At 70.5% G+C, this 54,566-nt stretch carries 56 protein-coding genes, 5 tRNA genes and 1 other RNA gene (2 of these 62 running past the window's edge); 33 read left to right on the top strand and 29 right to left on the bottom strand.

Annotated elements, in window-relative coordinates:
- The 8 genes from AB0H78_RS04020 to AB0H78_RS03985 all read left to right on the top strand — a co-directional run.
- Window positions 1–201, top strand: partial view of an Lsr2 family protein gene (locus AB0H78_RS04020; RefSeq protein ID WP_363232625.1) — the 3' portion only. The gene continues 117 nt to the left of window position 1, outside the view; the window shows 201 of its 318 coding nt (coding positions 118–318); the start codon falls outside the window, past its left edge; the stop codon is at window positions 199–201.
- A gap of 124 nt (window positions 202–325) precedes the next feature.
- A tRNA-Gly gene (locus AB0H78_RS04015) sits at window positions 326–397 on the top strand.
- Between the two features lie 44 nt (window positions 398–441).
- A tRNA-Gly gene (locus AB0H78_RS04010) sits at window positions 442–517 on the top strand.
- Between the two features lie 104 nt (window positions 518–621).
- Complete coding sequence (locus AB0H78_RS04005; RefSeq protein ID WP_363232624.1) at window positions 622–1,563, top strand: ABC transporter ATP-binding protein; 942 nt, start codon at window positions 622–624, stop codon at window positions 1,561–1,563.
- Window positions 1,560–2,324: an ABC transporter permease gene (locus AB0H78_RS04000; protein WP_363232623.1), complete on the top strand. Its 765-nt coding sequence runs from the start codon at window positions 1,560–1,562 to the stop codon at window positions 2,322–2,324. Before AB0H78_RS04005 ends, AB0H78_RS04000 begins: the two co-directional genes overlap by 4 nt.
- Window positions 2,325–2,339: 15 nt before the next feature.
- Window positions 2,340–3,605: a histidine kinase gene (locus AB0H78_RS03995; RefSeq protein ID WP_363232622.1), complete on the top strand. Its 1,266-nt coding sequence runs from the start codon at window positions 2,340–2,342 to the stop codon at window positions 3,603–3,605.
- Window positions 3,602–4,222 (top strand): response regulator transcription factor, encoded by a 621-nt coding sequence (locus tag AB0H78_RS03990; protein ID WP_363232621.1) that lies wholly within the window; start codon window positions 3,602–3,604, stop codon window positions 4,220–4,222. The genes AB0H78_RS03995 and AB0H78_RS03990 overlap by 4 nt, the downstream gene beginning before the upstream one ends.
- 23 nt (window positions 4,223–4,245) lie before the next feature.
- Window positions 4,246–4,321, top strand: a tRNA-Gly gene (locus AB0H78_RS03985).
- 56 nt (window positions 4,322–4,377) lie between these two features.
- On the opposite strand, the gene AB0H78_RS03980 is transcribed toward AB0H78_RS03985, so the two are convergent.
- The 6 genes from AB0H78_RS03980 to ffs form a co-directional block, all read right to left on the bottom strand.
- Complete coding sequence (locus tag AB0H78_RS03980; protein ID WP_363232620.1) at window positions 4,378–5,277, bottom strand: phosphoribosylaminoimidazolesuccinocarboxamide synthase; 900 nt, start codon at window positions 5,275–5,277, stop codon at window positions 4,378–4,380.
- A gap of 82 nt (window positions 5,278–5,359) precedes the next feature.
- Entirely contained in the window at window positions 5,360–6,823 is a 1,464-nt protein-coding gene (locus tag AB0H78_RS03975) for a N,N-dimethylformamidase beta subunit family domain-containing protein (RefSeq protein ID WP_363232619.1), read from the bottom strand.
- A 146-nt stretch (window positions 6,824–6,969) separates the two neighbouring features.
- Window positions 6,970–8,595 (bottom strand): hypothetical protein, encoded by a 1,626-nt coding sequence (locus AB0H78_RS03970; RefSeq protein WP_363232618.1) that lies wholly within the window; start codon window positions 8,593–8,595, stop codon window positions 6,970–6,972.
- 195 nt (window positions 8,596–8,790) lie between these two features.
- Window positions 8,791–10,047: a phosphoribosylamine--glycine ligase gene (gene purD, locus AB0H78_RS03965; RefSeq protein ID WP_363232617.1), complete on the bottom strand. Its 1,257-nt coding sequence runs from the start codon at window positions 10,045–10,047 to the stop codon at window positions 8,791–8,793.
- Window positions 10,048–10,106: 59 nt separating this feature from the next.
- Entirely contained in the window at window positions 10,107–12,302 is a 2,196-nt protein-coding gene (locus AB0H78_RS03960) for a DNA polymerase III subunit gamma and tau (RefSeq protein ID WP_363232616.1), read from the bottom strand.
- A 46-nt stretch (window positions 12,303–12,348) separates the two neighbouring features.
- An RNA gene (gene ffs / locus AB0H78_RS03955) (signal recognition particle sRNA small type) lies at window positions 12,349–12,443 on the bottom strand.
- A 109-nt stretch (window positions 12,444–12,552) separates the two neighbouring features.
- On the opposite strand from ffs, the gene AB0H78_RS03950 reads away from it, so the two are divergent.
- A tRNA-Ser gene (locus AB0H78_RS03950) sits at window positions 12,553–12,637 on the top strand.
- 70 nt (window positions 12,638–12,707) lie between these two features.
- Here the strand turns inward: AB0H78_RS03950 and AB0H78_RS03945 are convergent.
- Window positions 12,708–13,355, bottom strand: a complete 648-nt coding sequence (locus tag AB0H78_RS03945; RefSeq protein ID WP_363232615.1) for a dihydrofolate reductase family protein — start codon at window positions 13,353–13,355, stop codon at window positions 12,708–12,710.
- A 266-nt stretch (window positions 13,356–13,621) separates the two neighbouring features.
- On the opposite strand from AB0H78_RS03945, the gene AB0H78_RS03940 reads away from it, so the two are divergent.
- The 3 genes from AB0H78_RS03940 to AB0H78_RS03930 are packed head-to-tail and all read left to right on the top strand — an operon-like array spanning window position 13,622 to window position 16,712.
- Entirely contained in the window at window positions 13,622–14,770 is a 1,149-nt protein-coding gene (locus AB0H78_RS03940) for a metallophosphoesterase (RefSeq protein WP_363232712.1), read from the top strand.
- Window positions 14,771–14,823: 53 nt separating this feature from the next.
- A complete protein-coding gene (locus tag AB0H78_RS03935; protein ID WP_363232614.1) occupies window positions 14,824–15,480 on the top strand; it encodes a TetR/AcrR family transcriptional regulator in 657 nt (218 codons plus the stop codon).
- A complete protein-coding gene (locus AB0H78_RS03930) occupies window positions 15,480–16,712 on the top strand; it encodes a lipase family protein (protein WP_363232613.1) in 1,233 nt (410 codons plus the stop codon). Before AB0H78_RS03935 ends, AB0H78_RS03930 begins: the two co-directional genes overlap by 1 nt.
- Window positions 16,713–16,721: 9 nt before the next feature.
- Here the strand turns inward: AB0H78_RS03930 and AB0H78_RS03925 are convergent, their stop codons facing one another.
- From AB0H78_RS03925 to AB0H78_RS03915, 3 genes are all read right to left on the bottom strand, one after another.
- Entirely contained in the window at window positions 16,722–17,696 is a 975-nt protein-coding gene (locus AB0H78_RS03925) for a hypothetical protein (protein WP_363232711.1), read from the bottom strand.
- 122 nt (window positions 17,697–17,818) lie between these two features.
- Window positions 17,819–18,709 (bottom strand): helix-turn-helix transcriptional regulator, encoded by an 891-nt coding sequence (locus tag AB0H78_RS03920; RefSeq protein ID WP_363232612.1) that lies wholly within the window; start codon window positions 18,707–18,709, stop codon window positions 17,819–17,821.
- A gap of 105 nt (window positions 18,710–18,814) precedes the next feature.
- On the bottom strand, window positions 18,815–19,087 hold the full coding sequence (locus AB0H78_RS03915; RefSeq protein WP_363232611.1) for a winged helix-turn-helix domain-containing protein: 273 nt from the start codon (window positions 19,085–19,087) through the stop codon (window positions 18,815–18,817).
- A gap of 152 nt (window positions 19,088–19,239) precedes the next feature.
- Here AB0H78_RS03915 and AB0H78_RS03910 point away from each other — a divergent pair, with 152 nt between their 5' ends.
- A complete protein-coding gene (locus AB0H78_RS03910; RefSeq protein ID WP_363232610.1) occupies window positions 19,240–19,422 on the top strand; it encodes a hypothetical protein in 183 nt (60 codons plus the stop codon).
- A complete protein-coding gene (locus tag AB0H78_RS03905; protein WP_363232609.1) occupies window positions 19,419–19,616 on the top strand; it encodes a hypothetical protein in 198 nt (65 codons plus the stop codon). The genes AB0H78_RS03910 and AB0H78_RS03905 overlap by 4 nt, the downstream gene beginning before the upstream one ends.
- Here the strand turns inward: AB0H78_RS03905 and AB0H78_RS03900 are convergent.
- The 4 genes from AB0H78_RS03900 to AB0H78_RS03885 all read right to left on the bottom strand — a co-directional run bounded on the left by AB0H78_RS03900 (window position 19,565) and on the right by AB0H78_RS03885 (window position 23,983).
- On the bottom strand, window positions 19,565–20,917 hold the full coding sequence (locus AB0H78_RS03900) for a VWA-like domain-containing protein (RefSeq protein ID WP_363232608.1): 1,353 nt from the start codon (window positions 20,915–20,917) through the stop codon (window positions 19,565–19,567). The two genes, AB0H78_RS03905 and AB0H78_RS03900, sit on opposite strands and share 52 nt — an antisense overlap.
- Window positions 20,914–22,170: a MoxR family ATPase gene (locus tag AB0H78_RS03895; RefSeq protein WP_363232607.1), complete on the bottom strand. Its 1,257-nt coding sequence runs from the start codon at window positions 22,168–22,170 to the stop codon at window positions 20,914–20,916. Before AB0H78_RS03895 ends, AB0H78_RS03900 begins: the two co-directional genes overlap by 4 nt.
- 60 nt (window positions 22,171–22,230) lie before the next feature.
- Window positions 22,231–23,601 (bottom strand): hypothetical protein, encoded by a 1,371-nt coding sequence (locus AB0H78_RS03890; protein WP_363232606.1) that lies wholly within the window; start codon window positions 23,599–23,601, stop codon window positions 22,231–22,233.
- A 169-nt stretch (window positions 23,602–23,770) separates the two neighbouring features.
- Entirely contained in the window at window positions 23,771–23,983 is a 213-nt protein-coding gene (locus AB0H78_RS03885) for a DUF4287 domain-containing protein (protein WP_363232605.1), read from the bottom strand.
- A 206-nt stretch (window positions 23,984–24,189) separates the two neighbouring features.
- Between AB0H78_RS03885 and AB0H78_RS03880 the strand changes: the two genes are divergently transcribed.
- Window positions 24,190–24,462 carry a hypothetical protein gene (locus tag AB0H78_RS03880; RefSeq protein ID WP_363232604.1) on the top strand — a complete coding sequence of 91 codons (273 nt, stop codon included), beginning with the start codon at window positions 24,190–24,192 and terminating at the stop codon, window positions 24,460–24,462.
- Here AB0H78_RS03880 and AB0H78_RS03875 read toward each other — a convergent pair.
- On the bottom strand, window positions 24,459–25,337 hold the full coding sequence (locus AB0H78_RS03875) for a LysR family transcriptional regulator (protein WP_363232603.1): 879 nt from the start codon (window positions 25,335–25,337) through the stop codon (window positions 24,459–24,461). The genes AB0H78_RS03880 and AB0H78_RS03875 overlap by 4 nt on opposite strands.
- Before the next feature lie 170 nt (window positions 25,338–25,507).
- Between AB0H78_RS03875 and AB0H78_RS03870 the strand changes: the two genes are divergently transcribed.
- Window positions 25,508–26,257 (top strand): sulfite exporter TauE/SafE family protein, encoded by a 750-nt coding sequence (locus tag AB0H78_RS03870; protein WP_363232602.1) that lies wholly within the window; start codon window positions 25,508–25,510, stop codon window positions 26,255–26,257.
- A 24-nt stretch (window positions 26,258–26,281) separates the two neighbouring features.
- On the opposite strand, the gene AB0H78_RS03865 is transcribed toward AB0H78_RS03870, so the two are convergent.
- The gene (locus AB0H78_RS03865; protein ID WP_363232601.1) at window positions 26,282–27,988 is read right to left on the bottom strand and encodes a helicase HerA-like domain-containing protein; all 1,707 of its coding nucleotides are present in this window, start codon (window positions 27,986–27,988) and stop codon (window positions 26,282–26,284) included.
- Window positions 27,989–28,084: 96 nt separating this feature from the next.
- On the opposite strand from AB0H78_RS03865, the gene AB0H78_RS03860 reads away from it, so the two are divergent.
- Both AB0H78_RS03860 and AB0H78_RS03855 read left to right on the top strand, forming a co-directional pair.
- Complete coding sequence (locus AB0H78_RS03860; RefSeq protein ID WP_329120304.1) at window positions 28,085–28,381, top strand: type II toxin-antitoxin system VapB family antitoxin; 297 nt, start codon at window positions 28,085–28,087, stop codon at window positions 28,379–28,381.
- 103 nt (window positions 28,382–28,484) lie between these two features.
- The gene (locus tag AB0H78_RS03855) at window positions 28,485–29,150 is read left to right on the top strand and encodes a LytR C-terminal domain-containing protein (RefSeq protein WP_363232600.1); all 666 of its coding nucleotides are present in this window, start codon (window positions 28,485–28,487) and stop codon (window positions 29,148–29,150) included.
- A gap of 19 nt (window positions 29,151–29,169) precedes the next feature.
- On the opposite strand, the gene upp is transcribed toward AB0H78_RS03855, so the two are convergent.
- Window positions 29,170–29,805: a uracil phosphoribosyltransferase gene (gene upp / locus AB0H78_RS03850; RefSeq protein WP_363232599.1), complete on the bottom strand. Its 636-nt coding sequence runs from the start codon at window positions 29,803–29,805 to the stop codon at window positions 29,170–29,172.
- Between the two features lie 84 nt (window positions 29,806–29,889).
- On the opposite strand from upp, the gene AB0H78_RS03845 reads away from it, so the two are divergent.
- The 10 genes from AB0H78_RS03845 to AB0H78_RS03800 all read left to right on the top strand — a co-directional run bounded on the left by AB0H78_RS03845 (window position 29,890) and on the right by AB0H78_RS03800 (window position 36,748).
- A complete protein-coding gene (locus tag AB0H78_RS03845; protein WP_363232598.1) occupies window positions 29,890–30,078 on the top strand; it encodes a hypothetical protein in 189 nt (62 codons plus the stop codon).
- Between the two features lie 165 nt (window positions 30,079–30,243).
- Window positions 30,244–30,777, top strand: coding sequence for a hypothetical protein (locus AB0H78_RS03840; protein WP_363232710.1), 534 nt, complete (start codon window positions 30,244–30,246; stop codon window positions 30,775–30,777).
- Between the two features lie 2 nt (window positions 30,778–30,779).
- A complete protein-coding gene (tadA, locus tag AB0H78_RS03835) occupies window positions 30,780–31,244 on the top strand; it encodes a tRNA adenosine(34) deaminase TadA (protein ID WP_363232597.1) in 465 nt (154 codons plus the stop codon).
- A gap of 81 nt (window positions 31,245–31,325) precedes the next feature.
- Window positions 31,326–31,410 (top strand) — tRNA-Ser (locus tag AB0H78_RS03830).
- A 285-nt stretch (window positions 31,411–31,695) separates the two neighbouring features.
- Window positions 31,696–33,033, top strand: coding sequence for an LCP family protein (locus AB0H78_RS03825; protein WP_363232709.1), 1,338 nt, complete (start codon window positions 31,696–31,698; stop codon window positions 33,031–33,033).
- Between the two features lie 323 nt (window positions 33,034–33,356).
- Window positions 33,357–33,512, top strand: a complete 156-nt coding sequence (locus tag AB0H78_RS03820) for a hypothetical protein (protein WP_363232596.1) — start codon at window positions 33,357–33,359, stop codon at window positions 33,510–33,512.
- Between the two features lie 18 nt (window positions 33,513–33,530).
- Window positions 33,531–33,824, top strand: coding sequence for a Dabb family protein (locus tag AB0H78_RS03815; protein WP_363232595.1), 294 nt, complete (start codon window positions 33,531–33,533; stop codon window positions 33,822–33,824).
- A gap of 169 nt (window positions 33,825–33,993) precedes the next feature.
- Entirely contained in the window at window positions 33,994–34,824 is an 831-nt protein-coding gene (locus AB0H78_RS03810; protein WP_363232594.1) for an RNA polymerase sigma factor SigF, read from the top strand.
- Window positions 34,825–35,035: 211 nt separating this feature from the next.
- The gene (locus AB0H78_RS03805; RefSeq protein ID WP_363232593.1) at window positions 35,036–35,908 is read left to right on the top strand and encodes an RNA polymerase sigma factor SigF; all 873 of its coding nucleotides are present in this window, start codon (window positions 35,036–35,038) and stop codon (window positions 35,906–35,908) included.
- 75 nt (window positions 35,909–35,983) lie between these two features.
- On the top strand, window positions 35,984–36,748 hold the full coding sequence (locus tag AB0H78_RS03800; protein ID WP_363232592.1) for a hypothetical protein: 765 nt from the start codon (window positions 35,984–35,986) through the stop codon (window positions 36,746–36,748).
- 4 nt (window positions 36,749–36,752) lie between these two features.
- On the opposite strand, the gene AB0H78_RS03795 is transcribed toward AB0H78_RS03800, so the two are convergent.
- Entirely contained in the window at window positions 36,753–36,977 is a 225-nt protein-coding gene (locus AB0H78_RS03795) for a hypothetical protein (RefSeq protein WP_363232591.1), read from the bottom strand.
- Between the two features lie 190 nt (window positions 36,978–37,167).
- Here AB0H78_RS03795 and AB0H78_RS03790 point away from each other — a divergent pair, with 190 nt between their 5' ends.
- From AB0H78_RS03790 to AB0H78_RS03775, 4 genes are all read left to right on the top strand, one after another.
- Window positions 37,168–37,614: a MarR family transcriptional regulator gene (locus AB0H78_RS03790; RefSeq protein WP_363232590.1), complete on the top strand. Its 447-nt coding sequence runs from the start codon at window positions 37,168–37,170 to the stop codon at window positions 37,612–37,614.
- A gap of 17 nt (window positions 37,615–37,631) precedes the next feature.
- Entirely contained in the window at window positions 37,632–40,115 is a 2,484-nt protein-coding gene (locus AB0H78_RS03785) for an MFS transporter (protein ID WP_363232589.1), read from the top strand.
- Window positions 40,116–40,227: 112 nt separating this feature from the next.
- Window positions 40,228–41,046, top strand: coding sequence for a YceI family protein (locus AB0H78_RS03780; RefSeq protein ID WP_363232588.1), 819 nt, complete (start codon window positions 40,228–40,230; stop codon window positions 41,044–41,046).
- A gap of 24 nt (window positions 41,047–41,070) precedes the next feature.
- Window positions 41,071–41,532: a PPOX class F420-dependent oxidoreductase gene (locus AB0H78_RS03775; RefSeq protein ID WP_363232587.1), complete on the top strand. Its 462-nt coding sequence runs from the start codon at window positions 41,071–41,073 to the stop codon at window positions 41,530–41,532.
- A 13-nt stretch (window positions 41,533–41,545) separates the two neighbouring features.
- On the opposite strand, the gene AB0H78_RS03770 is transcribed toward AB0H78_RS03775, so the two are convergent.
- Complete coding sequence (locus AB0H78_RS03770; protein WP_363232586.1) at window positions 41,546–42,283, bottom strand: GAF and ANTAR domain-containing protein; 738 nt, start codon at window positions 42,281–42,283, stop codon at window positions 41,546–41,548.
- 28 nt (window positions 42,284–42,311) lie between these two features.
- A complete protein-coding gene (locus AB0H78_RS03765; RefSeq protein ID WP_363232585.1) occupies window positions 42,312–43,019 on the bottom strand; it encodes an ANTAR domain-containing protein in 708 nt (235 codons plus the stop codon).
- A gap of 220 nt (window positions 43,020–43,239) precedes the next feature.
- Here AB0H78_RS03765 and AB0H78_RS03760 point away from each other — a divergent pair, with 220 nt between their 5' ends.
- Complete coding sequence (locus AB0H78_RS03760; RefSeq protein ID WP_363232584.1) at window positions 43,240–43,587, top strand: STAS domain-containing protein; 348 nt, start codon at window positions 43,240–43,242, stop codon at window positions 43,585–43,587.
- On the opposite strand, the gene AB0H78_RS03755 is transcribed toward AB0H78_RS03760, so the two are convergent.
- The 9 genes from AB0H78_RS03755 to AB0H78_RS03715 all read right to left on the bottom strand — a co-directional run.
- Window positions 43,574–44,332, bottom strand: a complete 759-nt coding sequence (locus tag AB0H78_RS03755; protein ID WP_363232583.1) for a TetR/AcrR family transcriptional regulator — start codon at window positions 44,330–44,332, stop codon at window positions 43,574–43,576. The two genes, AB0H78_RS03760 and AB0H78_RS03755, sit on opposite strands and share 14 nt — an antisense overlap.
- A gap of 48 nt (window positions 44,333–44,380) precedes the next feature.
- A complete protein-coding gene (locus tag AB0H78_RS03750; protein ID WP_363232582.1) occupies window positions 44,381–45,913 on the bottom strand; it encodes an MFS transporter in 1,533 nt (510 codons plus the stop codon).
- A gap of 1,150 nt (window positions 45,914–47,063) precedes the next feature.
- Window positions 47,064–49,208: a glycosyltransferase family 39 protein gene (locus tag AB0H78_RS03745; protein ID WP_363232581.1), complete on the bottom strand. Its 2,145-nt coding sequence runs from the start codon at window positions 49,206–49,208 to the stop codon at window positions 47,064–47,066.
- The gene (locus AB0H78_RS03740; protein WP_363232580.1) at window positions 49,205–50,491 is read right to left on the bottom strand and encodes a bifunctional glycosyltransferase family 2/GtrA family protein; all 1,287 of its coding nucleotides are present in this window, start codon (window positions 50,489–50,491) and stop codon (window positions 49,205–49,207) included. The genes AB0H78_RS03745 and AB0H78_RS03740 overlap by 4 nt, the downstream gene beginning before the upstream one ends.
- Before the next feature lie 26 nt (window positions 50,492–50,517).
- Window positions 50,518–52,077 (bottom strand): HAMP domain-containing sensor histidine kinase, encoded by a 1,560-nt coding sequence (locus tag AB0H78_RS03735; RefSeq protein ID WP_363232579.1) that lies wholly within the window; start codon window positions 52,075–52,077, stop codon window positions 50,518–50,520.
- Between the two features lie 18 nt (window positions 52,078–52,095).
- Window positions 52,096–52,833 carry a response regulator transcription factor gene (locus AB0H78_RS03730; protein WP_363232578.1) on the bottom strand — a complete coding sequence of 246 codons (738 nt, stop codon included), beginning with the start codon at window positions 52,831–52,833 and terminating at the stop codon, window positions 52,096–52,098.
- Between the two features lie 180 nt (window positions 52,834–53,013).
- Window positions 53,014–53,946: a Bro-N domain-containing protein gene (locus tag AB0H78_RS03725; RefSeq protein WP_363232577.1), complete on the bottom strand. Its 933-nt coding sequence runs from the start codon at window positions 53,944–53,946 to the stop codon at window positions 53,014–53,016.
- Between the two features lie 113 nt (window positions 53,947–54,059).
- Window positions 54,060–54,404: an antibiotic biosynthesis monooxygenase gene (locus AB0H78_RS03720; protein ID WP_363232576.1), complete on the bottom strand. Its 345-nt coding sequence runs from the start codon at window positions 54,402–54,404 to the stop codon at window positions 54,060–54,062.
- A gap of 80 nt (window positions 54,405–54,484) precedes the next feature.
- Window positions 54,485–54,566, bottom strand: partial view of a DUF2797 domain-containing protein gene (locus AB0H78_RS03715; RefSeq protein WP_363232575.1) — the end only. 776 nt of this gene lie beyond the right edge of the window; 82 of the gene's 858 nt are visible here — the last part of the coding sequence; its start codon lies beyond the right edge, outside the window — the gene reads right to left on this strand; its stop codon occupies window positions 54,485–54,487.

Below are 54,566 nucleotides of genomic sequence, written 5' to 3'. Positions count from 1 at the left end.
GCAAAGAAACTGCGCAAGATCCTTACGCCGTACGTCGAAGCGGGCCGGAAGCAGTCCAAGTCGGGGAAGACCTACAAGCACACCCAGGTGACACCCGACCCGGCAGCCGTCCGCGCCTGGGCCCGGTCCAACAAGATGGATGTGCCGGCCCGGGGCCGCATCCCGAAGAAGGTCTACGAGGCCTTCAACGAGGCGAGCTGAGCACCTGCCGGGGACCGGCCGATCTCCCGCTCGGGGGAACCGACTTGCACCGACCCCCTGGGCGTCGGCTAGAGTCTGGAGCACGCCGAAGGGCAAGGCCGCAGGGCCTCGCCTCACGCAGCGTGCGGGTGTAGTTCAGTAGTAGAACATCCCCCTTCCAGGGGGAAGGCGCAGTGTGCAATTCCTGTCACCCGCTCTGCATCAGGTACAGTGGTCTCCGCACCGCAGGTCTGGTGCGATGCGAACGTAGCTCAGCTGGTAGAGCGCAACCTTGCCAAGGTTGAGGTCGCGAGTTCGAACCTCGTCGTTCGCTCCATGAAGAAGAAGCCCCGGTCCCTCGGACCGGGGCTTTTTCGTGTGCGCGCAGGTTGATGACATTTGTCATCGGGTACGGCCTCGGTCCGGCGGGAGTCTGGATCCATGACAGACACAGCTGTGATCGAGGTCGAGGAGCTGCGGCGCGCTTACGCCGGAGGATTCGAGGCCGTCGCGGGGATCTCCTTCTCCGTGGCGCCCGGCGAGCTCTTCGCCCTGCTGGGGACCAATGGGGCGGGCAAGACGTCCACCGTGGAGGTGCTCGAAGGACTGGAGCAGCCGAGCGCGGGGAAGGTGCGGGTGCTCGGGCACGATCCGTACCGCGAGCGGGACGTGGTGCGGCCCCGGATCGGCGTCATGCTCCAAGAGGGCGGATTCAACGCGGAGTTGACCGTCGCGGAGACCGTACGCATGTGGGCCGGATGCACGACCGGGGCACGTCCGGTGGGCGAGGCACTGGAGATGGTGGGGCTCGGGCGGCGCAGCGGCGTACGGGTGAAGCAGCTGTCGGGGGGCGAGAAGCGGCGGCTGGACCTGGCGATGGCGCTCATCGGGCGGCCCGAGGTGCTTTTCCTGGACGAGCCGACGACCGGTCTCGACGCCGAAGGGCGGCGGGAGACCTGGGAGTTGGTGCGGGGGCTGCGGGACGCGGGGACGACCGTACTGCTGACCACGCACTATCTGGAGGAGGCCGAGGAGCTCGCGGACCGGCTGGCCATCCTCCACGAGGGGCGGATCGCGGCCGAGGGGAAGGTCGCCGATGTGGTGTCCGTACAGCCCTCGCACATCTCCTTCGAGCTGCCGGCGGGCTATCTCGTCGGGGATCTGCCGCCGCTCGCGGCGCTCGGGATCAGCAGTCACGAGACGGTCGGGCGCAGCGTGCGGCTGCGGACGCAGGAGCTTCAACGGGCGGCTACGGGGCTGCTGTTGTGGGCGCGGGACAGCGGGGTCGAGCTGCGGGGGCTCGATGTCAGGTCGGCATCGCTGGAAGAGGCATTCATGCAGATCGCGCGGGAACAGAACCGGGAGCAGGTGGCGGCACGATGACGACTGCGACACTTCGGCTGGGGGCCCTCGCACGGGCCGAGTTGACCCTGATGGGGCGGAACAAGGCCACGCTCAGCACGGCGCTGCTGCTGCCCACGGTGATGACTTTCTCCATGTACTCGGTGGTGAAGGACATGGACCTCTCGGACACCGGGCTGACCGTGGGGTCGGTGCTTATTCCGGGGGCTCTGGGGTACGTGCTGCTGTTCGCGGTGTACTCGACGCTGGTCGGGGTCTTCGTCGTACGGCGTGAGCAGTTGGTGCTGAAGCGGCTGCGCACGGGTGAGCTGCGGGACCAGGAGATTCTGGCCGGGGCGTCCTTTCCGACGGTGGCCGTGGGCGTCGTGCAGTGCGCGATCATCGCTGTGGCCGGGTCGGTGGCGATGGGTGTCGAGGCGCCCGGGGCCTGGTGGCTGGCGCTGGTGGGGCTGGTGATCGGGCTGGTGCTGATGTGCGCCCTGGCCGCGGCCACCGCCGCCCTCACCAAGTCCGCGGAAGGGGCCCAGCTCACCATCGCACCGGTGCTGCTGCTGTCCATGGCCGGCTCCGGTCTGGTCGTACCGCTCGATGTGATGCCGGACCGGCTCGCGTCCCTGTGCGAACTGCTGCCGCTGACGCCGGTGGTCGGGATGATCAGGTCCGGCTGGACGGGCGGGGTGGACGGGTACGAGACGCTGGGGCAGGTGGCGACCGCGCTGGCCTGGATCGTGCTCGCCGTGTTTGCTGTGCGGAAGTGGTTCCGGTGGGAGCCGCGGCGCTGAGAGGGGCGGGTTTACGTGAGCGGGTGGATACGGCGGTGGCGCGGGCGCGGTGACTTCGCGAAGGTCGACTTCTACACGCGCGGGACGTTCTACGTCCTGCTCTGGTTGACGGTCGCCTCCCAGGTGGCGCTCTCGGTGACCCGGCCGGTCCGGCACTCCGACGCACCCGCCGCGCTGATCGCCGCCTCGTGTCTGCTCGCGGTGGCGCAGGGCGTTGCCGCCACGGGGCTGATCAGGCGGGGGATCGACGCCTATCTGGGCAAGACGCCGCTCGGGCGGCGGCCTGCCGCCCTGGGGGCCGGCCTGATGGCGGCGGACGTCGTGGTCTCCGTGGCGCTCTGGTCGACGGTGGGACTGCGGGAAGAGCCGATGGGGACGTCGGCGCTGGCCGCGGCCGCGTGCCCGTTCCTGATGGCGCACTGTCTGTCCGTACGCAAGCGGACGTCCGTGGCGGTCCAGACGGGCGCGCTCGCCCTGGTGTGCGGAGCGGTCGCGCTGACAGGTGCGGGCGTGGGGACGGTGCTGGGGTGCGCGATCTCGGTGATCGGCGTCTGCGGATGGTTCGCGGTGACGGTGCGCTGCTCGGCCTGGCACCTGGGGACCATGTGGAAGATCGAGCAGGCCAGGGACGTGACGGCACGGCTCGCGGTCGCCGAGGAGCGGCTGCGGTTCGGACGCGATCTGCACGATGTGATGGGGCGGAACCTGGCGGTGATCGCGCTGAAGAGCGAGCTGGCCGTACAACTGGCGCGGCGGGGGCGGCCGGAGGCCGTGGAGCAGATGGTGGAGGTGCAGCGGCTCGCGCAGGAGTCGCAGCGGGAGGTGCGGGACGTGGTGCGGGGGTACCGGGAGGCCGACCTGGGCGTCGAACTGGCCGGTGCGCAGGGGGTTTTGGAGGCCGCGGGGATCGTGTGCGTCGTCCAGGGGCGGGATGTGGCGGAGCTGCCGGTCGCGGTGCAGTCGGTGCTGGGGTGGGTCGTACGGGAGGCGGCGACCAATGTGCTGCGGCACGGGGACGCCGGGCGCTGCGCGGTCGGGGTGGGCGTGGTGGGGGACGAGGTCACGCTGACCGTCGAGAACGATGGCGTGACCGCGTCCGGGGGCGGTGCGGGCTCCGGGCTTGCGGGGCTGCGGGAGCGGTTGGGCGCGCTGGACGGGACGTTGGTCGCGGGGCCGGCGGAGGGTGGGCGGTTCGTGCTGACCGCTCGGGTGCCGTTGCTACGGGACTCCGCCACGGACCCCGGTCCTCTTGGTGTCCCTGCGGCAAGGAACGCGTCATGAGCGGGGCCGAGCCCGTACGCGTACTCCTCGCCGACGACGAACATCTGATCCGGGGCGCTCTCGCCGCGTTGCTCGGGCTTGAGGACGATCTCGTCGTCGTCGCCGAGGCCGCCTCCGGGCCCGAGGCCCTCGCCATGGCACGTGCCCACCGGCCCGATGTGGCCGTGCTCGATCTGCAGATGCCGGGCGCCGACGGTGTGAGCGTGGCCACATCGCTGCGGGCCGAACTGCCCGCGTGCCGGACCATGATCGTGACCAGTCACGGCCGCCCCGGGCACCTCAAGCGCGCCCTCGCGGCGGGGGTGCGCGGCTTCGTACCGAAGACCGTGAGTGCGCAGCGGCTGGCCGAGATCATCCGGACCGTGCAGGGCGGCGGGCGTTATGTGGACCCGGAGTTGGCGGCCGACGCGATCTCCGCGGGGGACTCCCCGCTGACCGCGCGGGAGGCGGAAGTGCTGGAGCTGGCGGCGGACGGGGCGCCGGTGGCGGAGATCGCGGAGCGGGCCTCGCTGTCGCAGGGGACCGTACGGAACTATCTGTCGTCGGCCGCCTCGAAGCTGGGGGCGGAGAACCGTCACGCTGCGGTGCGTCTCGCACGGTCCCGGGGTTGGGTATAGTTGGCGTCGCGCTTCGGCGCAGTGCGAACGTAGCTCAGCTGGTAGAGCGCAACCTTGCCAAGGTTGAGGTCGCGAGTTCGAACCTCGTCGTTCGCTCCATATGAAGAAGCCCCGGTCCTCCTCGGACCGGGGCTTCTTTCGTCGTACGGGCGGGGCTACGACCAGGCGTTTCCGGTCAGCAGCTCGTACGCCTCCAGGTACTTGGCCCGGGTCTGCTCGACGACCTCGGCGGGCAGCGCGGGCGGCGGCTGCTCGCTCTTGCGGTCCCAGCCGGAGGCGGGGGAGGTCAGCCAGTCGCGGACGTACTGCTTGTCGTACGACGGCTGGGCGCGGCCCGGCTCCCACGTGGCGGCCGGCCAGAAGCGCGAGGAGTCGGGGGTCAACACCTCGTCGGCGATGACCAGTTGGTCGCCGTCGAAACCGAACTCGAACTTGGTGTCGGCGAGGATGATGCCCCGGTCGCGGGCGATGTCGCGGGCCCGGCCGTAGACGGCGAGGGTCGCCTGGCGGAGCTGGGCGGCGGTCTCGGCGCCGACCTGGCGGGCGACTTCCTCGTAACTCACGTTCTCGTCGTGCTCGCCGACCGCGGCCTTCGTCGCGGGCGTGAAGATCGGCGCGGGGAGCTCGGAGCCGTCGGTCAGGCCCTCGGGGAGCGCGAGTCCGCAGACGGTGCGGGACGCGTTGTACTCCAGCAGGCCCGAGCCCGTGAGGTAGCCGCGGGCGACGCACTCGACCGGGGACATCTTGAGGGACTTGCAGATCAGCGTGCGGCCTTCCCAGTCGGCGGGGGCGCCGGCGGGGAGGTCGGTGGAGATGACGTGGTGCGGGACGAGGTCCTCGAGGCGGTCGAACCACCAGAGGGAGAGCTGCGTGAGCACCCGTCCCTTGTCGGGGATCTCGGTGGGCAGCACCCAGTCGTACGCCGACATACGGTCGCTGGCGACCATCACGAGGTCGCCTGCCTCGTTCTGGTACAGCTCGCGCACCTTGCCGGTGTGGAGGTGGACCAGGCCCGGCACCTGAAGCGGCTCGGGCTTTTCTACGAATCCGGACATGGTTCCTCCCGGTGGTTCTGTCCAATCGCTGTCGATTCTCCCGTATCGGGAGCTCACCTTTGGCCACGGGTCCCGGGGCTGCTCAGTCGCGCTTGCAGATTCGGTCGAGGAGATTGGCCGTCGCCCGCTGGATCCGGGGGTCGACATGGCCGGGGCGGTCCAGCGCCGGTGACCAGGCGAAGGAGCCGGATGCGAAGACGAGGGCGCCGGAGGGAGCGCGGTAGAGGGAGGTCTCCTGGTGGCGTCGTGCGCCTTCGCTGTCGCGGTAGGGGGAGTGGGCGAGGAGGATCCGGCCGTCGTTCTGCGGGAGCGCGGTGCGCGGGAAGTAGCGGTCGGCCTCGCCCGCGACCAGATTCTCGATCTCGTCGCCCTCGGCGGCGCCGGTCGCGTCCCACAGCCAGTGGTCGGCGTTGCGGACGACCAGGGGGTGCGGCTCGGGGACCCGGCCCGCGTACTGGATGCCGAGGAGCTGCTGCTCGGGGCGGTCGATGTCACGCCAGAGCGAGGACTTCCCCGGACCGCGGCGCTTGCGGCAGGTCAGGAGGCGGTCGGCGACGCCGGAGGGGGACGGGGCGAGGTCGACCTGCCAGTACATGGTGTTGGCGGAGAGGAAGACCAGCGAGGTGCCGTGTTCGCGGGCGAGTTCGGTGGTGCGCCGCATGGGGGCGGACCAGTACTCGTCGTGGCCGGGGAAGACCAGGCCGCGGTAGCGCGTGGGGTCGACGCGGCCCGCGTGGAGGTCGCGGGCGTCGGCGTACGCGAGGTCGTAGCCGTATCGCTCGGCCCAGCGGATGAAGTCGTAGGCGTGGCCGACGTGCAGGGGCAGGCCCGCGCCGGCGTACGGACGGTCGAAGGAGACCGTCGTCGCCGCGTCCTCCTCGCCGAGGAGCCGGCCCTTCTCGTCCCAGGCGTGATAGAGGCTGGCGCCGGTGCGGCCGTCCTCGGGGTAGAGGTTGTACGCCTGCCAGGTCACGTCGGGGAGCAGCAGGAGCAGGTCCGCGGGGTGGCTGTCACGGACCGTGAAGGGGATGTGGGAGCGGTAGCCGTCGGCGGTGGTGAGCACCGCGACGTACGCGCCGATCGACCAGTACGAGGGGATCTGCAGCCGCCAGGAGAGCCACCAGTGGTGGCAGGAGACCGTGCGGTCGGCGGTGAGCGGGGCCGGCTGGACGATGCCGGAGAGCCGCGGACTGGTGGTGATCTTGGCCGCGCCGTCGCCGCCGTAGTGGCCGATGCGGTAGATGTCGACCGAGAACTGCTGGGGCGGATCGACGGTGACATGGAAGTCGATGGACTCGCCGGGGGCGGCGGCGCCGGTCGATGCGAAGCCCTTGATCTGCTGTTTCACGTCGTCGGCGGTACGGGGGCCGCCGGCCCGGCCCTTGCTGGCGGCGTCCGGGTCCAGATACCAGGGGACGACCTGCCCCGTGTCGTCGAAGTAGTGCTCGCTGCCGCGCAGCCAGGGCAGCGGCCCTTGGCCGAAGGGGTCCGAAACAGCATGCGCGAGGGCCCCCGATTCCCAGCGCCGGATCTGTTCCGCCCCCATGCGGCTCCCCTCCCTCGTGCCCCCGAGACAACAGTGGTGCGACGACTGTCAGCTACTGGTCCCAGCACATCACATAACGCGCGCACTCCGTCACCGTTCGTCGCGAATTGACGTGACCGGAACGAAAGCGTCCGTTCATTCGAGACTCAGACGAGACGGACAGGCTTCTCCGCGCGTACCCCCACCGAGGCGAGCCATCCCCGAAGCGGCTCCGCGTCTCCGTCCTCGACCAGACTCAGGACCCGGCTGCCCAGGTCCCCCCGGCGCTCTCCGTCGACGAGCAGGGAGGGGCCGTCGAGCCAGTCCAGGCCGGGGGCCGCACCCGCGGTGTCGACGGCGGCGCAGCAGACCATCGCCGTGACGTGGTCGGCGAGGAGGTCTCGGCCGGTGCGCGGCGGCTGGAGCGGGAAGAGCGGGACGCTTCCGACGTCCCACAGTTCGTCGCCGCCGTCCGGGGGCTGGGAGTTCTGCGGCGAGGAAGGCGCCGCGGCCTCCTCGCGGGCCACCTCCGCCGTGATGCCCGCGGCCAGCGTCTCGCTGTCGTCCGCGGCCAGGTGATCCATGACGCGGGCCAGCGTCGGGCCTTCGGGCTCGGTGGGGCGCCGTACCCCGAGGGTGTCCAGGACGCGGTGGAGGCGGGCGGCCTCGGTGCGCCACTTACGGTCCACGACCTCTTCGGGATAGCTCTGCCAGTCCACCGGCGACCAGTCGGGGCCTGTCTCGGCCGGGCCGCCGTGGAAAAGCCTGGCAGCGAGCAGGGAGGTGGCCTCGTCGATCGTGCCGGGCTCTTCGAGCAGGTCACAGGCGGGGCGCTCGCCCAGACGGGAAGTGAAGCCCTCCGCGAGGCGGTCGCGGCGGGAGAGCTCGGTGAGGGCGGAGACGACGCCCGCGTCCAGGCGCGAGGGCCAGCGGCCCATCCGCCAGGCGGGCAGTGCGACCCGCGTCAGCAGCCGGTCCCAGCCCGCGTAGGCGAGGCCGACCTGCTCCTGGGCGACGATCCGCAGTCCGTAGTCCACAGCCTGTGCACGGTCCGACGCGGCGGCGGCGACGCCGCGCTCCATCTCGGCCGCATGGATCCGGCAGGTGCGCAGCAGCAGCCTCGCCACCGCTCCCACCAGGCCGTACGCGAACCGGCGCAGCGGTCCGAGATCCGGGCGGGCGGCCACCGCCACGGCCGCGTCGAGGCCCCGTACGAAACGGCGGGCCGCGGCTATGTCCGGGTGCGCGGAGGGCCCCGTCCCCGCGACGACCGGTGCGAGCACCGCGCGCAGCTCGGCCACCCGCATCCACCACAGGAAGGGCGAGCCGATGACCAGCACCGGTGCGGCTTCCGAACGCCGTCCTGCCTTCGATATACCGGGGTGGCTGCGGTCCTCCAGCCAGCTGTCGCAGTCCGGGGTGAGCGCGATCGCGGAGGGCGCGGGCACATCGAGGCGGTCGGCCAGCTCCCTGACCATGCGGTGCAGATCGGGCGCTGCCGACTCGGTCAGTTCGACGGTGGGGCTCAGGGCGGGCCTGGCCCGCACGATCACGGCTCCGACGACGGCCGCGGCGAGCAGCACGACGACCGCGAAGGACGACACCACCCAGCGCGCGACGTCCCAACTCCCGCCGCCCATGTGCCCGGTGACCCCGCCCGCGATCAGCACGACCGCGACAGCTGCCGGCAGCAGTGCCACCGCCAGAGCCCTGCTGCGGACGCGCAGCACGGCCAGGGCCCGGGCGCGCGCTCCTGGCGCACCCCGCTCTTCACTCGTACCGATACCGGACACGGCCGGACCTCACCCCCTCTGCCCTCGCGGCGGCGTTGCTCACTCCCCCACTGTGGCACCCGCCACTGACATCGCAATGCCGGTGGGCCAAGTGCCGGAACGCTTGCGCCGCACACTAGTTGGGCCTGCGGCGAGCGTCATCCGGATGGGTCAGCCGTCACTCGATGGAATGGCTTTGGGCAAAGGTGCTGACGTTCAGGCGGAGTCTTCCGCCGCCTTACCGGCGATGTCCGTACGGTGCTGCGAGCCGTCGAGCCGGACCCTGGCCACAGCCGCGTAGGCCCGCTCGCGTGCCTGGGACAGGTCCGTGCCGGTCGCCGTCACCGAGAGGACCCGGCCCCCGGCGCTGACCACGGCGTCGCCGTCCGTCCTCGTCCCGGCGTGCAGGACGTACGCATGGGGTGCATCCTGTGCCGCGACCTCGTCGAGGCCGGTGATCGGGTCGCCGGTGCGCGGCGTCTCCGGGTAGTTGTGCGAGGCGATGACGACCGTGACGGCCGCGTCGTCGCGCCAGACCAGCGGCGCCTGGACGTCCAGGGTGCCGTTGGCCGCGTTCAGCAGGACGCCGGCGAGCGGGGTCTGCAGGCGCGCCAGGACCACCTGGGTCTCGGGGTCGCCGAAGCGGGCGTTGAACTCGATGACCCGTACCCCGCGCGAGGTGATCGCGAGCCCCGCGTACAGCAGCCCCGCGAAGGGGGTGCCGCGGCGGCGCAGCTCGTCCACGGTCGGCTGCAGCACGCTCTGCATCACCTCGTCGACCAGCTTCGGGTCGGCCCACGGGAGCGGCGAGTAGGCGCCCATGCCGCCGGTGTTGGGGCCCTCGTCGCCGTCGAGCGCGCGCTTGAAGTCCTGCGCGGGCTGCAGCGGGAGGACGGTCACGCCGTCGGTGATCGCGAAGAGGGAGACCTCGGGGCCGTCGAGGAACTCCTCGATGACGACCCGGTCGCAGGCCAGCGCGTGCGCGCGGGCGGCGGCGAGGTCATCGGTGACGACGACGCCCTTGCCGGCCGCGAGTCCGTCGTCCTTGACGACGTACGGAGCACCGAAGGCGTCCAGCGCCTCGTCGATCTCCTCGGCGTTCGTGCAGACGTAGGAGCGCGCGGTGGGGACGCCCGCCCCCGCCATGACGTCCTTGGCAAAGGCCTTGGACCCCTCCAGCTGGGCGGCTTCGCCGGTCGGTCCGAAGCAGGCGATGCCCGCTTCCCGTACCGCGTCGGCCACACCGGCGACCAGGGGCGCCTCGGGGCCGACGATGACGAGCTCCGCCCGCAGTTCGGTGGCGAGCCGCGCGACGGCTGCGCCGTCCATCGCATCCACCGGATGCAGCTCGGCGACCTCCGCGATGCCCGCGTTCCCGGGGGCGCAGTACAGGGAGGTGACGTCGGGGTCGAGCGAGAGAGAGCGGCACAGGGCGTGTTCGCGGGCGCCGCCGCCGATGACAAGGACCTTCACGCCATCAGCCTAGCCCGCGCGGCCCGCGCCTCTTGTACGGGCTGCCGATCCCCGGCCCTCTACTCGTTCGTATATTCCTCCACCACCGTGGCCCCGAGCTCGCGCACGATCAGGTCGTGGCCGGAGAGCGCGGAGTCGACGAGGTCGGGATCGTCCTCCTCCGGGGTGTCGTCCTCGGGGGCGACGGGCGGGGGTGCCATCTCGGCCGGCGGCTCCGGAGCGCGGTAGGGCTCGGGAGCGGGAGCCTGCTGAGCGGGCGCCTGCGGCTGCTGCTGTACGGGTGCGGGCGCGGCCGGGGGCGGAGCCTGCTGGGGCGCCGGGCGCACCGGCGGGGCGGCCGGTCCCGGGTGGTTGCTGCCGCCCGGGGGCTGGGTGCCCCCGGAGGGATCGAGGATCGCCTCGACCTTCCACTGCACCTGGAACTGCTCGGCCAGCACCTGCTTCAGCACGTCCTCGCTGCCGCTGGACGCGAAATTGTCCCGGGCTCCGGCATTGGGGAAGCCGAGCTGCAGGGTGGTGCCGTCGAAGCCGGCCACCTGGGCGTTCTGACTGAGCAGGATCCAGGTGAAGCGCCGCTTGTTCTTCACTGCGTCCAGGATCCCCGGCCACATGTTCCGCACCTGGGCGGCGCCCTGCGCCATACCGGGCGCGGGCGCTGCGGCCTGCGGCTCGGCTGCGGAGGGGACGGGCGCGGGCGGCGCTGCGGGCTGCCCCTGCCCCGGGGCGGTGGCCGACGGCCACCCGCCGGGCTGCCGTACGGGAGCGGAAGCAGGAGCAGGAGCAGCGGCCGAACCGGCAGCCGCAGCCCCCGGCCAGGCACCGGGCGCCCGCTGCCCCTCGGCGGCCGGCGCAGGGGCGGGGGCGGGGGCCGCCTGCACAGGAGCAGGGGCGGGCGCGGGAGCGACCGGAGCGGGAGCCTGTGCGGCCGGCGGAGCCGCAGCCGGCGCGGGCGCACTCTGCTGCTGCGCCGCGGCCTGAGCGGCCTGCGCAGCGGCGGGCCCACCGCCGGGAATCCCCGCCGGGGCAGGCGCGTGCGCCTCGGGCCCCGGTACGTAACCCATCGCGGGCCCGGGCCCGCCACCGGCCATGAACGCGCCGCCGCCCCGCTCGAGCCGGTCGAGCCTGGCCTGCAGAGAACGCTCGTCGTCAAAAGCGGCGGGCAGCAGCACCCGCGCGCAGATCAGCTCCAGCTGAAGCCGCGGCGAGGTGGCCCCGCGCATCTCGGTGAGCCCGGAATTGACCAGATCGGCGGCACGGCTGAGCTCGGCCGCCCCGAAAACAGAGGCCTGCGCCTGCATCCGCTCGACGACATCGGCCGGGGCATCGATCAGCCCCTTCTCCCCGGCGTCCGGCACGGCGGCCAGAATCACCAGGTCCCGCAGCCGCTCCAGCAGGTCGGCGACGAACCGCCGCGGATCGTTCCCGCCCTCGATGACCCGGTCGACCACCTCAAAGGCGGCGGCCCCGTCCCCCGAGGCAAAGGCATCGATCACGGAGTCGAGCAGCGACCCGTCGGTGTACCCGAGGAGCGAGGTGGCCATGGCATACGTCACACCGTCGTCCGCGGCCCCCGCGAGGAGCTGGTCCATGACGGACATGGAGTCACGCACGGACCCGGCTCCCGCCCGTACGACCAGCGGAAGCACCCCGTCCGCCACCGTGGCGCCCTCGCGCCCGCAGACCTCGCCCAGATAGTCACGGAGCGTCCCCGGGGGCACCAGGCGGAACGGGTAGTGGTGCGTACGCGACCGGATCGTCCCGATGACCTTCTCGGGCTCGGTGGTCGCAAAAATAAATTTCAGATGCTCCGGCGGCTCCTCGACCACCTTCAGCAGGGCGTTGAAGCCCGCCGAGGTGACCATGTGCGCCTCATCGATGATGTAGATCTTGTAACGACTGCCGGCCGGCCCGAAGAAGGCCTTCTCCCTCAAGTCACGCGCATCGTCCACGCCACCGTGCGAAGCGGCGTCGATCTCGATCACATCGATGGACCCGCGGCCGTTCCTCGCCAGGTCCTGACAGGACTGGCACTCCCCGCAGGGCGTCGGTGTGGGCCCCTGCTCGCAGTTGAGACAACGGGCCAGGATCCGCGCACTGGTCGTCTTGCCGCAGCCGCGCGGCCCACTGAACAGGTACGCGTGATTGACCCGGTTGTTCCGCAGGGCCTGCATCAACGGGGCAGTGACATGCTCCTGCCCGATGACCTCGGCGAAGGACTCGGGGCGGTAGCGGCGGTACAGCGCAAGGGACGACACATATACGAGGCTATCGGGCCCCACTGACAACCAGGACCGCCGAACGCAAAGGGCCCCCCACGCACCCGCCAGAGCCAACCTACCCTTGCTGCCTTCCGGCCCTGGGGGAGTTCAGTCAGATAGCGCCACGTGAGGGGCTGACCCCCACCCTAGCGGATCCGCCGCCCGGGATACGAGCCGGGAGCGACCAGGGACCGAGCAGCGCGAACGAGTTCGCGAGCACCCCTTCCGGTCTTGTATTGTTCGTCGCGGAGGATTCGCCTAGTGGCCTAGGGCGCACGCTTGGAAAGCGTGTTGGGGGCAACCCCTCACGAGTTCGAATCTCGTATCCTCCGCAGCTGGAAGGCCCGGACCGTTCACTCGGTTCGGGCCTTCTGCTTTGTCCGGCACGCGCACGCCGAAGTGTCACCTGCGCCAGAAGAGGTGATGCACCACACCGCTCGGGCTGGGCACGAGCTCCAGGTGGAAACGGTCCAGCAGTTCGTCCGGCGAGTCCCACAGCCGCAATCCGGATCCGAGCTTCACCGGTGAGACGGCCACATGGAGGGTGTCCACGAGGTCGGCGTCCAGGAACTCGCGGATGGTGGTCACCCCGCCACCCAGCCGGACGTCCTTGCCCCGTGCGGCTTCCCGAGCCTGCGCGAGAACGGTGGCGGGGTCGCCGTCCACGAAATGGAACGTGGTGTCGGAGAGCGTGAACGACGGACGTTCGTGGTGGGTCAGGACGAACACCGGCGTGTGGAAGGGCGGCTCGTCACCCCACCAACCGCGCCACTCGTCGTCGCGCCACGGACCGCGCTGGGGTCCGAACTTGTTGCGGCCCATGATCTCGGCGCCGATGTTGTGGCTGAAATCCCGGGTGAAGTAGTCGTCCAGGCCGCGGCTGCCCCCGGGGTCGGTCCGGTTGGGCCAGCTCGCCGTGGCGCCGGCCCAGGCGAAGAGCCTTCCCGGGTCGACGCCGTGGCCGAAAGGCCGCTCCAGGCTCTGGCCCTCGCCTGCGGCGACACCGTCGCCGGAGACGGAGAAGTTCTGCACGCGCAGCAGCTGATCCATGTGCTCCCTCATCCTCATCGGTTCTGTCGTCCTACATCAGGACGTCGAACGAGGCGTGGCCGAATCGACGGCGGGACACAAGATCTTCCGTGATCGATTCGGGACCGGCCTGCCCGTGCCGAATAATGGGCGCAGCGGACGTGAGGGGCAGCGCAGTGACAGACGCAGTGACAGACGCAGACACGGGCAGCGAATCCATCGGGCCGGACACCGTCGCGGCCACCGACCGGCCCGAGGCCGGGCGGAGCACGGGAAACCGGCGGTCCATGCGCCGACGGCTGGCCGTGGTCTTTCTCGTTCTGCTGGTTCTGTTCCTCCCGCCCTGGTGGACGCTGTTCGCCTCAGGCACCGACTGGCCGCTCCCGGTCTTCCTGACCGGGACGGCACTCTTCGCCGTCTGGATGGTGTCCTTCCCCTTCCTGATGGTCGCGGGGCACGGGCCACGGCACAGCGACCGGGCTGCTCGCATCGCGGACACCACCCTCGGGATGGTGTGGGTGCTGTTCACCTGGTCGGTGCTGGGCGGCCTGGTCCATCTCCTGCTGATCGGGCTCGGCGTCGGCGGCTCCGGCCGGGCCAGGGCCGTCGCCGTGGCGGTCGCCGTCGTCTCGGCCGGGCTGCTGGCCTGGGGGCACTACGAGGCCATGCGCGTGCCCCGGGTGCGGCGGCTGGACGTCCGCCTTCCGCGGCTCGGTGGCGGTCTGGACGGGACCCGTGTCGTCGTCCTGGCCGACACCCACTACGGGCCGATCGACCGCGCGCGCTGGTCCGCCCGCGTCACCGAGGCGGTCAACGCGCTCGACGCGGACGTCGTGGTCCACGCCGGTGACATCGCCGACGGCACCCCCGTACAGCGCCGGACGCAGTCCGCACCCCTCGGAGCGGTCCGGTCGCGGCTGGCCAAGGTCTACGTCACCGGCAACCACGAGTACGGCAGCGAGGCCCAGGGCTGGCTGGACCGCATGGCGGAGCTGGGCTGGGAGCCGCTGCACAACCGCCATGTCGCCGTGGAGCGCGGCGGGGACACCCTCGTACTGGCCGGCGTGGACGATGTGACCGCGGAGTCCTCCGGCCTGGCCGGACACCGGGCGGACCTGGTTGGTGCGCTGGCGGGGGCGGACCCGGATCATCCGGTCCTGCTCGTCGCCCACCAGCCCAAGTACGTACCGAAGGCCGCTGCTGCCGGCATCGACCTGCAGATCTCCGGACACACCCACGGCGGCCAGATCTGGCCGTTCCACTACCTCGTACGGACCGACCAGCCCGTGGTGCGCGGCCTGAGCCGGCACGGGGAGCGGACGCAGCTCTACACCAGCGGGGGCACCGGCTTCTGGGGGCCGCCCTTCCGGGTCTTCGCACCGAGCGAGATCACGCTGCTGACGCTGCGGTCCGGCGAGGCGCCGACCACCGCATAGCGCGGTCTGCGGGGGCGTAGACGGGAAAAGTGAACGCGGCTAGCGTTTCGCGCATGGACCCGGAGCGTGCCGCTCGGCTCGCCAACATCCGTACGCCGCGCGGCCGTTACGCGAAAGGCGTCCGTCGCCGCAAAGAGATTCTCGCGGTGGCGCTGGACGTCTTTGCGATGCTCGGCGAGAAGGGTGCGCTGATCAAGGAGATCGCCGACCGTATGGGCATGTCCCAGGCCGGCGTCCTGCGCTACTTCGGCTCGCGCGAGGGGTTGTTGATCTGGGCTCTGGCCGAGCGCGACCGGCTCGCCAAGGAGCGCATCGCCCAGGAGTCCTACGCGGACCCGATCTCGCCGATGGCCGTGACGCTGCGCCGCAGCGGTGATGTGGCCGGTCTGGTGCGGCTGTACGTGAGCATGGCGGCCGCGTCCGGCTTCCCCGACCACCCGGCGCGCGACTTCTTCGAGGTCCGCAACGGGGACATCCTCATCGCGCTGCGCGAGGGCCTCGCCGAACTGCGGGCGCAGGGCCGTATGCGCCCCGACGTCTCCCCCGACGCGATCGCACGGCTGGCTCTCGCCGCCGCGGACGGCATCCAGCACCAATGGCTTCTCGACCCCACCGTGGACATGGGCGGTGTCATCGACACCATCGTCGCCCTGGTCGTGGACCCGGCGCCGCCGCCCGGCAGCCGCGTACGCAAAGGAGATCGTCCTTGATGCACGGACACAGCCACCTCGCGTTACGCCGGGCCGCCTCCTGCGCGCTCGTCGCGTTGCTGGCGCTCGCCGGCTGCTCCCGGGACGGCGGCGAGCGCGTCCCGGAGGGACGGGCGGCGCCCACTGCGGTGCCCAAGGGCGACGCGTTCTACGACCCGCCCCGTCCGCTGCCCCCGGGCAAGCCCGGCACGGTGATCCGCCAACGCCCTTACGCGCCACCCGAGTTGAAGCTCACCCTGCCGACGCACACCTTCCTGGTGATGTATCTGAGCACCGGGACCGACGGCAAGCCGGTGCCCGCCAGTGGGCTGGTGACCGTTCCGGACGGGCCCGCACCCACCGGGGGACGGCCCGTCGCCGCCGTGGACCACGGCACGATGGGCATCGGCTCGAAGTGCGCCCCGTCCCGTATGCCGGCCTTCGCCGGGCTCGAGGACACCAGCGCGGTCGCGAAACTCCTCGCGCGCGGATACGTCGTCGCGCAGCCCGACTACATCGGCCTGGGGGTGACCGGGATCAGGCACCCGTACCTCAATGGCAGGTCCGCCGCGTACGCCACTCTCGATCTCCTTCGCGCCGCTCGCACGATCGCCAGGGAGACGAGTGCGACCTCGCTCGTCTACGGCGGATCGCAGGGCGGGCACGCGGCGCTCTGGACCGCGCATTACGCCCCCGCGTACGCCCCCGAAGTCGACCTCAAGGGCGTGGTCGCCAACGCGCCGGCGGTCGGATTCGAGTGGATGCCCGCCCTGTTCGCCCAGCAGAGCCCGGTGGCCACCCCGTACGCCGGAATGCTGCTGACCCTCATCGACGGGGCCGCGGCCGCCGACCCGAAGGTCAGACCCGCCGAGCTCCTCACCCCTCACGCGCTGACCGCCGCGAACCGCATGTGGACAGAACCCTGCATGTCCGGCGAGACCAAGATCCCGCCCACCACGGACATCCTGCGGCCCGGCGCCGATCTGGAGCCGCTCGATGCCGCACTCAAGGCCAGCGCGAGCAATGAAGTCACCACCACGGTCCCGGTGTTGCTGCCGCAGGGCGGACACGACGTGCTGAGCAACCTCAACCGGACGCTCGCCGGGGAGCTGTGCGACAAGGGCGTGCACCTGGAGTTCAAGTACTACGCCGACCAGGGACACACCATCGACGACGCCCCGCTCGACGCCTCCATCGCCTGGCTGGACGCCCGGCGCGCCGGTACGCCCGTCACCGGGAGCTGCACCTTCTGAGCGCGCGCCCTAGCGGTGCAGGTGGGCGAGGACGAGGTTCGGGTCCTTGGCGGTGACGTACGCCGCGCTGGGGACGTAGACGGTGTTGCCGCGCAGGGCGACGGAAGTGGGGTTCTGGAGGCCGTCGGCGGCGGTCAGGACGGTGGAGTGGCTGCCGTCGGGCTGGACGAGTGCGACCTCGCCGGGACCGTTGAGGGCGGCCAGGAGCTGGTCGCCTCGGCCGGTGAAGGCGAAGTCGTCGATGCCGGGCAGGCCGGTGGCCCGCGTCTGGACGGTGCCTGCGCGCCCGCTGCGGAGGATGGGGATGCGCAGGACGGTGCCGTGGTCGAGGTTGGTGGCCCAGACCGCACCGTTGTGGATCTTCAGGCCGTTGGCGCCGAGGAATCCGTCTGGGGCCAGCTCGGGGGCAGTTGACCAGGCGGTGGGGGTGCCGCCGGTGGCGGGCACGCTCCAGATGGTGCCGAGCACGGAGTCGGTGATGTAGAGGGTGCGGGTGTACGGGTCCAGCGCCAGGCCGTTGGGCAGGCCGGTGGCGGGCAGCGCGGCGATGCGCCGGGGTTCGCCGCCGGGGCGCAGGCGCCACAGGCCGGTGAGGTCGGGGGTGCCGGTGGCGTAGAGGACGTACAGGGTGCCGTCATCGGCGCGAACGATGCCCGTGGTCAGGGCGCGGCCCATGGCCGGGGTGTGGACGCCGCCGTCGGCCGGTGCGGGCAGGGTGGCCAGGATCCGGGTCGCTCCGGTCCGGGTGAGCTCGGCGACCTGGCGGGCGAAGGCGAAGGTGACGTACGCGCTGCCGTCCGGGGCCAGTGCGATGTTCTCCGGCAACTGGCCCCGGTCCAGGTCGAAATGGGCCGCGATCCGTACGCGGTCCAGCGGGGCGGAGGTGGCGGACGCCGGCGCGGGACTGATCGCCGCGACGGCCGCGACCGCTGCAACTGCCATGACGACGGCGGTCGTTGCGGTCCTGGAGAGCTTCTTGAACATGGTTCCCTCACTGTTTTCGGGCATGCGGCAGCGGTACGCCGGCGCACAGGGGATGGAATGGATGGCTCGCGCCCGGGCCGTCGTCGTCGTACGCCCAGGGCTGGTCGGGGTGGAGCGGCCGGTCAGCCGGTGCTGACCTGGGATCCCGGACGTACCGGGGTGGCCGGGGCAATGGCCTGACCGAGAAGGGTCAGCGCGGTCCGCGAGGGCGAGCCGGCCGCCGCGGTGGCGACCACGGTGGTGGGGCCGGGACCGTGGCTCAGGGTCTGCTGGGTGACGGTCAGCGTGCCGATGAGCGGGTGGCGCATCTCGTACTCGGCGACGGTGCACGCCGTGACGCGGTGGTCGGCCCACATCGAGGCGAACTCCGCGTTCTTCGCGGTCAGTTCACCCACCAACGCATGAAGAGCGGCGTCGTCCGGGTGCTCGCCGGCCGTCAGCCGCAGACTCCCCACCACGGCCCTGGCCTTGCTCGGCCAGTCCGCGTACAGCTCCCGGGTGTGGGCGTCGAGGAAGACCAGCCTGGCCATGTTGGGGCGGTCCGCCGACCGGTCGACGGCCCCGGGATCCAGATGTCCGGCGAACAGGGCATGGCCCAGCCGGTTCCATGCCAGTACGTCGCTGCGGCGGCCGACCACGACCGCGGGGACGTCCGCCAGCGCGTCGAGGAGCTGGCGGGCCGCTTCGGTCACCCGCTCCGGGGCGGGCCGCCGGCTGCCCCGGCTGCGGTGCTCGTCCGACCGGGCCAGGGCGTGCAGGTGGAGACGCTCGGACTCGTCCAGGCGCAGGGCCCTGGCTATCGCGTCCAGGACCTCCGTCGAGGCGTTCAGGGACTGCCCCTGTTCGAGCCGGGTGTAGTACGAAGCGCTCACGCCGGCCAGGAGCGCCAGCTCCTCGCGCCGCAGACCTGGCACGCGGCGGCGCTCCCCGTAGGTCGGCAACCCCACGTCCGCGGGCTGCAGTTGGGAGCGCCGCGTCTGCAGGAAGTCGCGGAGCCGCACGTTTGCGTTCATGGATCCGAGTATGGGCCGGACCGTACGAGGCAGCCTGCCCCTGCCGCGACTGGTCACCGGCCCCTCGCCGCCTGCGGTCGGTGCGCCGCGCGGCTGCGCCGACCGTCAGTTGTCCCCTGCGGGGGACGGGGACGCAGGAAGCTCCCGTACGACGAAGGTGCCGCGCGCGGGGACGGTCACGACGAGGCCGCGGTCGCGGAGGATGGACAGGGCTCGGCGGACCGTCTGGGTCCCCGCCCCGTACTCCTCCGACAGCGCCATGACGGCGGGCAGCCGCAGTCCAGGGGGGAACTCCCCCGCTCGAATCCGACGTTCAAGGATGTCCGCGAGCTGCGTGTAGTGGTACTCGGCGGCCAACGGGTCGATCTCTTCAGACATGACCGTGAACATATCGAGCCGACACCGCCCATGCATCATCAGATTCGGTCAGTATCGGTCGACCGAGGTTCACCGAGGTTGACCGTGGTTAACGTCTTTCATGAAGGGGCTCAGCGCCGACACATCAGCAACTCCCCCACAGGAGCGCCCACATGATCGAGGCCATCCGCCGCGCAGCCGCCTGGCTGCTGCTGCTCATACTCCCCGGGGCCGGTCGGCACCGGTCCGGAAACCCGCTCCGGCCCCACGTCCTGCACCGCAGGCGGCTCGCGCTCGTACTGGCCGCCGACTACGGCATCGATCTCGATCAGCGTCTGCGAGGAGTCGCCGTATGACCACCGCACAGGACAACCCCCGCCGCCCCGTCCGCATGTGCGTCGACTGCCAGATGCTGACCGACGACCCCGTCCTGGTGGCGGAGGTCCACCAGGCCACGGGTCCCGGGTTCGGCGTGTACGCCTGCCGCGCCTGCGCCCCTCAGCCGATCATGACGACGCGGGCCCAGGACGGCGGGGTGTCCGGGACGTAGTCGGGATTGTTCTCGTCCGCCCCATACGCCGGGCGCGGGAAGAGGCCCACCACCGTGCGGCACGGGGGCTGTGCGGATGGCCAGGGGGTCTGCCCGTCCGTCAGGGCCACGATCACGTCCGGGCGCGGCCGCGCCCGGAGCGCCCTCTCGAAGCCGGAGCGCAGATCCGTTCCCCCGCCGCCGACCAGCGCGATGTTCTCGCCGCGGCAGAGCGGGACGGCGATCCGGGCCGCCGTGTCGCAGGAGATCACCGAGACCAGGTCGCGCCGCCCGCCCACCGCCTGGGCGATCGCCGCCACCTCCAGCAGCGCGCTGCCCAGTTCGGCGTCGCTCACCGACCCCGAGGTGTCGATCACCACGGTCACCTTGGGCGGCGTACGGCGCAGACTCGGCAGCAGTACGCCGGGGAGCGCGGCCGACCGGCGCGAGGGGCGCCGGTAGCTGTGGTCGTCGCCGCCTCCTGACGCGGCCGCCGCGGAGCGCACCGCCGCCCCCAGCAACTGCCGCCACGGCTGCGGCGGATGGAACGCCTCGTCCGCCCACCGCCGCCACCCCTCCGGAGCCCTGCCGGGCCGGCCCTTGATCCCCTCGGCGACCCGGAAGCGGACCGCGTCCTGCTGCTGCCTGCTCAGCCCGTCCGCCCCGTCGGGCCCCAGCTCCCACGGCCGGGGCTGCCCGTCGGCCCCGCTGCCGCAGTCCAGCCAGGCGAGGTCAGCGGTGAGTCCGGACATCGAGCCCGTACGCAGGTACTCCTCCATCAGCAGCCCGTTGGCCATCCCCAGCAGCGAGGGAAGCACCACCCCTGACGGCCGGGGCAGACCGTCGCCGTAGATGTCGTCGTTGATCTCGAAGTCGGCGGCGATGTTGCGCCGCAGGCGCTCGCCCGCGCCGTACTCCTCGTGCTCGCGCGCATAGCGTTCGCCCCGCCCATGGTGGTCGCGGAGCAGGTGGGAGACCTCGTGCACCCAGACGCCCGCCAGCTCCTCCACCGGCATGCGCGCCACGAATCCCGGGGAGACGTAGCAGCGCCAGTGCGCGTCCACCGCCATCGTCGGCACGGTCCGGTCCTCCACCACGTGCAGGGCGAAGAGCGCGCCGGCCAGATACGGACGGACCTTCACCGCGTGCAGCCGGGCGGTCAGCAACTTCTCCATGTCCAACGGGAGTTGGGGCTGGTCGTACGCGGTGCCCGGGCCGGCCGGCGCCGTCGGCACGGTGACCCGCACCGGGCGCGGCGGCGCGGGGCGGGCCATCGGGTGCGGACGGGGGCGCGGCCCCGGACGCTTCACGGTGTCCGTCATCGGCGCACCCCTGCCACCGCGCGCCTGGAGTCCGCCGCCGCGACCCGCCCCACCGACGCGTCAGCGCCCCGGGTCAGGCCGATCACCGCGGCCAGCCGCTCCACCGCCCGCGGCACCTCCCAGTCGTCGCGCCGCAGCGCGGCCAGCGCCGTCGCCGGGGCGACCAGCAGGTCGGGGGCGCCGGTCTCCAGCGCCCGTACGAGCACGGCCCAACCAGCCTCCCACCTCTCCCGCTGCGGGCGCGCCCCCACGGCGGCCACCACCGCCTCCAGTGCGGCCTGCCGCAGATCGCCCCGCTCCGGCAGTTCGGCGGTGGGCGGGTCGGCGAGCAGCGCCTCGGGGTCGGGGAGTTCCATCCGGTCCAGATGGGCGAGGAGTTCGAGCCCCGGGCCGTCCCCCACCGCCCCGCGTACCAGCAGCGCGAGAACCTCCCGCGACACGGACGCCGCCGTGCCGAAGGCCAGCAGGGTCAGCGCCGCCTCCCAGCTCCGGGGCGAGGGCCAGGCACCACCGCGCCGGGTCTCGCTGGTCGGCAGCCGGTGGATCAGCGTCGGCCGGGCTTCGAGGAATCCACAGACCGCACGTCGTGCGTACGCCGCCGCCTCCGGCAGCAACTCCGGTACGAGACGGGGCAGTTCGGCCCGGGGCCAGACCCCGCCGAGGCCGCGCACGACCACGTCCCGGTCGTGCACCCAGTACAGATGCACGAAGCGATTCGCCAGCGGCGGGCTCAGCTCCCAGCCGTCCGCCGCCGATGCGCGCGGATTGGCCGCGGCCACGATCCTTACGCCCGGGGGCAGTTGGAGCGCGCCGACCTTCCGCTCCAGTACGACGCGGAGCAGCGCGGCCTGGACGGCCGGGGTGGCGGTGGAGAGTTCGTCGAGGAAGAGCAGGCCGCGTCCGGCCCGGACCAGCTCGACGGCCCACTGCGGGGGCGCCATCGGCACGCCCTGCACCGCCGGGTCGTCGCCGACGATGGGCAGCCCGGAGAAGTCGGTCGGCTCGTGGACGCTGGCGATGACGGTGGTCAGCGGCAGGTCGAGGGAGGCGGCGAGCTGGGTGAGGGCAGCGGTCTTGCCGATGCCGGGCTCGCCCCAGAGCAGTACGGGAAGGTCGGCGGCGACGGCGAGGGTGAGCGCTTCGAGCTGTTCGTCGGGGCGCGGCTCGGTGGTTGTGGTCCGCAGCAGGGCCAACAGGTCGTCGGCGACAAGGAGTTGGGTGTCGGTCGCGGGCAGGAGGGTGCTGGGCATCATGGGCATCACCTGGGGAGGAGTAGGGGTGGTGGAGGCGTACGACGCGTGGGCGGCGTCAGGTCACGCCATGCCGGTACGGGGCCGGCTGCGGGCACTGCGCTTGCGGCGGATCGCGAAGGGCGTACGGCGCTCGATCCGGGGGCGGCGCATGACCCCACCGGCAGCGGGATGCTCGTCGCCAAGACCCGAACGGAAGAGACCGTGGTCGATGCGGCGTTCCGCAGCCGACTCCAGCTCCTCCCGCAGTGGCCCGTCGCGCAGGACCGCACGGGAACCGAGCAGCCCCTCGACCACGTGCAGCGCCCCGGCGACGTCACCGTGGCCGAGCCGCTCCCGTACGGCGGGCAGCGCCTCGGGGTCACGGTGCACGGCGTCGATCGCGCGCAGACAGGGCAACGGGGGCCCGCCGAGGGCGACCAGCAGTTCCTCCCGGCCGAGTTGGGCCGGGTCGTGGTCGACCGCCGTCAGCACCCCGTCGCGCAGGGCGATCCGGTGGATCTCGCCGCGGCACTCCACGCGGTGCGGGTCGCCGGCCGCACCGGCAGGCGTCGCCACCGCGGCGTCGACCCCCGCCAGGGCGGTGGCGACGAGCGGGTGCAGCCGGTCGGGCGCGATCAGCCCGGCCCGCAGCAGCTCCAGATCCGGCAGAACCCTGGCCGCCACCTCGGGCAGCACCGGGAGCGCGCCGGCCTCCTGCGCCGGCAGCGCTTCGAGGAGCGGCCGGAACGTCGGGGCGTGGCTGTCGTCGGGCGCGGTGAGTTCGAGTACGGCGCGGGTCCGCGCATCGAGCCGTACAGCGAAGGCCCCGCGCGGGCGGCCCTCGGCGGCCAGCAGCAGCTCGGCCTCGTCGGCCCAACGCGCCGATGCCCATGGGGAGTCCGACGGTGCGGAGGCGCCGCACCGGCGCCCCAGTTCGCCGCTCAGCCCCGGGTCCCAGAGATGCCGGTGCAGGTCGAGCCGGAAGCGCCGGTCGGGGTGCGGGTGCGGATGGTGCTCCGGGGCGTCGGACCCTGACTCGTCCCAGAGAGTCAGCGACATGCGCTGCCCTGCGTCCGCCCAGGCCGGTGGCGTACGCACCACCAGCTGCACGGGCACATCACCCCAACTGCCGTACCGACAGAGGGAGATGGTCAGTCCGGGCCGCAGCCGCCCGTCGGGGGCGATCCGGGGCATGTGCCAGCGGAGCAGATCCGGTGCCAGGCGGCGCAGGTCTGCCCGGAGGCGGTGGGCGAATGCGGTGCCGTGGCGGTCGCGCACGGCGCGCAGATCGAGATCGGTGTCGACGCGGGCGGCGGCACAGGCCCCCGCCCAGTCACCGGCCGCACGCCGTGCGGTCGCGGTCTCGATCATGGACGGTGGCACGGCGTACTCGCGTACGCGCTGCCACATCAACAGGTGGGACGGAATCGTGGACGCGAAGTGAAGTGCCATCAGCACTCACCTTGCGTGGACGATTCCCCCGATCCGTACGAGGAGTTGTTGTTCATCCCCACGATCATAAGCACCCCGTCGAGAATCTGTCAGCCCGCTTTCCGCGCCAGGATGCGGAAGACCCCTCGCACTGGTCTCCAAGTGCACTCCGGTGGCTCCGCACCCGGTTTTACTTGCCGCTGTCCTCGGCGAGAGTGTGGGCGACCAGGGCATTGGCGTGTCCGTGTCCGATGCCGTGCTCGGTCTTGAGCCAGCCGACGAGCTCCATGTGCTTGGTAAGGGGCGAGGAGCGGATGAGCCCCTTCCACTCCTCGATCGGGCGGCCGTACTTCTTCTCGATGGAGGGGAAGTAGCTGGCGGGGCCCTTCACGGGTTCAGTCATGGCCGGTGATCCGTTCGTCTGCGTCGTGGTGGTCGTGTTGTCCGTATGACCTGGGCGAAGGGGCGGAGTCATCGCTACAGAGATCGTGACACGCGTCACACCCCGGCTGCCACGCGTGCCGGCGTACGGCGGCCTGCCGCCGAGTTGCCGGGCGCCCCCGGCTGGGGTGCTCTGGTGTGACGACCCGAGCACCCGAGAGGCCCGCCATGACAGCCGAGCCGGACCCGCAAGCCCTGGAAACGTACGCCTTCACCTGCGGAGACTGCGGGAAATCCTGGGAGGAGAGCTACGAGCACGAGGGCGCCAGGTACCTCGTCAACGGCACCCCGGTCCGCTCACCGCTGGCCTACGCCGAGTGCCCCGGCTGCGAGAGCCGCACCGTCCACGTCATGACGCCCGAGCTGCTGCGCCGGGCCCAGGCCGCGGAGCACACCAAGCCCGAACGCCACCAGCACTTCCCCCGCCTCCACCGCCACTAATCGGCGCAGTACCGCGCCACCGTGTCGGCAAAAGCCCTGGCCAGCGGCGACAGCGCCGTCCACCGCCGCACCGCCCAGCCGACCGAGAGCGGCGGCAGCGCGGGTACGGGCACGAGCCGCAGCCCGGGGTGGACGGGCCCCGGCAGCGCGGGCACCACCGCGCTGCCCAGTCCCAGCTCGGCCAGGTGCATGGCGGTGTCCCAGTCGGCGACCCCGGTGCCGCCGTCCTGCCGTACCCCGAACTCCCGGAAGCTCGCGTCGAGATGGGCCCGTGACGTGGAGTTCCCGGGGAGCCTGATCAGCTGCAGTCCGGCCAGCTCGGCGGGCTCGATCCGCTCCCGCGACGCCAGCGGATCCGAGGCCCCGACCGCGAGCACCCACGGCAGCTCGACGACGGGCCGCTGCTCGATGCCGCGCACCGGGGCGCCCACCGTGATCCACGCCAGGTCCACATCGTGCTCGGCGAGCGCGTCGAAGCAGCTCTTGCTGGAGCTCTCGGTACGGAACTCCAGGCCGACCCCCGGGGAGCGCCGCCGGAAGTCGACGATCGCCTCGGACATGAAGTGCCGTACGGTCGTGCCCCCCGTGGTGATACGGACCGAACCGCCGTCCCCGCGCGCCAGTTCGGCCAGTTGCCGCAACGCGAGATCGAGCCCGCCGATCCCCTCCTCCGCGGCGGCCCGCAGGATGCGCCCCGCCGCCGTGGGCACGACCCCGCGCGGGTGGCGCTCCACCAGCCCCACGCCGACCTCCCGCTCCAGACGCTTCACGTGCTGGCTCACGGCCGACTGCGTACAGGAGAGGTCGCGGGCCACGGCGCTGAGACTGCCCGCACGGCAGACGGCGACGAAGACACGGAGGTCGTCAAGGGTCATGGGGGCGAAGCTATCCCTAAGACCGATGCAAGAAAACCCTAGGATTGACTTGGGTCACGCGCCTCCCGGATGATCCTCTGAGGGCCCCAGGGCGGCAACCCGTCCAGACATGTCGCGACATGCCGGACGGGTGTCGACCCGCCTCAACGCACGGCAACGAAAGGCGAGTTGTGGACCCCCTGGAAGCGGTGGCGATCGGTGGAGCCGGAATCGCCGCAGGAGCCATCAACGCGGTGGTCGGCTCCGGCACCCTCATCACCTTCCCCACCCTCCTCGCCTTCGGCTACCCGCCGGTCCTGGCCAACGTCTCCAACAACGTCGGCCTCGTCCCCGGCGTCCTGTCCGGCGCGTACGGCTACCGCCGCGAGCTCAAGGGCCAGCGAGCACGCCTGATCCGCTTCGGCGCCGCCTCCCTCGTCGGCGGCCTGGTCGGCGCCCTGCTCCTGCTCCAACTCCCCGCCGAGGCCTTCCAGTCGGTGGTCCCGGTCCTGATCCTGACCGCCTGCGTCCTGGTCCTCCTGCAGCCCCGCCTCAGCCGCTGGGCCCAGCAGCGCCAGGCCCGCGAGGACGGCGGCATCCCGCTCTGGCTGGGCGTGCTCGGCACCGGGGTGTACGGCGGCTACTTCGGCGCCGCCCAGGGCGTCCTGCTCATGGGCCTGTTCGGCACCTTCATCCGCGACACGATGCAGCGCCTGAACGCCATGAAGAACGTCCTCGCCTCGATCGTCAACGGCGTCGCCGCCGTCGTCTTCATCGCGGTCTCCGAGGTCGACTGGGCGGTGGCCGGACTGATCGCCGCGGGCTCGACCGTCGGCGGCCTGCTGGGCTCCAAGGTGGGCCGCAACCTGCCGCCGACGGTCCTGCGCTGGGTCATCGTCGTGGTCGGCACAACGGCATCGGTCATCATGATCGTGCGCTGAACCGAGGCAGCCTCGGAGCCGCCCTCAGCGCCGCCGCGTACCGAAGATCGACCGCGAGATCTCCCGCCCGATCTGCGTGCCCATCGACCGCGCCAGCGAGGCGAACATCCCGCTGCCGACGACCTGTTGGGCCAGCGAGGCGTCCTGTTTGCTCGGCGCCTTAGCCGCCTCCTTCTCCGCCGCGGCGGTCTCGGCCGCCAGGACCGCGGCAGCCTCCACCGCCTGCTGCTCGGCGGTGAGCTTCTCGAAGGCCGACTCGCGGTCCACCGCCTCCGCGTAACGCCCGTACAGCAGCGAGGACTTGACTGCCTGGTCGAGAGCGGCCCCGTCGATCGGCCCCATCAGCGACTCCGGCGCACGCAGCCGCGTCGCGGCCACCGGCGTCGGCGCACCCTTCTCGCTCAGTACGGTGATGACGGCCTCGCCCGTGCCCAGACCCGTCAGCAACTCCTCCAGGTCGTAAGGCGAGTTGGGGAAGGTCTTCACCGTCGCCTTCAGCGCCTTCGCGTCGTCCGGCGTGAACGCGCGCAGCGCGTGCTGCACCCGGTTGCCGAGCTGCGCCAGCACATCCGCCGGCACATCCTTCGGGGTCTGCGTGACGAAGAAAATACCCACGCCCTTCGAGCGGATCAGCCGCACGGTCTGCGTGATCGACTCCAAGAAGGCCTTCGAAGCGCCGTTGAAGAGCAGATGCGCCTCGTCGAAGAAGAAGACGAGCTTGGGCCGGTCGAGGTCCCCGACCTCCGGCAGCCGCTGGTACAGATCGGCGAGCAGCCACATCAGGAAGGTCGAGAAGAGCTGCGGCTTGTCCTGTACGGCGGGCAGCTCAAGGACGGACACCAGCCCGCGCCCGTCCTGCGCCAGCCGCATCAGCTCGCTCGTGTCGAACTCCGGCTCCCCGAAGAACTCGCTCGCACCCTGCTGCTCGAAGGCCGTGATCGCCCGCAGGATCACCCCTGCGGTGACCGTGGACAGTCCGCCGATCCCCTTCAGCTCGCCCTTGCCCACGTCCGAGACGAGGAAGGCGACGACCGCGCGCAGATCCTTGAGGTCGACCAGCTCCAGGCCCTTGGAGTCCGCGTAATGGAAGATCAGGCCGAGCGACTGCTCCTGCGTCTGGTTGAGCTGGAGCACCTTGGAGAGCAGTACGGGACCGAAGCTCGTCACCGATGCGCGCAGCGGGATGCCGGGGCCGATGCCGCCGAGTCCGTAGAACTCGCACGGGAAGCCCTTGCCCTCCCACGCCTGCCCGACCTCGCCTGAGCGCTCCTGCACCTTCTCGTTCGTCTCGCCGGGCACCGAGATGCCCGAGACGTCGCCCTTGATGTCGGCGAGGAAGACCGGGACGCCGTTGGCCGAGAGCTGCTCGGCCATCAGCTGCAGGGTCTTGGTCTTGCCGGTGCCGGTGGCGCCCGCGACGAGTCCGTGCCGGTTGAGCATGGAGAGCGGGATCCGGATCTGGGCGTCCGCATGGCACTGCCCGTCCCAGAGCAGCGCACCCAGATCCAGCGCGGGCCCGGTGAAGCTGTACCCGGCCGCGATCTCCAGCGCCGGCTGGGGCAGCGCGGGCGCGGACGTCACCTTCTCGGGTACGACTTCGGGCACGGCCTGCGCCGCGGCCTCGGGCGCGGTCTCGGGCGCGGTCGGGGGCTCTGCCTGGGGCGTCGTCTCGGGGGACTCGGCCCCTGGAACGGACGCCTCCGGTGCCACCAGCGGCTCACTGTCACTCATCACATGCCCCCGATTCCGGGTTTGCGGGCGTTTGTCCACCATCGCACTGCCTCCCCATGGCTGCGCCCGGAGCCGCTTCCCCGGTAGGCTTTCCGTGTGATCTTCAAGCGCATCGGAAGCGGCCGGCCGTACCCCGACCACGGCCGGGAATCCACCCGGCAGTGGGCGGACGTCGCGCCGCGCCCGGTCCGGCTCGATCAGCTCGTGACCACCAAGGGCCAGCTGGACCTCGAAACGCTGCTCGCCGAGGACTCGACCTTCTACGGCGACCTCTTCGCGCACGTGGTGAAGTGGCAGGGCGACCTGTATCTGGAGGACGGCCTGCACCGCGCGGTCCGCGCCGCGCTCCAGCAGCGTCAGGTTCTGCACGCCCGCGTGCTCGAACTCGGCTGAACCAAGCACGAAACTGCGCCTTTTGGGCCTTTTTTGACACGCGCGGCGGCCAGCCAATGATCATTTAGTACTCATCGCGGCCGACCCGCACTACGCTGCGCCCATGAGCATGCTCACACCCCCCGGCATGGGCGGAAAGTACCGCATCACGGGTGACAGGTACCCGCGGATGCGACGCCCCCGCCGCCGCGGCCGCCTGATCACCCTGATCGTGGCCGCAGCGGCCGCCCTCTCCCTCGCCGGATGGGGAACGCTGCAGCTCATCGATGTCTTCACCGGAAACGGACCGAAGAAGTCCGCCAAGGTCGCCACCGCGGCGGGCGCGGGCGACCAGAAGCCCGACTGCAAGGTCACCAAGGCGCCCAAGGCCCCCGTGACCGCGGTCCCCGCGAAGAACCTCCCCAAGCCGGCCAAGGTCATGGTCAACGTCTACAACGCGACGGCCCGCGGCGGCCTCGCCAAGACGACCGCGGACGAGCTGAAGAAGCGCGGCTTCGACGTCGGCAAGGTGGGCAACGCCCCGGCCGCGTACAACAACAAGGTCACCGGCACCGGGATACTGCTCGGCCCCCCGCAGGCGACGAGGGGCGGGTTCACCGTCCTCGGTACGCAGCTCGCCGGCACCGAGCAGAAGGTCGACGCCCGCAAGACCGGCGACATCGACCTGATCCTCGGCAACGACTTCAAGGCCCTGAGCACGCAGAAGGACGCCGCCGAGGCGCTGGACGCACTGGTCCACCCCTCGAAGGCGCCCTCCGGAAAGTGCTGAGGCGCGATAAGGCCCGGTCCTAGTCGACCGTCCCGTACATCCGGTCACCCGCGTCGCCGAGCCCCGGCACGATGTAGCCGTGCTCGTTGAGCCGCTCGTCGACCGAGGCCGTGACGACCGTCACCGGCGTGCCCGCCAGCTCGCGCTCCATGACCTCGACGCCCTCGGGCGCCGCGAGCAGCACGACCGCGGTCACGTCGTCCGCGCCGCGCTTGATCAGCTCCTGGATCGCCGCGACGAGCGTGCCGCCGGTGGCGAGCATCGGGTCCAGTACGTACACCTGGCGGCCCGAGAGGTCCTCGGGCATCCGCGTCGCGTACGTGGAGGCCTCCAGGGTCTCCTCGTTGCGGATCATGCCCAGGAAGCCCACCTCGGCGGTCGGCAGCAGCCGCACCATGCCGTCCAGCATGCCGAGACCGGCACGCAGGATCGGGACGACGAGCGGCCGCGGGTAGGAGAGCTTCACGCCGGTCGTGGGGGTGACCGGGGTCTCGACGTCGACGACCTCCGTGCGCACGTCCCGGGTGGCCTCGTACGCGAGCAGGGTGACCAGCTCGTCGGCGAGGCGGCGGAAGGTGGCGGAGTCGGTGCGCTTGTCGCGCAGCGTGGTGAGCTTGTGTGCCACCAGCGGGTGGTCGACGACATGAATACGCATACGACAACGGTAACCGGCCCGCTGGCATCAAGCCGCAGGTCCGGGGAAGGTGAGGGGGGGAGGGACGAGGAGGTGGTGCGGCCCATGCCGGAGCGCGAGCGGAAGAACAGCGAGCCCGGGCGTGAGGAGAGCGCCGCCGACCGGAGGCGGCGCCGCGCCCAGTTCCTGCGGGAGCGGACCGAGGCGATGGAGCTGCGCGAGAGGGTCCAGCCGAGGCGCGCCAAGGTGGCACGGCTGCGTCAGCAGATGCGTATGCGCACCTTCCGCTGGTAGCCCGCGGCCGCTTCCCGCCCGCTTCCCGCCCCCTTCTCCTGAGGGCGACACGAGGTTCTGAGGCCGAAGACCTCTTGCTGAGCCATCGTTTCTGCCACGATTCCCATTGGGCGGGGCTCAGAGCGCCCAATCGACCGCACACCTATGACCAGTGGGAGAGTCACGGTGTACTTCGCCGCACTGCTCGCGCGCACCGAAGACGGGTGGGAAGCGAGCGACACGGAGCTCGACAATGTCGAAGCCCTGTCGGACCTGACAGACCTGGCCCGAGAGGCCTCGGTGGACGAGGACACGGTGCTCGTCGTCATCGAACAGGAGGACGCCTGGTTCGGCGTCGTCCGCATCGACGGCGAGGAGGACCCGCGTATCTACGTCTCGGACGCGGCCGCCGCCAGCCGCTCCTCGTACGGGGAGATCCTGCTCACCGACGAACTGCTCGGCCGGGATCCGGCCGATCCCGACGCACTGGAAGAACTCGTCGACCTCGACGGCACGGAGGACGGCGAGCCCGATGAGGAGGTCGGCGAGGACGCGGCCGTCGACGAGGGGGACGCCGTGCCGGCGGGCCCGCTCGGCGACATCACGATCCTGGCCGACCTGGGCCTGGAGGAGAAAGCACTGCTCTCGCTCGGTACGGACGCGCTCGCCGAGGTCGCCGAGGCCCTGGGCGCCGCGGAAGTCCTGGAGACCGTCCGATAGAGATGAACGACCCTCTGCGCGACCCCTGGACCGGGCCCATGGGCCTGGCCCTGGACGAGGCGGCAGCGGCCGCGCGGGCCGGCGACGTGCCGGTCGGCGCGGTGCTGCTCGCTCCGGACGGCACGCTCGTGGCCACCGGCCACAATGAACGCGAGGTCACCGGCGACCCGACCGCGCACGCCGAGGTCCTGGCGCTCCGGCGGGCAGCCGAGAAGCTCGGCGCGTGGCGGCTGACCGGCTGCACGCTGGTGGTGACACTGGAGCCGTGCGTGATGTGCGCGGGTGCGCTCGTGCAGGCGCGGGTGGACCGGGTGGTCTTCGGGGCGCTGGACGAGAAGGCGGGTGCGGCGGGGTCGCTGTGGGATCTCGTACGCGACCGGAGGCTCAACCACCGGCCCGAGGTCATCCACGGCGTACGGGGCGAGGAGTGCTCGGCACAGCTGACGGCGTTCTTCCGCGACCGCTGACGGACCGCTGATCCACAGGGGATCCGCCGGGGCCCGATACCGATTTCAGAGCACGGCCCACCTTGGGCTAAGCTCTCTCTCGGTAGCGTGTCCGAGCGGCCGAAGGAGCTCGCCTCGAAAGCGAGTGTGGGGAAACTCACCGAGGGTTCAAATCCCTCCGCTACCGCTCTTGAGAGCAGGGCCCCGGGTTTCGACCCGGGGCCCTGACTTGTTCCCGGCTTCTTCCGGCTTCTCTGCCACCCCGTTGTGCGCCAATGCCCACATTCGGGACCAGCCCGGCCATACGGTAGGCATGTGGGGCGCGGTCGTACCGGCAGCATCAACTGCGGGGCGGCGGCGGTCAGTACGTCGTTGACCGAAGGGGTAAGCCGTGGCGGCACGCAGCCACAAGGGGACGCCGGTGCGCGGGCGCAGCCGGGCGGGGACCGTATCGACGGCGACGCTGGCGTTCATGGTGCTTCTCGTCTCGGGCGCCGGATGGGTCTATCTCCGGCTCGGCGGGAACATCAACACCTTCGGGGCGGACGGCATTTCGGGTGACCGGCCACCGGGGAACGCGTCGGGCAGCAACGTCCTGGTCATCGGCTCGGACTCACGTGCCGGAGGCAACAAGGGACTGGGCGGCGGGGAGGGCGACATCGGACGCTCGGACACCGCGTTCCTGCTGCATGTGTACGGGGACGGGAGGCACGCCGTCGCCGTGTCCGTGCCCCGGGACACGCTCGTCGACGTACCGCCGTGCCGACTGCCCGACGGGAAGTGGACCGAGGAGGCGCCGGACACCATGTTCAACTCGGCCTTCTCGGTGGGCGAGACGGAGAAGGGGAACCCGGCCTGCACGCAGAACACCGTCGAGAAGCTGACGGGTCTGCGCGTGGACCACACCGTCGTCGTCGACTTCGAGGGGTTCGCGAAGATGACATCGGCGGTCGGCGGCGTGCAGGTCTGTCTGCCCAAGGACATCTACCAGGGCGATCTCAGCCCGAACCGGGGATCGCGCGGCGAGCTGCTGTTCCCCGCCGGGCTGCAGAACGTGTCCGGCCAACAGGCCCTGGACTACGTCCGGTTGAGGCACGGCATCGGGGACGGCTCCGACATCGGCCGCATCAAGCGCCAGCAGGCCTTCGTCGCCGCACTCATCAAGAAGGTCAAGAGCAAGGGACTGAACCCCACCACGCTCCTCCCCCTCGCCAACGCGGCGACGAAGTCGATGACCGTCGACCCCGGCCTCGGCTCGGCGGACAAGATGATCTCCTTCGCGATGTCCATGAAGGGCATCGATCTGCACAACACCAAGTTCGTGACGATTCCCTGGCGTTACGAGGGCGAGCGCGTCGCCGTCGTGGAACCGGACGCCGACCGGCTGTGGGCCTCACTGAAGGCGGACCGCCCGCTGGGTGCCGCATCCCCCTCGGCGACCGCCTCGCCGCCCCCCGCAACCGCCGTGTCGGGCACCGGCATCACCGTCGCCGTCTACAACGGCACGCTCACCAAGGGACTCGCGGCGAAGGCGGCGGTCACGCTGAGGACATCGGGGTTCACCGTGGAATCGGTCGCCACGGCGCGCAGCCAGAATCACGCCACGACGCTGGTCGAGTACGGTCCCGGCCAGCGGGACCGGGCCAAGAAGGTGGCCTCGCTCTTCCCGGACGCGCGTCTGGAGGCGACCACGGGGGCGGGGCTGAGTCTGGTGCTCGGCCAGTCGTACGGCACGACACCCGCGCCCGCCGCATCGGACAAGGCCCGCTCGGCGGACGACAACCCCTGCTCGAACCTGACGTATGGCTGAGGCGCAAAAAGAAGAGTAGGACGGGGGAAGCGGCATCGGGGGGACAAGCCGCTTCCCCCGACGAGAACGGGACCTACAAGCCCGGCCGCAGTCAGGGGGGAAGCGATGCGGCACGAGCCCCGCAGTGAGGCCCTGTTCCATGGAGCCCCGCGCATTCCTGCCAGATCCGCCGGGCTCGGGATCAATCCTGCCCCCGGCAGGACGTTGCCCCGTACGGCAAAGGGCCTTGATCCATGGGTCCTTGGTCCCTAAAGGGTGTGTACGGATAGACTCTCGCGACTGCAGCAAGGGGACCGCAGGGAGGGCAGGGCTGAGCAGTGCCAGTGAAGAAGATCATTCTCTATATTCTCGTTGTCTTCGTCCTCTATACGATCATCACTTCTCCAGCCAGATCAGCTGATCTCGTGCAGGTAGGGTTCGAAGGCGTATCAAACGCCGCAAAAGGCGTCGGCCAGTTCATGACAGAACTGGTGAGCTGAACCCGCTAAGGAGTCCTTGTGATCCGCCATCTGGTCCTCTTCAAGCTCAACGAGGGCGTCGGGCGCGACGACCCGCGCGCGGTCGCCGGCGCGAAGGCCTTCGCCGAGCTCGGGGACCTGATCGACGAGGTCGAGTTCTGGGAGTGCGCGTGGAACATCACCGAGCGGCCCATCGCCTATGACTTCGCGATCAACTCCGCGGTGGCGGACGCCGATGCGCTGAAGCGCTACATCGAGCACCCGGCCCACCAGGAGGCCGCAGGACAGTGGCGCGAGTTCGCCACGTGGGTGATCGCCGACTACCCGTTCTGACCCCTCGCACAGCAGGCCCCCGCCCCTACCGGGCGGGGTTTTTTGCATATCTACGCCCCAACTCGCCTTCAACACGACGTTATGCGGTGCTTGCACACAGTGGACATGTCTTGTGATGCTATGACCGCTTTTGACGGATGAATTGACCGATTAAGGGGTGGCGTTGACCGTGCCGGCCAGTACTGCGCCCGAGGTGCCGCTCCAGACCGAGCCCGCACCCACCACCCCCGCACGGAGCCGGGGCGCCGACACCAGGGCCCTGACGCAGGTGCTCTTCGGCCAGCTCAAGGTGCTGGAGCCGGGGAGCCCGGAGCACTCACGGGTGCGCGGGGCGCTCATCGAGGCGAACATCCCGCTGGTGCGGTACGCCGCCGCCCGGTTCCGCAGCCGCAACGAGCCGATGGAGGACGTCGTCCAGGTCGGCACGATCGGCCTGATCAACGCCATCGACCGGTTCGACCCGGACCGCGGGGTGCAGTTCCCGACCTTCGCGATGCCGACCGTCGTCGGCGAGATCAAGCGCTACTTCCGGGACAACGTACGGACCGTGCATGTGCCGCGGCGGCTGCACGAGCTCTGGGTGCAGGTCACCGGGGCCACCGAGGACCTCACGACGATGCACGGGCGGTCGCCCACGACGGCGGAGATCGCCGACCGGCTGAAGATCTCCGAGGACGACGTACTGGCATGCATCGAGGCCGGGCGTTCGTACCACGCACAGTCGCTCGAAGCCGCCCAGGAGGGCGAGGGGATGCCGGGGCTGCTCGACCGGCTCGGCTTCGAGGATCCGGCGCTCGCCGGGGTCGAACACCGGGACCTGGTCCGGCATCTGCTCGTACAGCTGCCCGAGCGCGAACAGCGGATCCTGATGCTGCGCTACTACAGCAATCTGACGCAGTCGCAGATCAGCCAGGAATTGGGCGTTTCCCAGATGCATGTGTCAAGACTGCTGGCCAGAAGCTTCGCGCGACTTCGATCCGCAAACAGGATCGAGGCATAACCGGATCGAGTGATCCGGGACAATCGCCGAAAAGCCCCACACCCCCTCTTTCCTGCGCAGATATGTCGACTTGGCGCTACAGCGTGTTGCCGACATGTGACATTCTGCTGGAACCGAGTTTGCCGTGGTCACTCCTCCGGTATTCAGGTGGTGGCTGCGTTCCTCCGACGGGAGCGTCCGCCGCGACCGTCCGCGACCTCAAGGGGGTGGCATGTCCGTAGAACAGGGCAGCTCGAAGGTGCTCACGCTCACGAAGCCCGAGCCCGCGCAGCAGCAGAAGCAGCAGCAGGCGCTCAGCAGCTCGGAGTTGCCGAGCACCGGCGCCATCGACACCCGCACTCTGTCCCGCTCCCTGTTCCTGAGGCTTGCCACCCTCGACGCGGACTGCCCGGAGCGGACGTACGTACGGGACACGCTGATCGAGCTCAATCTGCCGCTGGTGCGCTATGCCGCGGCGCGCTTCCGCAGCCGCAACGAGCCGATGGAAGACATCGTCCAGGTCGGAACGATCGGTCTGATCAAGGCGATCGACCGCTTCGACTGCGAACGCGGCGTGGAATTCCCGACGTTCGCGATGCCGACGGTCGTCGGCGAGATCAAGCGCTTCTTCCGCGACACGTCGTGGTCGGTGCGGGTGCCGCGTCGTCTGCAGGAGCTGCGGCTCGCGCTGACGAAGGCGAGCGACGAGCTCGCCCAGAAGCTGGACCGCTCGCCGACCGTGCCCGAACTCGCCGTCGTACTGGGCGTGTCCGAGGAGGACGTCGTCGACGGCCTCGCGGTGGGCAACGCGTACACCGCCTCTTCGCTGGACTCGCCCTCGCCCGAGGACGACGGCGGCGAGGGGTCCCTGGCCGACCGTCTCGGCTACGAGGACACGGCGCTGGAGGGTGTCGAGTACCGCGAGTCGCTGAAGCCGCTGCTGGCCAAACTGCAGCCGCGCGAGCGCCAGATCATCATGCTGAGGTTCTTCGCGAACATGACGCAGTCGCAGATCGGCGAAGAGGTCGGCATCTCGCAGATGCATGTCTCGCGACTGCTCACGCGGACGCTGTCGCAGCTGCGAGAGGGCCTGATCGGCGACTAGCGGGCCGAGCCCCGGGGCGGGGGTTGCTTCCGCTTCGGGGTTCCTAATTGACGGGGCGTCAGACACACTGGCGCCATGCGACGCCAACAGCTGCACGCGGTCCTTGCCGCATCCGCTGCCACCCTCTGCCTCGGCGGGCTCCTCGCCGCCTGCGGCGGGGGCAGCGCCAGCGGGTACGTGGCGGTCGGTGCGGTGGGGTCGGGGCCCGGCGACGAGCCCACCGGGGCCGTGCCGCCCACGGGCAAGGTCGTCCTCGTACCGCTCGACGGGAAGAACGCGTCCGGTACGCCGGGCGGGGCCGGCAAGACGCCCGGATCGGGGCCGGGGTCGGGGTCGGGGTCGGACTCAGGGGCGGGGCCGGGGGCCGGTACCGATACCGGTGGCTCGACGGGAAAGCCGTCCGCGGGCAGCAGTACGGGTGCCACGTCCGGGGCCGGACCGGGGTCCGGATCCGCATCGGGGTCCGCATCGGGGTCCACAGGGGGCAGCGGCCCCTCCGCGCCCGGCACCAGCGCGCCCTCGCAGCCCGCAGGCCCCGCCATCCTCAGCGTTTCCGCCCCGGAGCTCGCCGACGCGAGTCAGCGGTGGTGCGAAAAGGTGACCGTGCGGTTCAGCAACACCGGTGGCTCACCGGTGAGTTCGGGCACGGCCACCTTCGCGACGCACATCATCGGGGCGCTGGGCGTGGACTGGGCGACCATCGAGTCCGACCAGCCACTGCCGGGGCCGATCGCCGCGGGGGCGGCGAAGGCGAAGACGTACACGGTGTGTGTGGACTCCTGGCGGGTACCGCTCGGCATGCACATCGACACCCGAGCGGTCACCGTCAGCTGGAAGTGATTCCTTAACCGAGCGCGAGCCAGGCGACCGCCGCCAGGACCACGATCACCACGACGACGCCGATGATCAGCCCCGTCTTCGAGCCGGACTGCTGCGGTGCCGCCGCCGGCTGCGAGCGCTGGGCCTGCTGCGGCGCACCCTCGTCGACGAAGGCGCGGAACATCTGGGTGGAGCCCGCCGGGTCGTAGTTGCCCTCGGGGCCTTGGGGCGCTTGGGGGTTGTGTGCCATGAAGCAGGACCCTAGCGAACCTGTGGGGCCTGCCCAACCCCTGGGCTCGGGCGCTCACAAGGCCCGCACCTCATTGACCTCACACTTGCAAATCCTTTGGTGTTCTTTTGCCTTTCCCGGCCCCATTTAATTTGCCTGCAGCAACCAACAGCCTTTACGGTTGCCTTAAGCAACAAGGTGTGGGGGTGTCGTGGCAGCGCAGAGTCAGTACGAGGAACTGGCCCGTCAGCTCAGCGCCATCGGCGCCGTGAAGCGCGGTCTCGCCCGGATCCTCCCGGCCCAGTGCCCGTCAGGATCAGCCGCCGTACTCACCCTCATCAGCCGGCACGGAGAAATGCGCATGAGCAAGCTCGCCGAGCTGCTCGCCGTGGACATGTCGGTGACCAGCCGGCATGTGGCCCACGTCGCGGAGCGCGGCTGGATCGAGCGGTCCCCGGACCCCGCCGACAAGCGCTCCCGCATCCTGCGGCTCACCCCCGCCGGCGAGGACATGCTCGAGGACCTCAATCAGCGGTCCATCGACGCCCTCGCCCACACCCTGGACGACTGGTCCGACGACGAAGTCGGAGAGCTCGCCGTGATGCTGGCGCGCCTGCGCCACAGCTTCGACTGCAAGCACACCCGTACATCCGCTTAGTACAGACAAGGAATTTCATGGCTACGACCACACCAGCCGGTGTGCGGGCCGGTCACGCCAAGCACGGGAGCCATCACACTCCCGACGGCGAACCGATGACTCACCGGCAGATCATGGAGGCACTGTCCGGGCTGCTGCTCGGCATGTTCGTCGCGATCCTGTCGTCGACGATCGTCACCAACGCTCTGCCCAGGATCGTCTCCGACCTGCACGGCAGCCAGTCCTCGTACACCTGGGTCGTCACCGCGTCCCTGCTCGCGATGACGGCGACCACCCCGCTGTGGGGCAAGCTCTCCGACCTGTTCAGCAAGAAGCTGCTCGTCCAGATAGCGCTCATCATCTACGTCCTGGGCTCGGCCGCCGCCGGACTCTCGCAGAACTCCGGCATGCTCATCGCCTGCCGTGTCGTCCAGGGCATCGGCGTCGGCGGTCTCTCCGCCCTCGCGCAGATCGTGATGGCCGCGATGATCTCCCCGCGCGAGCGCGGCCGTTACAGCGGCTACCTCGGCGCGACCTTCGCAGTCGCGACCGTCGGCGGTCCGCTGCTCGGCGGTGTGATCACCGACACCAGCTGGCTCGGCTGGCGCTGGTGCTTCTACGTCGGCGTCCCGTTCGCCATCATCGCGCTGATCGTGCTCCAGAAGACCCTGAAGCTCCCGGTCACCAAGCGCGACGTCAAGGTCGACTGGGGCGGCGCGTTCTTCGTCGCCGCGGCCGTCTCGCTGCTGCTGGTCTGGGTGACCTTCGCGGGCGACAAGTACGACTGGGTCTCGTGGCAGACGTACGCCATGGTCGGCGGGTCCGTCGTCCTCGGGCTGCTCTTCGTCCTGGTCGAGTCCAAGGCCAAGGAACCGATCATCCCGCTGCGGCTCTTCCGCAACAAGACGATCACTCTCGCCTCGATCGCCTCGCTCTTCGTCGGCGTCGGCATGTTCACCGGCACCGTCTTCTTCAGCCAGTACTTCCAGCTGGCGCGCGGCGATTCGCCGACGATGTCCGGTGTGATGACGATCCCCATGATCGGCGGACTGTTCATCTCCTCGACCGTCTCGGGGCAGTTCATCACCAAGACGGGCCGCTGGAAGGTCTGGCTGGTCAGCGGCGGCGTGCTGCTGACCGCGGGCCTGGGTCTGCTCTCCACGATGCGCTACGACACCCCGTACTGGCACCTCGCGATCTTCATGGCGCTGATGGGTCTCGGCATCGGCATGATGATGCAGAACCTGGTCCTCGCCACGCAGAACCAGGTCGCCCCCGAGGACCTCGGCTCGGCCTCGTCCACCGTCACCTTCTTCCGCTCCCTCGGTGGTGCGGTCGGTGTCTCGGCGCTCGGCGCGATCATGGCCAACCGGGTCACGCACTACGTCAAGGACGGCCTCGCGGATCTCGGCCCGCAGGGCGGCGGCACCGGTTCCGGCGCCCTGTCCAGCGGCGCCATCCCCGACCTGAAGCTGCTGCCCGCCCCGCTGCGCACGGTCATCGAGAGCGCGTACGGACACGGGGTGGCCGATGTCTTCCTGATCGCGGCGCCCTGCGCCCTGGTCGCCCTCCTGCTGACGCTGTTCATCAAGGAGGTCGCGCTCAGGACCCGTGCGGTGAGCGAGAAGGAGGAGCCGGCCGCGGCCGTTGCGGCCGCCGCTGTTCCCGCGCCCGCCGTTTCTGTCGAGAAGGCCGTGCAGGCCCCGCAGGCCGAGGAGACGATGCCGATGCAGTCCGTATCCGAACCCGATTCCGACTCCACCCCGATCCGCGGCATCGTCCGCGCTGCCGAAGGCGCAGCCGTCGGCGGGGCCGCGGTGACCCTGATCTCGCTCGCCGGGCGGCAGTTGGGCCGTGCGATGGCCCAGGGCGACGGCGGCTACGCGGTCGGTGCGCCGGGCGCGGGATCGTACGTCCTGATCGCCTCGGCCGACGGTTTCCAGCCGCAGGCCTCGACGGTCGTCGTGAGCGGCGACGAGCTGCACTACGACATCCTTCTGTCGGGTACGAGCGGCCTCGCCGGCGTCGTCAAGGCGGCCGAGGGCGGTGCCCCGATCGAGGGCGCGATGGTCGTCGTCGCGGATGTCCGCGGCGATGTGCTGGCCACCGGAAAGTCGGGCGAGCAGGGCGAGTTCACCTTCGGTGACCTGGTCCCGGGCTCGGTGACGATCGCGGTCAACGCGGCCGGCCACCGGCCCCTCGCACTGCCGGTGGAGATCGGCGGCCAGGGCGTCACCCGTATCGAGGCACTGCTCCAGTCCGGGGCGCTCGTCCAGGGTGTCGTACGCGGCGGAGCCGACCGGCGTCCGCTGCCCGACGCGCGGGTCACTCTCGTGGACGCTGCAGGGAACGTCGTCGCATCGGCAACCACCGGGGACGACGGGGCGTACGCCTTCGCCGACCTCACCACGGGCGAGTACACGGTCATCGCGACCGGATACCCGCCGGTCGCCGGCTCGTTGAGCGTCGCAGGACGCGGTGTCGACGGGCATGACATCGAACTCGCCCACCCGGGCGAGTAGTTCGCACAGCCACCCCGGACGGTGGTGGACACGGACAGGGGACGGCCCGTGTCCACCACCGTCCGGGGTTTTGCATTTCTGGCACAGCTTTGATCGCAAGGAGAGTTACGGGATGGGACTTCGCGCACAGGTACGGACCCGGGACGGCTGGGCCGTGCAGCATGCGGTGGTGACCGTGACCGACATGACCGGCAGCCAGGTGGTGCGGGCGGCCGCCGACGAGGACGGCACGGTGCTCGACACGACGCCGCTGCCCCCGGGTCCGTACACGCTGATCGTGACCGCCGTCGGCTACGCGCCGGTCGCCTCGACCGTCATCGTCACGGCGAGCGGCCGCGCGGACGCGGGCACCGTGGTCCTGGCCCGGCAGGGCGGCGTGGAGCTGCCCCCGCCCGGCACGTGGACGCTGGACCCGGCGCACTCCTCGGTCGGCGCGGTCGCCCAGCACCTGGGGATCTCCAGCGTGCACGGCCGCTTCACCGCCTTCTCGGGGCGGATCGAGATCGCCGAGGACGTCGAGAAGTCGCACGTCGAGGCCGTCATCGAGGCCGGCTCGATCGACACGGGCAACGGCATGCGCGACGGCCACCTGAAGTCCGCGGACTTCCTGGACGTGGAGCGCTTCCCGGAGATCACCTACCGCTCGACGGGCGTCACACCGGCCGGGCCCGACCGCTGGACGGTGCACGGCGAGCTGTCGCTGCACGGGGTCGTACGCGAAGTCGACCTGGATCTGAGCTACTTGGGTACGGGACCCGACCCGTGGGGCGGCACCCGCGCCGCCTTCCGCGCCACCGCCGACCTGCGCCGCGACGACTTCGCGATGAACTACAACCAGGTCGTGCAGGCGGGGATCTCGGCGATCGGCACCACGCTGAAGGTGGAGCTCGACATCCAGGCCGTGCAGGGGGATTCACTGCCGGTGGCGTGAGGCGAGCGGGCCTATCGTGTGGGTATGGCACCCAATATTGCGAGCAACACCGCTGTCGACATGGCCGAGTTGCTGGAGTTCGTACGGCCACGGCACCGCGCGATCCTGCTGACCACCCGCGCCGACGGCCGCCCCCAGGGCTCCCCGCTGACCTGCGGGGTCGACGACGCGGGGCGGATCGTGGTCTCCACGTACCCCGAGCGCGCCAAGACCCGTAACGCCAGGCGCGACGAACGTGTCAGCGTGATCGTCCTGTCGGACGAGTGGAACGGGCCGTGGGTGCAGATCGACGGGTCGGCGGAGGTCGTCGACTCCCCGGAGTCGGTGGAGCCGCTGGTGGAGTACTTCCGGAACATCTCCGGGGAGCACCCGGACTGGGACGAATACCGGGAGGCGATGGTCAAGCAGGGCAAGTCGATCATCCGGATCACCCCGGAGCGGTGGAGTCCGATCGCCACGGGCGGCTTCCCGGCGCGGCTGGGCTAGCTGCGCGGCTCGGTTAGTTCCTGGCCGTACGGCGGGCGAAGCCGCCCGGGGCCGGCGGGGTGCCGCCCGTGTGGTGGACCAGCTCGCGGCAGAGGTCGCGGAGTTTGATGTTGCGGTGCTGGGAGGCCTTGCGCAGGGTGGCCAGGGCCTCCTCCTCCGGGCAGCCGCGGCGGGCCATGACGATGCCGATCGCCTGGTCGATGACGGAGCGCGAGAGCATCGCGGCGCGCAGGTCCTCGATGGCGATGCGCTCCTCGTCGATACGGGCGGCCACCGCGACCGCCCCTGCCGCCTGGTCGGCGAGGCGCCCGATGGATCCCTCGTGCTCTTCGAAGGCGCGGGGGTGGTGGGCGTAGAGGTTGAGGGCGCCCAGCGTGGTCGAGTTGACCTTGAGCGGGGCGGCCAGGACCGAGCGGATCCCGAAGTCGGCGGCCTGCTCGGGGTACGGGGACCAGCGGTTCTCGGCGGTCATGTCGCGTACGTACTGCTCGCGGCCCTCGCGGAGGCTGCAGACGCACGGGCCCGCGTCGGCCTCGTACTGCAGACGGTCCAGCTTGAGCGCCTCCGCGTCGCTGCCGGCCGCCGTGACGAGCAGTCCGTCGCGGTGCATGGTGACGCTGCACGCGTCGGCGCCGCCGACCGCCCGTACCGCGCGTTCGGTCAGTTCCTGGAGGAATGCGTCCAGGCCGCGCCACTCGGTGAAAGCCGCGTGGAGCGAGCTGATGTCGAGTCCGTCCTGGTGGTGAGCCATGACGTGCGGGTGCCCCGGGACAGGCGATTCAGTCGGGGGCCGCAGCTCCGACGATGCGCAGGGCGATGTCCCTGACCTTGACGTTGGCCTGCTGGGAGGCCTTCACCAGGCGCTCGAAGGCGGTCGTGGGGCCGATGTTCAGCTGCTCCATGAGGATGCCGGTCGCCTGCCCGATCACGTCACGCGTCTCCAGCGCCTCGGTCAGTTGTTCGAGAACCGTCGCGGACTGCAGGGCGACTCCGATGTGGGTGGAGAGCAGCCTGGCGGTGCGGACCGCCGTGTCGTCGAAGGCGTACGGAGTGTGCGAGGCGAGGGTCAGGACGCTGAACCGGCGACGGTGCGTACGGATGCGGAGCAGCAGGAGCGCGCGCAGACCGGTGGCCTCCAGCGCGTGGGCACAGCCCGCGCACTCCGCTGTGTCGTCTACGCGGGCGATCGGGACCGCCCAGAGCTCGTCCCAGTGGGTGCGGTGGCCGACCGCTCCGGAGATCGTTTCGAAGGCGCGCACCGATTCGTGCGTCCAGGCTTCAGGGCTGATCAGACCGCCCTCTTCGACGAGCGAGAGTCCGGCGCGCTCGGCGCCTTCGACCGTCTCCCGGGCCAGACGCACCGCCGTGCGGGCGGTCTCCGCGCGGCCCTGAGCGGCGTAGAGCGCGACCGCGGCGTCGGCGAGGGCTTCGGCCAGCCGGAAATCGTCGGGCGCAGGGGGGACTTGGGGAATGTCGGACGGATACACCACGAACCTCTTCGGCGTGCACGGCGTACAGCCGTGGGCACAAGAGCTCCGCAGCACATTCCCGACTGCGAGCAAGGACGACCGGATTCTATCCGCATCTGTCGTGCGCTGACGCAGTTGGCGGCAAGACTGGCCTGGCAGGGGTGGGGGGTGCTGGAATGGGGTTCCGGGTCAGGAAGCGGCTCTTTGGACACTCCCTGTTGAGGTCAGGTGCGTTCCCATGCCGTTTCTGCTGAATCCTGTCGACCTTCCGTACTGCACTGTCGTCCCCATGCCCGTGGAGATCGACATCTCCAACATCCCGTATCTGTACGCGGAGACGGGCCGGGTCGTCGCGGCCCGGGCCGGGCGGCTCGGTGTGCTCGTACTGGACCTGACGCGGACCGAGTTCATCGACTCGCGCGGGGCATCGCTGGTCCTGGACGTGCAGGAGTGCGCCCGTGCGGCGGGCGCGGAGACGCGGGTCGCGGTGGAGGCCAGGCAGGTGGCGCTGGTTCTCGAACTGACTCAGGTACGGCGGGATGTGCCCGTCTACGACACGCTCGCGGACGCCCTCACGGGGTGCTAGGCCCGGGGCGGCCGCCCATCGCCTCGATGCCCGCGAACAGCACCTCGAGGGCGAAGTCGAAGTCCCGGTCGCGCATCTCCTCGACCGTCTCGCCACCGCGCGCCTCCATGAGGTCGCGGGACTGCTCCATCATCGCGTCGAGACCGGGGTTCAGGGAGACGGCGCTCATGGCCCGCGCGAAGTACTCGTCCTGGGTCATGCCCGCCCGGGCACAGCGGTCCAGGAAGTGGCCCTCGACGGTGCCGAATCCGTAGACGAACTGGAAGACGGCGGCGAGACCTCCCGCCTGGTGGCGCGGCGAGAGGCCTGATGCCTTCATGACGTTCATGACCGCCGTGGAGAAGAGCTGGGCATTGGGTCCTACGTTCAGGAACTCGCCGACCAGCGGGGACACCCACGGGTGGGTGACCAGCAACTTCCGGTAGTTGACGGCGAGTTGCCGGACATGGGTGCGCCAGTCGTCCACGCTCTCGTCGGGCAGGACGACCTCCCCCATCGCCTGGTCGAGGGCGAGTTCGAGGAGGTCGTCCTTGGTGTCGACGTACCAGTAGACCGACATCGCGGTGACGCCGAGATCGGCGGCCAGACGCCGCATCGAGAATTTGGCCGCGCCCTCGGCGTCGAGGAGCCTGACCGTCGCCTCGGTGATCTTCTGCCGGTCGAGTCCGGTGGCCGGCTGGGAGGTCTTGCGGCTGCGCGTCGTCTTGCCGTCCAGCCAGACGCTGGTACGTACCGCAGCAGCCATGACGTGCCCTTCTCCGGAATGTCTCGGTCCGTGTATGCGATGTCGATGCTAGGCGGTTTTCACGGGGTCCGAGAGCTCTGCGGGCTCTGTGCGCTCCGCTTCCTCCGCGCGCTCCGCCCGCTTCAGGAGTACGGCGGCCAGGATGCCCCCCGCGAGGACCGCCGCCGCGCCCACGAGCTGGCTCGTCTCCAGGCCCGAGGCGAAAGCGTCGGTGATACGGGCCTTCTCGGCGGGGCCCTTCGCCGCCGCGAGCGCCGCCGGGAGCGAGGCAGCGGAGGCGGAAACCAGTGCCAAGAAGCGGGAGTTGAGGACCGCGCCCAGAACGGCGACGCCGAGGCCGTTGCCGAACTCGGCGAGCGTGCCGTTGACGCCCGCGCCCACGCCCGCCTTCTCCGGCGGGATGGCGCTCATGATCGCGTTGGCCATCGCGGGCATGGCGATCGCGATCCCCGCGCCCATCACGACGAGGCCGGCGAGCATCCCCAGGTAGTCATGGCCGCCGAGGAGGGCGATGAGCACGAGCCCGCCCGAGAGCAGGGTCATGCCGGTGGCGATGGTCACCGGCGTACTGGTGCGCTTCAGGAGGCGTGCGCCGAGCCCGAGGACATTGAGGAGTACGACGGTGACGGCGAGCGGCGCGGTCCGTAGACCCGCCTCCAACGGCTCGTAACCGAGCACGAATTGAAGGTGCTGGGTCAGCAGGAAGAGCGAGCCACCCATCCCGAACGCGACCAGGATCGCGCCCGCGACGGCCCCGATGAACTTCTGGTTGCGGAAGAAGTGCATGTCGAGCATCGGGTACGGGATGCGCAGCTCCCACCAGGCGAAGGCGGCGAGCACGACGATGCCGACGGCGGCCGCGACCACGACCTGCGCGGAGGTCCAGCCGTGCGCTGGCCCGGAGATGATCGCGTACACGACCGAGGCCATACCGACGGTGGAGAGCAGTGCGCCGAGCAGATCGGGCCGGTCGCCCTGCGGGTTCTTCGACTCGGGTACGAGCTTGAGCACGGCGATCAGGCCGACGACGGCGACCGGGATGTTGATGAGGAAGATCGAACCCCACCAGAAGTGGTTGAGCATGAAGCCGCCGATGAGCGGACCGACCGCGAAACCAAGGGAGTTGACGGTCGCCCAGAGCCCGATCGCCTTGACGCGCTCGGCGTCGTCGAAGATCTGCACGACGACGGCGAGGGTCGTGGTGATGAGGAGCGCACCGCCGATGCCCATGCCCGCACGGGCGGCGATCAGCTGCGCCGAGCTCTGCGCGAGCGCGGCAACCAGCGAACCGATCCCGAAGAGCGCGAGCCCTGCGGCGAGCATCTTCTTGCGGCCGTAGCGGTCGGCGGAGCTGCCCGCGGTGAGCAGGAGCCCCGACTGGACGAGCGAGTAGGCGTTGATCATCCACTGGATGTCGGAGCTGGAGGCGCCGAGATCCCGGGTGAGGGAGGGGATGGCGACGTTCAGGACGGTGTTGTCGAGCAGCACGGTGAGCTGGGCGAGACAGATCACACCGAGGATCAGCCACCGCTGGGGGTGGCCCGTGGAGGTGGATCGGGTCTCGGCGGTCGTGGCCGTCAAGGAGACTCCTTATACGCTGTAAGGGGGAGGGGCGGGATTCACCATAGGCGGTCCCCTATACGGCGTACAAGTGGTTTCCGGGGGGAGGACGAGAGGTTGGTTGGCTGGCGCCGTGAACCCGGTGCTTCTTGTCGGGGTCGGGTGGGTGGGCCCCCCTGCCGACCGATACCTGGAGTGTGGCGTTTCCGGGGCGGAGTAAAGGGCGGCCTTCGGCCGTCGGCTACGCCGATTCCGCTGCGCTCCCCCCTTGACACCACCCCTCCACCGCAAAAACTTGGCGGCTATCGGTCGGCAGAGGGTCCTGGCCGCAGAGATAGCAGGGCACCTGGGGCCCCCTCGGCCCGGGGCGGCACGGCGGCCATTCGGAGCACGGCCGGCGGCCCGGTCCGCCACCCGCGCCGGGGCGGGCGAACCACCGCACCCGCTGGACGGGCGGCGCGGGTCTGCCCGGCGGGTGCGGGACGGCGGACCGGACCTCGCAGCGTGCGATCCGCGCCCCTAACTGAACACACACCCACCCCACGCCCGACGAGCACCAGACACACAGGCATCGTCGCAGGTCACAGCCCTGCACTCCGGGGACAGGATGGTTGAAGACTCAAGTGGGTCATCTAAGGGGCACTCCCACCGATTCTACCCACCCCGAACAGCGACCAGCGGGGCATGAAGTCCCGCACAGCGACGGCCCCTTGACGCCAAACCGAGAGCCACCGCCCCATGCAAGTCGTGCGACCTTCGCCCCGGCGCGGGGAGCGGAGCTCCGTCTCGGATGCTGTGACGCCAACCGCCCCGCCGAAGTGCCCCGCCGCCGAACCCTTCAGCTCATCCGGTCCGCAGGAGCAGCGCGGTCACCACGAAACCCCCGCCCCATCGCGGCAGCAGCCAGCCGGACGAGCCCCCAAGGGCTCGGCCTACGACGCGCAGCGTCGTACATCACTCACACCAACAACCACCAAACCCGCCACCGCGCGCAGCGCACCCAACCGGCCCGCGCCCCCCACCTGTTCGTCGTAGCTGCCTCCTTGCGCCGAAGGCGCGAAACGAAACCCGCAGGGCGCATCCGGCCCGAAGCCCCCCACCAAGAAGGCATAAAGGGTGCCCGGGACCGTGAAGTCCCGGGCACCCCGCGCTGCCGCGCTGATCGGTCTGCCTAGCTCTTCGCCTGGGTCAGGTCGTAGAGCGTCGTGCTGCCGACGGTCACCTTCTTGTAGTTGGCCTCCACCCACGACGTGATCTTGGACGCGGAACCGCTGTTGCCGCCGCCCATCCCGCCGCCGCCGATGAAGTAGTGGATCTTGCCGTCCTTCACGTACTGCTTGAACTGCGCGAGGGTCGGGGACGGGTCGCTGCCGTTGAAGCCGCCGATCGCCATCACCGGCTTGCCGGTGGCCAGTTGGTAGCTGGCGGCGTTCTGCGAGCCGATGGCCGCGGCCATCCACGTGTAGTCGCCGGCGTCGGCGCTGACCTTGGCCTTCACCGCGGAGCTGACCTGCGCGCCGTCGAGGAGACCGCCCATGCCGCCACCCCCGCCGCCTTCGCGGCTGCCACCCATGCCGCCGCCGGGGAAGCCGCCCTGCTGGTTGTTGCCGGTGGTGCCGTTCTGGTTGCCGGGGCCCTGGCCGCCGGTCGGGGGCGTACCGCCGCCTCCGCCCATGCCGCCACCGCCGCCGGTGGGAGGCTGTCCCATCTGACCGCCTTGGCCGCCCGCGCCACCAGGCATCTGCCCGCCCGGGGCACCGCCACGTCCGCCGCCGCCACCGCCGAAGCCCATCGCGCTCGCGCCCGACGGGCCGGCCGTGACGATCGAGCCGGTGTGCGCGCTGTTCACCGTCGAGAGCGTGTACGCCAACGGGCCCGCCAGCGAAGCCGCCAGACCCACGCCCGCCGCACCCAGCGCCAGACGCCGGTCGAGGCGCCCCGCGAAGATCAGCGCGAGACCCGCAGCCAGGCCGAGCAGCAGCACCGCCCAGCGCAGCCAGGGGAGATAGTCGGGGGTCCGGTTGAGGAGTACGTACGACCAGATCGCCGTGACCATGGCCGTCAGGCCCAGGACCGCGGACCAGCCGAACCTGGAGCGCTCCTCCCACAGGACCGTGACGCCCATGCCGACGAGCGCCGCGATGTAGGGGGCGAGGGCGATCGTGTAGTACTGGTGGAAAATCCCGGCCATGAAGCTGAAGATCGCCGTGGTCATCACCAGCGCGCCGCCCCAGACCAGGAACGCGTGACGGGTGGCGTCGGTGCGCTTGGCGCGCCAGGTGAGGACGATGCCCGCGATCAGCAGGATCAGGGCTGCGGGCAGCAGCCACGAAATCTGGCTGCCGATCTCGGAGTTGAACATCCGGGTGAGGCCGGTCTCGCCCCACTGGCTGCCGCCCCAACCCCCGCCGCCTCCACCAACCGAACCCGTCTCATCACCGCTGATTCGGCCGAGTCCGTTGTAACCAAAGGTGAGCGAGAGGAAGGAGTTGTCCTGTGAGCCGCCGATGTACGGGCGCGAGGACGCCGGCCAGAGCTCGACGATCGCGACCCACCAGCCGCCCGCGACAACCATCGCGAGTCCGGCGTACCCGAGTTGGGCGAAACGCCTGCGCAGCCGGGTCGGTGCGAAGACCGCGTACACGAGGGCGAGCGGCGGCAGGATCAGGAACGCCTGCAGCGTCTTGACCAGGAAGGCCGCACCGACGGCGGCACCCGCCCACACCAGCCACTTCGTCTTTCCGGCCTCCAGCGCGCGCAGCACGCAGTAGACCGTGACGGTCATCAGCAGCGCGAGCAGCGCGTCGGGGTTGTTGAAGCGGAACATCAGGGCCGCGACCGGGGTGAGCGCCAGCACCGCGCCCGCGATCAGACCGGCGGCCGCGCTGAAGCGGCGGCGCACCGCGGCGTACAGGACACCGACCGTGGCGACGCCCATCAGGACCTCGGGGACCAGGATCGCCCAGGAGTTGAGGCCGAAGATGCGTACGGACAGAGCCATCGGCCACAGCGCGGCCGGGGGCTTGTCGACGGTGATGGCGTTGGCCGAGTCGAGGGAGCCGAAGAAGAAGGCCTTCCAGCTCTGGCTGCCGGCCTGAACGGCGGCGGAGTAGAAGGAGTTGGCGTAGCCCGACGAGCTGAGGTTGAAGAGGTAGAGCAGCGCGGTGGCCAGGAGGAGGCCGAGGAAGGCCGGGCGTACCCAGCGGGCGTCCTCGGGGCGGCCGCGCCACAGCCGCTGGGCGCGGGATCCGCGCGGCGGTGAGGGCGGGGCCTCGGCCGGGGCGGCCGGGAGCTGTTCGTGCTCGATCGTGGTCATCGTGCGTTCCTCGGGGTCGGTTCGGGCTCACGGTCCGGTTCGGTACGCCGCTCCGGGAAGACCCAGATGCGGAAGAGCAGGAATCGCAGCACCGTTGCGGCGAGGTTGGCGGTGATCAGTACGGTCAGCTCGGTAGCGTGCCGCGGGTTCTGCGACGCTGCGTCGAGCGCGGCGAGCGAACCGCTGGTGAGGGCCAGGCCGATGGCGAAGACCACCAGGCCCTGGGCCTGGTGGCGGACGGCGCCGGCCTGGCCACGTACACCGAAGGTCAGTCTCCTGTTGAAGGAGGTGTTGGCGACCGCGGCGATCAACAGGGCGACAGCATTGGCGACTTGAGGCCCGGTCACCTGCCGGGACAGCGAGTAGAGCAGCAGATAGAAGAGCGTCGAGAAGGCGCCGACGACGCAGAATCCGACGAGCTGGCGGGCAAGTCCACCTGGTACACCCGCCAGTTCACGGTCGCGCGGGTCGTCCCCGAAGGGCCGCGAGAGCCGGTCCAGGGGGAGCGCGCCGCCGCCCAGCGCACGTCCCACGCGCCAGACGCCCTTCAGGTCGTCGACCGCGGTCTGGTAGATGTGCACGGTCGAGTCGGGGTCGTCGACCCAGTCGACCGGCACCTCGTGGATGCGCAGCCCGGCGCGCTCGGCGAGCACCAGCATCTCGGTGTCGAAGAACCATCCGGTGTCCTCGACCATGGGCAGCAGCCGCTGGGCGACATCACGCCGTATCGCCTTGAATCCGCACTGGGCGTCGCTGAAGCGCGCCGAGAGCGAGGAGCGCAGGATCAGGTTGTACGCACGGGAGATGAACTCGCGCTTGTGGCCGCGTACGACCCTCGAACTGCGCGCCAGCCGCGATCCGATGGCCAGGTCCGAGTGGCCGGAGATCAGCGGGGCGACGAGCGGCAGCAGCGCGTTCAGGTCGGTGGAGAGGTCGACGTCCATGTACGCGAGCACGGGTGCGTCGGAGGCCGACCACACGGTGCGCAGCGCCCTGCCGCGGCCCTTCTGCTCCAGCCGGAAGGCCTTGACGCCCGGGAGGGTCTCCTCCAGGCGGGCGGAGACCTTCGGGGTGCTGTCGGTGCTCGCGTTGTCGGCGATGGTGATCCGGAAGCTGTACGGGAAGGTGCGCGCAAGGTGGTCATGGAGTCTGACCACACAGGGCTCGAGGTCCTGCTCCTCGTTGTACACGGGGATCACCACGTCGAGCACGGGGGCGCCCGCGGGGCCGACGGGGAGATGCTCCCGGGCCGGGAGGGGGACCGAAGATGAGTCGGTTCGCATGACAACGACACTCCCGACCAGCGCTGTCACCCCTGTGTGGTCAGCCTGTGCCAAGCCTGTGAGTCGTCGGTCAGCACCGGCAGATGTACGCCGAAGACGGTGCGCCCGGGTACGGACTCCACGGACACGCCGCCGCCGTGGGCGGTGACGACGGCCTGCACGATGGCGAGCCCGAGGCCGGTGGAACCGGCGTGACGGGAGCGGGAGGCGTCGCCGCGGGCGAAGCGCTCGAAGACGTGCGGGAGGAGGTCGGCGGGGATGCCGGGGCCGTCGTCCTGGATCTCCAACAGGACCCAGGGGCCGCTGCGTTGGACTCGGGCGGTGACGGTGGTGCCGGGCGGGGTGTGCGTACGGGCGTTGGCGAGGAGGTTCACCAGGACCTGGTGGATGCGGGGGCCGTCGGCGAGGACGGTGGCGGGGTCGTCGGGGAGTTCGAGGCGCCACTTGTGGTCCTGGCCGGCGGCGCGGGCGTCGCTGAGGGCGTCGACGACGAGGGGGGAGAGATCGGTGCTCTCGTAGGAGAGCGGGCGTCCGGCATCGAGGCGGGCGAGCAGCAGCAGATCCTCCACGAGCCCGGTCATCCGGGACGCCTCGGACTCGATACGGCCCAGCGCGTGCCGGGTGTCGGGCCCGGTCTCCTCCCTTCCCCTGCGGGTGAGTTCGGCGTATCCGCGGATGGAGGCGAGCGGGGTGCGCAGCTCATGGCTGGCGTCGGCGACGAACTGCCGTACGCGCGTCTCGCTCTCCTGCCGCACGGCGAGCGCCGAACCGACGTGCCCCAGCATCCTGTTGAGAGCGGCCCCGACCTGCCCGACTTCGGTGCGGGGGTCGGCTTCGGCGTCGGGGACGCGCTCGTACAGCGTCACTTCGCCACTGTGCAGGGGCGTTTCGGAGACGCGGGTCGCGGTGGCGGCGACGCGGCGGAGGGGGCGGAGTGCTACGCCGACGAGGACGGTACCGGCGATACCGGCGGCCACGAGACCCGCTGCGGTGACGCTGACCTCCACGAGGACCAGGGTGGTGATGGCCTTGGCCGCGTCCTCGGTGGGCACGCCCACCAGGATCTTGGAGTCGTCGCTCCTGCCGGTGTCGACCGACTGCACGCGGTACTCGCCGAGTCCGGGGAGGCTGACGGTATGGATCTTGCCGTCGAGCGGAACGGTGAGCAGCGCCTGTTCCTGCGCGCTGTCGAGGTCGTCCCTGTTGGCGCTCGGGTCGGTGCGCTTCGTCGAGTCCGAGGCGGAACTGTCCTCCTTGGTGACCTGCCCCTCGGTGACCTGCCCGTGGGATACCACCGCGCCCACGGACTGCCAGGGCTGGCCGGGGCCGCCGAGGAACGTCAGCGGATCACTGTTGTTCCCGGTACCGGGCAGCATCCCGGACGGATTGCCGTTGGGTCCCTGGTGGGGCCGGGAACGGTCGACGATGCTGCTCAGCTGGGAGTCCAGCTTCCCGTACAGATAGTCCTTGTACGCGATCGTGGTGACCGTCCCGATCACCGCGGCCACCACCGCGATCAGTGCCACGGCGGTCACGACCAGCCGGGTACGCAGCGTCCAGGGCCTCCGGCGCCATGCCCGTCCCATGCCCACCCGCCCGCCCGCCTATTCGCCGGGCTTGATCAGATAGCCCGCACCGCGCCGGGTGTGGATCATCGGCGTGCGTCCTGCGTCGATCTTCCGCCGCAGGTAGGAGATGTAGAGCTCCACGACATTGGCCTGACCGCCGAAGTCGTAACTCCACACCCGGTCGAGGATCTGCGCCTTGCTCAGCACCCGCCGCGGATTGCGCATGAGGAAGCGCAGCAGCTCGAACTCGGTGGCGGTCAGATGGATGGAGGCACCGCCCCGCTCGACCTCATGGCTGTCCTCGTCGAGGGTCAAGTCGCCGACGGCCAGAAGGGATTCACTGCGCAGGGCGGCGGTGCCGGACCGGCGTATCAGCCCGCGAAGCCGTGCCACGACCTCCTCCAGGCTGAAGGGCTTGGTGACGTAGTCGTCGCCGCCGGCGGTGAGCCCGGCGATCCGGTCCTCGACCGAATCCTTGGCGGTCAGAAAGAGCACCGGCACCTCGGGCAGTTCACGCCGCAGCCGGCCGAGCACCTGCAGCCCGTCCATGTCGGGCAGCATCACATCGAGCACGACGGCGTCCGGCCTGAAGTCGCGCGCGGTCCGCACGGCACCGGCTCCGTCACCGGCGCTGCGTACCTCCCACCCTTCGTACCGCAGGGCCATGGACAGCAGCTCGGCAAGCGAGGCCTCGTCGTCGACGACGAGCACCCGGACGGGGCTGCCGTCGGGCCTGAGCATTTCGGTACGCCCCTGGGGCGAGGTCGCGGTCATGCTCCTCACCATGTGAGGCGGCGCTGAGAGCACCCTTTCGCGAACCTGTGAAATTCCTGAGAAACGAACGCGGGCCCGCATCCCGCGATGGAGTGCACTACGGTACGCAGAGGCCCGAAGCCGCAACTTCGATTTGCGACTTCGGGCCGTCCCGCGTCCGCGGGCTCTACGAGCTATCGCCTACGGCAGCACATACACAGGCGCCCCACCCTCCGCGTTCCCGGTCTGCCGCATGCATCCACGCTTGATCAGCATGCGTACGCAGTCATGAACCCGGTCGTGCGTCAGCCCGGTCCGCCGGGCGATCTCCTCCAGCGGATACCGCGCCCCGCCCCGCAGCAGCGCGGGCGCCAGATACGCGGCCACGGAGTGCACGTCCTCCGTGACGATCAGGTTCCTCGCCTGCCACCCGGCGAGCAGCTCCTGCGGAGAGATCTGCGCCACGGTCTCGGCGACGGGCGCGCCCGCCACCCGATCACCGAGCCGCTCCATGGAATCGGCGATCCGGTTCAGGGCCTGCACCGTCGCTTTCTGTCCCTCTCGGTACTCCCGGAGCATCTCGGCCAGGAGCCCGTTCTTTTCGGCCATCGACGCAGCGAACTCTTCATCGCTGTCGATGTTCCGCTTCTCCAGCCGCACGAGGGCATCGACCACCTGCTCCGGCATGGCGTACGCCGTCGCAGCCCCAGCGCCGGTGGGCTGGATCGCCGCTTCGTCGAGAGCGTACGAGCCCTCCCGCTGAATGATCTCGATGACTTCGGCCACCCAAAGCTTGAAGGGTGCGCACTCCGGTTTGGTGCAGGCGTTGACCAGCATGATCAGCCCTTGAAGGTTGATCATCTGCATGTCTCGACGCCACTCCCGACCTGCGGGAATACTGAGACAGTGACCTCCAGTCACTGTCTCAAGACTGTCTCGGTGCCTCTCTGACACATGATCGGTGAGCGCCTTCCGGGGCGTGGTGTACCCCAGTTGCTTGCAGACATCCACCATGGGAAACCAGTGCGTCCCGTCCGGCATCGTCAGCCGCCGCACGCGTGCCCCCGTCGCCGCGTACACGAAGTCGCCGATCTCTATCGCGTCGTCCTGCGTGTTCCGTTCCTGCTCGTACATCGAGCATCACCTCCAGCACGGAAGCTATGCCAGAGATATGGTCAACTCGCCCGATATTTAATGATGTTCACTCATTAGGCGACAGGAACCAAAGGTTCCGCAGGCCTCAGCCATCACCGCCCGCCACCCGCCACCCACTCATGGCTGTGCTCCACCTTCGCGATGTGCAGCGTGTAGCGCTCGTACCACTCGGCTCGCCCCCGCTCCTTGGCCGCCGCATGTTCCGCATGCAGCCGCCACCCCCGTATCGATGCCTCGTCCCTGAAGTACGCGACGGTGATCCCGATCCCGCCGGGCACCCGGGCCGACTCGTACCCCAGAAACCCCGGCATGTCCTGCACGAGCTCCTGCATCCGCTCGCCGGTCTCGGCGTATCCGCTGTCCTGCTCGGTCCGTACGGACGTGAAAATCGCAGCGTAATAAGGCGGCTCGTAAGCCGCCACAGGCGTGTTGGTCATGACACCAACCTTCGCCACCCGCCCCGCCCCCCGTCCACGGACTTGCCGAACGGGATCCATGTCTTGACCATTCGGTCAGCTCAAAACAACCCATCCTGTACGTCAGGCACCACAACACCCCGCACGGGAACGGTCACTTCACCCTCCCCCCGCTCCACCGCC

The organism is Streptomyces sp. NPDC050738, from assembly GCF_040654175.1.
Lineage (GTDB): Bacteria > Actinomycetota > Actinomycetes > Streptomycetales > Streptomycetaceae > Streptomyces.
The sequence above is the reverse complement of the archived record's forward strand: the minus strand, read 5'-3'. Positions and strand labels throughout refer to the sequence as shown.

Bases quoted from the DNA above. Each gene is read 5' to 3' on its own strand.
- AB0H78_RS04005 (WP_363232624.1), top strand. From the start codon at position 622: ATGACAGACACAGCTGTGATCGAGGTCGAGGAGCTGCGGCGCGCTTAC.
- AB0H78_RS04000 (WP_363232623.1), top strand. From the start codon at position 1,560: ATGACGACTGCGACACTTCGGCTGGGGGCCCTCGCACGGGCCGAGTTG.
- AB0H78_RS03990 (WP_363232621.1), top strand. From the start codon at position 3,602: ATGAGCGGGGCCGAGCCCGTACGCGTACTCCTCGCCGACGACGAACAT.
- AB0H78_RS03980 (WP_363232620.1), bottom strand. From the start codon at position 5,277: ATGTCCGGATTCGTAGAAAAGCCCGAGCCGCTTCAGGTGCCGGGCCTG.
- AB0H78_RS03975 (WP_363232619.1), bottom strand. From the start codon at position 6,823: ATGGGGGCGGAACAGATCCGGCGCTGGGAATCGGGGGCCCTCGCGCAT.
- AB0H78_RS03945 (WP_363232615.1), bottom strand. From the start codon at position 13,355: ATGGATCAGCTGCTGCGCGTGCAGAACTTCTCCGTCTCCGGCGACGGT.
- AB0H78_RS03940 (WP_363232712.1), top strand. From the start codon at position 13,622: ATGCGCCGACGGCTGGCCGTGGTCTTTCTCGTTCTGCTGGTTCTGTTC.
- AB0H78_RS03935 (WP_363232614.1), top strand. From the start codon at position 14,824: ATGGACCCGGAGCGTGCCGCTCGGCTCGCCAACATCCGTACGCCGCGC.
- AB0H78_RS03930 (WP_363232613.1), top strand. From the start codon at position 15,480: ATGCACGGACACAGCCACCTCGCGTTACGCCGGGCCGCCTCCTGCGCG.
- AB0H78_RS03925 (WP_363232711.1), bottom strand. From the start codon at position 17,696: ATGTTCAAGAAGCTCTCCAGGACCGCAACGACCGCCGTCGTCATGGCA.
- AB0H78_RS03920 (WP_363232612.1), bottom strand. From the start codon at position 18,709: ATGAACGCAAACGTGCGGCTCCGCGACTTCCTGCAGACGCGGCGCTCC.
- AB0H78_RS03915 (WP_363232611.1), bottom strand. From the start codon at position 19,087: ATGTCTGAAGAGATCGACCCGTTGGCCGCCGAGTACCACTACACGCAG.
- AB0H78_RS03910 (WP_363232610.1), top strand. From the start codon at position 19,240: ATGATCGAGGCCATCCGCCGCGCAGCCGCCTGGCTGCTGCTGCTCATA.
- AB0H78_RS03905 (WP_363232609.1), top strand. From the start codon at position 19,419: ATGACCACCGCACAGGACAACCCCCGCCGCCCCGTCCGCATGTGCGTC.
- AB0H78_RS03900 (WP_363232608.1), bottom strand. From the start codon at position 20,917: ATGACGGACACCGTGAAGCGTCCGGGGCCGCGCCCCCGTCCGCACCCG.
- AB0H78_RS03895 (WP_363232607.1), bottom strand. From the start codon at position 22,170: ATGATGCCCAGCACCCTCCTGCCCGCGACCGACACCCAACTCCTTGTC.
- AB0H78_RS03890 (WP_363232606.1), bottom strand. From the start codon at position 23,601: ATGGCACTTCACTTCGCGTCCACGATTCCGTCCCACCTGTTGATGTGG.
- AB0H78_RS03885 (WP_363232605.1), bottom strand. From the start codon at position 23,983: ATGACTGAACCCGTGAAGGGCCCCGCCAGCTACTTCCCCTCCATCGAG.
- AB0H78_RS03880 (WP_363232604.1), top strand. From the start codon at position 24,190: ATGACAGCCGAGCCGGACCCGCAAGCCCTGGAAACGTACGCCTTCACC.
- AB0H78_RS03875 (WP_363232603.1), bottom strand. From the start codon at position 25,337: ATGACCCTTGACGACCTCCGTGTCTTCGTCGCCGTCTGCCGTGCGGGC.
- AB0H78_RS03865 (WP_363232601.1), bottom strand. From the start codon at position 27,988: ATGAGTGACAGTGAGCCGCTGGTGGCACCGGAGGCGTCCGTTCCAGGG.
- AB0H78_RS03855 (WP_363232600.1), top strand. From the start codon at position 28,485: ATGAGCATGCTCACACCCCCCGGCATGGGCGGAAAGTACCGCATCACG.
- upp (WP_363232599.1), bottom strand. From the start codon at position 29,805: ATGCGTATTCATGTCGTCGACCACCCGCTGGTGGCACACAAGCTCACC.
- AB0H78_RS03845 (WP_363232598.1), top strand. From the start codon at position 29,890: ATGCCGGAGCGCGAGCGGAAGAACAGCGAGCCCGGGCGTGAGGAGAGC.
- tadA (WP_363232597.1), top strand. From the start codon at position 30,780: ATGAACGACCCTCTGCGCGACCCCTGGACCGGGCCCATGGGCCTGGCC.
- AB0H78_RS03825 (WP_363232709.1), top strand. From the start codon at position 31,696: ATGGTGCTTCTCGTCTCGGGCGCCGGATGGGTCTATCTCCGGCTCGGC.
- AB0H78_RS03805 (WP_363232593.1), top strand. From the start codon at position 35,036: ATGTCCGTAGAACAGGGCAGCTCGAAGGTGCTCACGCTCACGAAGCCC.
- AB0H78_RS03800 (WP_363232592.1), top strand. From the start codon at position 35,984: ATGCGACGCCAACAGCTGCACGCGGTCCTTGCCGCATCCGCTGCCACC.
- AB0H78_RS03795 (WP_363232591.1), bottom strand. From the start codon at position 36,977: ATGGCACACAACCCCCAAGCGCCCCAAGGCCCCGAGGGCAACTACGAC.
- AB0H78_RS03785 (WP_363232589.1), top strand. From the start codon at position 37,632: ATGGCTACGACCACACCAGCCGGTGTGCGGGCCGGTCACGCCAAGCAC.
- AB0H78_RS03780 (WP_363232588.1), top strand. From the start codon at position 40,228: ATGGGACTTCGCGCACAGGTACGGACCCGGGACGGCTGGGCCGTGCAG.
- AB0H78_RS03775 (WP_363232587.1), top strand. From the start codon at position 41,071: ATGGCACCCAATATTGCGAGCAACACCGCTGTCGACATGGCCGAGTTG.
- AB0H78_RS03770 (WP_363232586.1), bottom strand. From the start codon at position 42,283: ATGGCTCACCACCAGGACGGACTCGACATCAGCTCGCTCCACGCGGCT.
- AB0H78_RS03760 (WP_363232584.1), top strand. From the start codon at position 43,240: ATGCCGTTTCTGCTGAATCCTGTCGACCTTCCGTACTGCACTGTCGTC.
- AB0H78_RS03755 (WP_363232583.1), bottom strand. From the start codon at position 44,332: ATGGCTGCTGCGGTACGTACCAGCGTCTGGCTGGACGGCAAGACGACG.
- AB0H78_RS03745 (WP_363232581.1), bottom strand. From the start codon at position 49,208: ATGACCACGATCGAGCACGAACAGCTCCCGGCCGCCCCGGCCGAGGCC.
- AB0H78_RS03740 (WP_363232580.1), bottom strand. From the start codon at position 50,491: ATGCGAACCGACTCATCTTCGGTCCCCCTCCCGGCCCGGGAGCATCTC.
- AB0H78_RS03735 (WP_363232579.1), bottom strand. From the start codon at position 52,077: ATGGGACGGGCATGGCGCCGGAGGCCCTGGACGCTGCGTACCCGGCTG.
- AB0H78_RS03730 (WP_363232578.1), bottom strand. From the start codon at position 52,833: ATGACCGCGACCTCGCCCCAGGGGCGTACCGAAATGCTCAGGCCCGAC.
- AB0H78_RS03725 (WP_363232577.1), bottom strand. From the start codon at position 53,946: ATGTACGAGCAGGAACGGAACACGCAGGACGACGCGATAGAGATCGGC.
- AB0H78_RS03720 (WP_363232576.1), bottom strand. From the start codon at position 54,404: ATGACCAACACGCCTGTGGCGGCTTACGAGCCGCCTTATTACGCTGCG.